This window comes from Streptomyces sp. NPDC001056 (assembly GCF_053598955.1).
Genome location: NZ_JBSFLI010000006.1, coordinates 110584 through 167502 on the forward strand (window position 1 = coordinate 110584; position 56919 = coordinate 167502).

Annotated in this window: 48 protein-coding genes and 1 riboswitch (2 of these 49 cut by a window edge); of the genes, 30 read left to right on the top strand and 18 right to left on the bottom strand. The window is 72.9% G+C overall.

Annotation, left to right across the window (positions count from 1 at the left end; translation table 11 throughout):
• Positions 1-463, top strand: the 3' portion of a protein-coding gene (locus ACWDD7_RS09760) for a LuxR C-terminal-related transcriptional regulator (protein ID WP_450456957.1). 284 nt of this gene lie to the left of the window's left edge; only the last 463 of its 747 coding nucleotides appear in the window; its start codon lies off the left edge, out of view; it ends in the stop codon at positions 461-463.
• Positions 464-598: 135 nt separating this feature from the next.
• Here ACWDD7_RS09760 and ACWDD7_RS09765 read toward each other — a convergent pair whose 3' ends face one another.
• Positions 599-1672 carry an NlpC/P60 family protein gene (locus ACWDD7_RS09765; RefSeq protein WP_450457057.1) on the bottom strand — a complete coding sequence of 358 codons (1074 nt, stop codon included), beginning with the start codon at positions 1670-1672 and terminating at the stop codon, positions 599-601.
• Positions 1673-2002: 330 nt separating this feature from the next.
• On the opposite strand from ACWDD7_RS09765, the gene ACWDD7_RS09770 reads away from it, so the two are divergent.
• Positions 2003-2356: a hypothetical protein gene (locus ACWDD7_RS09770; RefSeq protein ID WP_450456958.1), complete on the top strand. Its 354-nt coding sequence runs from the start codon at positions 2003-2005 to the stop codon at positions 2354-2356.
• Positions 2357-2411: 55 nt separating this feature from the next.
• Here ACWDD7_RS09770 and ACWDD7_RS09775 read toward each other — a convergent pair whose 3' ends face one another.
• The gene (locus tag ACWDD7_RS09775; protein WP_450456959.1) at positions 2412-3383 is read right to left on the bottom strand and encodes a tellurite resistance/C4-dicarboxylate transporter family protein; all 972 of its coding nucleotides are present in this window, start codon (positions 3381-3383) and stop codon (positions 2412-2414) included.
• 438 nt (positions 3384-3821) lie between these two features.
• Here ACWDD7_RS09775 and pcrA point away from each other — a divergent pair, with 438 nt between their 5' ends.
• Positions 3822-6329: a DNA helicase PcrA gene (gene pcrA / locus ACWDD7_RS09780; protein WP_351876428.1), complete on the top strand. Its 2508-nt coding sequence runs from the start codon at positions 3822-3824 to the stop codon at positions 6327-6329.
• 80 nt (positions 6330-6409) lie between these two features.
• Here the strand turns inward: pcrA and ACWDD7_RS09785 are convergent, their stop codons facing one another.
• Together ACWDD7_RS09785 and ACWDD7_RS09790 are read right to left on the bottom strand one after the other, a co-directional pair.
• Positions 6410-8023, bottom strand: a complete 1614-nt coding sequence (locus ACWDD7_RS09785; RefSeq protein WP_450456960.1) for a M23 family metallopeptidase — start codon at positions 8021-8023, stop codon at positions 6410-6412.
• Between the two features lie 112 nt (positions 8024-8135).
• Entirely contained in the window at positions 8136-8990 is an 855-nt protein-coding gene (locus ACWDD7_RS09790) for an esterase/lipase family protein (RefSeq protein WP_450456961.1), read from the bottom strand.
• 222 nt (positions 8991-9212) lie between these two features.
• Between ACWDD7_RS09790 and ACWDD7_RS09795 the strand changes: the two genes are divergently transcribed.
• The gene (locus tag ACWDD7_RS09795; protein WP_351876431.1) at positions 9213-9635 is read left to right on the top strand and encodes a cobalamin B12-binding domain-containing protein; all 423 of its coding nucleotides are present in this window, start codon (positions 9213-9215) and stop codon (positions 9633-9635) included.
• Between the two features lie 27 nt (positions 9636-9662).
• Here ACWDD7_RS09795 and ACWDD7_RS09800 read toward each other — a convergent pair whose 3' ends face one another.
• Positions 9663-11369, bottom strand: coding sequence for a DUF5691 domain-containing protein (locus ACWDD7_RS09800; RefSeq protein WP_450456962.1), 1707 nt, complete (start codon positions 11367-11369; stop codon positions 9663-9665).
• Positions 11370-11431: 62 nt separating this feature from the next.
• Positions 11432-12772 carry an SWIM zinc finger family protein gene (locus ACWDD7_RS09805; RefSeq protein ID WP_450456963.1) on the bottom strand — a complete coding sequence of 447 codons (1341 nt, stop codon included), beginning with the start codon at positions 12770-12772 and terminating at the stop codon, positions 11432-11434.
• A 132-nt stretch (positions 12773-12904) separates the two neighbouring features.
• Between ACWDD7_RS09805 and ACWDD7_RS09810 the strand changes: the two genes are divergently transcribed.
• From ACWDD7_RS09810 to sucD, 5 genes are all read left to right on the top strand, one after another.
• Positions 12905-14044 (top strand): ATP-binding protein, encoded by a 1140-nt coding sequence (locus ACWDD7_RS09810; protein WP_450456964.1) that lies wholly within the window; start codon positions 12905-12907, stop codon positions 14042-14044.
• Positions 14041-16821 (top strand): DUF5682 family protein, encoded by a 2781-nt coding sequence (locus ACWDD7_RS09815; RefSeq protein ID WP_450456965.1) that lies wholly within the window; start codon positions 14041-14043, stop codon positions 16819-16821. The genes ACWDD7_RS09810 and ACWDD7_RS09815 overlap by 4 nt, the downstream gene beginning before the upstream one ends.
• A complete protein-coding gene (locus tag ACWDD7_RS09820; protein WP_450456966.1) occupies positions 16818-17993 on the top strand; it encodes a VWA domain-containing protein in 1176 nt (391 codons plus the stop codon). The genes ACWDD7_RS09815 and ACWDD7_RS09820 overlap by 4 nt, the downstream gene beginning before the upstream one ends.
• A gap of 573 nt (positions 17994-18566) precedes the next feature.
• A complete protein-coding gene (gene sucC / locus ACWDD7_RS09825) occupies positions 18567-19745 on the top strand; it encodes an ADP-forming succinate--CoA ligase subunit beta (RefSeq protein WP_285561749.1) in 1179 nt (392 codons plus the stop codon).
• A gap of 27 nt (positions 19746-19772) precedes the next feature.
• The gene (gene sucD / locus ACWDD7_RS09830) at positions 19773-20657 is read left to right on the top strand and encodes a succinate--CoA ligase subunit alpha (protein WP_285561748.1); all 885 of its coding nucleotides are present in this window, start codon (positions 19773-19775) and stop codon (positions 20655-20657) included.
• A 90-nt stretch (positions 20658-20747) separates the two neighbouring features.
• Here sucD and ACWDD7_RS09835 read toward each other — a convergent pair whose 3' ends face one another.
• Positions 20748-21806 (bottom strand): helix-turn-helix domain-containing protein, encoded by a 1059-nt coding sequence (locus tag ACWDD7_RS09835; RefSeq protein WP_450456967.1) that lies wholly within the window; start codon positions 21804-21806, stop codon positions 20748-20750.
• 113 nt (positions 21807-21919) lie between these two features.
• Here ACWDD7_RS09835 and ACWDD7_RS09840 point away from each other — a divergent pair, with 113 nt between their 5' ends.
• The gene (locus tag ACWDD7_RS09840) at positions 21920-23536 is read left to right on the top strand and encodes a cell division protein PerM (protein WP_450457058.1); all 1617 of its coding nucleotides are present in this window, start codon (positions 21920-21922) and stop codon (positions 23534-23536) included.
• 14 nt (positions 23537-23550) lie between these two features.
• Here the strand turns inward: ACWDD7_RS09840 and ACWDD7_RS09845 are convergent, their stop codons facing one another.
• Complete coding sequence (locus ACWDD7_RS09845) at positions 23551-24381, bottom strand: hypothetical protein (RefSeq protein WP_450456968.1); 831 nt, start codon at positions 24379-24381, stop codon at positions 23551-23553.
• Positions 24382-24661: 280 nt separating this feature from the next.
• Here ACWDD7_RS09845 and purN point away from each other — a divergent pair, with 280 nt between their 5' ends.
• Together purN and purH are read left to right on the top strand one after the other, a co-directional pair.
• Complete coding sequence (purN, locus tag ACWDD7_RS09850; protein ID WP_285561745.1) at positions 24662-25291, top strand: phosphoribosylglycinamide formyltransferase; 630 nt, start codon at positions 24662-24664, stop codon at positions 25289-25291.
• Complete coding sequence (gene purH, locus ACWDD7_RS09855; protein WP_351877069.1) at positions 25288-26850, top strand: bifunctional phosphoribosylaminoimidazolecarboxamide formyltransferase/IMP cyclohydrolase; 1563 nt, start codon at positions 25288-25290, stop codon at positions 26848-26850. Before purN ends, purH begins: the two co-directional genes overlap by 4 nt.
• A gap of 183 nt (positions 26851-27033) precedes the next feature.
• Here purH and ACWDD7_RS09860 read toward each other — a convergent pair whose 3' ends face one another.
• From ACWDD7_RS09860 to ACWDD7_RS09870, 3 genes are all read right to left on the bottom strand, one after another.
• Complete coding sequence (locus ACWDD7_RS09860; protein WP_450456969.1) at positions 27034-28566, bottom strand: protein kinase domain-containing protein; 1533 nt, start codon at positions 28564-28566, stop codon at positions 27034-27036.
• A complete protein-coding gene (locus tag ACWDD7_RS09865; RefSeq protein ID WP_450456970.1) occupies positions 28563-29306 on the bottom strand; it encodes an FHA domain-containing protein in 744 nt (247 codons plus the stop codon). The genes ACWDD7_RS09860 and ACWDD7_RS09865 overlap by 4 nt, the downstream gene beginning before the upstream one ends.
• A gap of 130 nt (positions 29307-29436) precedes the next feature.
• Positions 29437-29961, bottom strand: a complete 525-nt coding sequence (locus ACWDD7_RS09870; RefSeq protein WP_351877066.1) for a hypothetical protein — start codon at positions 29959-29961, stop codon at positions 29437-29439.
• 276 nt (positions 29962-30237) lie between these two features.
• Here ACWDD7_RS09870 and ACWDD7_RS09875 point away from each other — a divergent pair, with 276 nt between their 5' ends.
• The 9 genes from ACWDD7_RS09875 to ACWDD7_RS09915 all read left to right on the top strand — a co-directional run bounded on the left by ACWDD7_RS09875 (position 30238) and on the right by ACWDD7_RS09915 (position 41574).
• Positions 30238-31092: a bifunctional methylenetetrahydrofolate dehydrogenase/methenyltetrahydrofolate cyclohydrolase gene (locus tag ACWDD7_RS09875; protein WP_450456971.1), complete on the top strand. Its 855-nt coding sequence runs from the start codon at positions 30238-30240 to the stop codon at positions 31090-31092.
• Positions 31082-31552 carry a DUF3017 domain-containing protein gene (locus ACWDD7_RS09880; protein WP_351877065.1) on the top strand — a complete coding sequence of 157 codons (471 nt, stop codon included), beginning with the start codon at positions 31082-31084 and terminating at the stop codon, positions 31550-31552. Before ACWDD7_RS09875 ends, ACWDD7_RS09880 begins: the two co-directional genes overlap by 11 nt.
• A 175-nt stretch (positions 31553-31727) precedes the next feature.
• Complete coding sequence (locus ACWDD7_RS09885) at positions 31728-32912, top strand: DUF2690 domain-containing protein (RefSeq protein ID WP_450456972.1); 1185 nt, start codon at positions 31728-31730, stop codon at positions 32910-32912.
• Positions 32913-33220: 308 nt separating this feature from the next.
• Positions 33221-34210 (top strand): malate dehydrogenase, encoded by a 990-nt coding sequence (locus ACWDD7_RS09890; RefSeq protein ID WP_450456973.1) that lies wholly within the window; start codon positions 33221-33223, stop codon positions 34208-34210.
• Positions 34211-34454: 244 nt separating this feature from the next.
• Positions 34455-35978 carry an aldehyde dehydrogenase family protein gene (locus ACWDD7_RS09895; RefSeq protein ID WP_450456974.1) on the top strand — a complete coding sequence of 508 codons (1524 nt, stop codon included), beginning with the start codon at positions 34455-34457 and terminating at the stop codon, positions 35976-35978.
• Positions 35979-36052: 74 nt separating this feature from the next.
• Positions 36053-37591, top strand: a complete 1539-nt coding sequence (locus tag ACWDD7_RS09900; protein WP_450456975.1) for a GMC family oxidoreductase — start codon at positions 36053-36055, stop codon at positions 37589-37591.
• Complete coding sequence (locus ACWDD7_RS09905) at positions 37588-38685, top strand: quaternary amine ABC transporter ATP-binding protein (RefSeq protein ID WP_351866210.1); 1098 nt, start codon at positions 37588-37590, stop codon at positions 38683-38685. Before ACWDD7_RS09900 ends, ACWDD7_RS09905 begins: the two co-directional genes overlap by 4 nt.
• Positions 38685-40613 (top strand): ABC transporter permease, encoded by a 1929-nt coding sequence (locus ACWDD7_RS09910; protein ID WP_450456976.1) that lies wholly within the window; start codon positions 38685-38687, stop codon positions 40611-40613. Before ACWDD7_RS09905 ends, ACWDD7_RS09910 begins: the two co-directional genes overlap by 1 nt.
• Before the next feature lies 1 nt (position 40614).
• On the top strand, positions 40615-41574 hold the full coding sequence (locus ACWDD7_RS09915; RefSeq protein ID WP_450456977.1) for an ABC transporter substrate-binding protein: 960 nt from the start codon (positions 40615-40617) through the stop codon (positions 41572-41574).
• A 6-nt stretch (positions 41575-41580) separates the two neighbouring features.
• On the opposite strand, the gene ACWDD7_RS09920 is transcribed toward ACWDD7_RS09915, so the two are convergent.
• The gene (locus ACWDD7_RS09920) at positions 41581-42315 is read right to left on the bottom strand and encodes an isocitrate lyase/PEP mutase family protein (RefSeq protein WP_450456978.1); all 735 of its coding nucleotides are present in this window, start codon (positions 42313-42315) and stop codon (positions 41581-41583) included.
• Positions 42312-42809 (bottom strand): carboxymuconolactone decarboxylase family protein, encoded by a 498-nt coding sequence (locus ACWDD7_RS09925; RefSeq protein WP_450456979.1) that lies wholly within the window; start codon positions 42807-42809, stop codon positions 42312-42314. The genes ACWDD7_RS09920 and ACWDD7_RS09925 overlap by 4 nt, the downstream gene beginning before the upstream one ends.
• Positions 42810-42855: 46 nt before the next feature.
• On the opposite strand from ACWDD7_RS09925, the gene pdxR reads away from it, so the two are divergent.
• Positions 42856-44244 (top strand): MocR-like pyridoxine biosynthesis transcription factor PdxR, encoded by a 1389-nt coding sequence (gene pdxR / locus ACWDD7_RS09930; protein ID WP_450456980.1) that lies wholly within the window; start codon positions 42856-42858, stop codon positions 44242-44244.
• A 91-nt stretch (positions 44245-44335) separates the two neighbouring features.
• Here the strand turns inward: pdxR and ACWDD7_RS09935 are convergent, their stop codons facing one another.
• Positions 44336-45181: a DMT family transporter gene (locus tag ACWDD7_RS09935; protein WP_450457059.1), complete on the bottom strand. Its 846-nt coding sequence runs from the start codon at positions 45179-45181 to the stop codon at positions 44336-44338.
• Positions 45182-45298: 117 nt separating this feature from the next.
• On the opposite strand from ACWDD7_RS09935, the gene ACWDD7_RS09940 reads away from it, so the two are divergent.
• The 5 genes from ACWDD7_RS09940 to ACWDD7_RS09960 all read left to right on the top strand — a co-directional run bounded on the left by ACWDD7_RS09940 (position 45299) and on the right by ACWDD7_RS09960 (position 50638).
• Positions 45299-45658 (top strand): hypothetical protein, encoded by a 360-nt coding sequence (locus ACWDD7_RS09940; protein ID WP_450456981.1) that lies wholly within the window; start codon positions 45299-45301, stop codon positions 45656-45658.
• Between the two features lie 12 nt (positions 45659-45670).
• The gene (locus tag ACWDD7_RS09945; protein ID WP_450456982.1) at positions 45671-46855 is read left to right on the top strand and encodes a glutathionylspermidine synthase family protein; all 1185 of its coding nucleotides are present in this window, start codon (positions 45671-45673) and stop codon (positions 46853-46855) included.
• Between the two features lie 241 nt (positions 46856-47096).
• Positions 47097-47185: riboswitch (ZMP/ZTP riboswitch) on the top strand.
• A gap of 33 nt (positions 47186-47218) precedes the next feature.
• On the top strand, positions 47219-48670 hold the full coding sequence (locus ACWDD7_RS09950) for a glycine hydroxymethyltransferase (RefSeq protein WP_450456983.1): 1452 nt from the start codon (positions 47219-47221) through the stop codon (positions 48668-48670).
• 164 nt (positions 48671-48834) lie between these two features.
• On the top strand, positions 48835-49851 hold the full coding sequence (gene trpS, locus ACWDD7_RS09955) for a tryptophan--tRNA ligase (protein WP_450456984.1): 1017 nt from the start codon (positions 48835-48837) through the stop codon (positions 49849-49851).
• A 202-nt stretch (positions 49852-50053) separates the two neighbouring features.
• On the top strand, positions 50054-50638 hold the full coding sequence (locus ACWDD7_RS09960; RefSeq protein WP_450456985.1) for a 2'-5' RNA ligase family protein: 585 nt from the start codon (positions 50054-50056) through the stop codon (positions 50636-50638).
• Between the two features lie 7 nt (positions 50639-50645).
• On the opposite strand, the gene ACWDD7_RS09965 is transcribed toward ACWDD7_RS09960, so the two are convergent.
• Complete coding sequence (locus tag ACWDD7_RS09965) at positions 50646-51401, bottom strand: decaprenylphospho-beta-D-erythro-pentofuranosid-2-ulose 2-reductase (protein WP_450457060.1); 756 nt, start codon at positions 51399-51401, stop codon at positions 50646-50648.
• Positions 51402-51561: 160 nt separating this feature from the next.
• Between ACWDD7_RS09965 and ACWDD7_RS09970 the strand changes: the two genes are divergently transcribed.
• Positions 51562-52473: a YihY/virulence factor BrkB family protein gene (locus tag ACWDD7_RS09970; protein ID WP_450456986.1), complete on the top strand. Its 912-nt coding sequence runs from the start codon at positions 51562-51564 to the stop codon at positions 52471-52473.
• Here ACWDD7_RS09970 and ACWDD7_RS09975 read toward each other — a convergent pair.
• Positions 52421-53641 carry a D-alanyl-D-alanine carboxypeptidase family protein gene (locus ACWDD7_RS09975; protein WP_351866177.1) on the bottom strand — a complete coding sequence of 407 codons (1221 nt, stop codon included), beginning with the start codon at positions 53639-53641 and terminating at the stop codon, positions 52421-52423. The genes ACWDD7_RS09970 and ACWDD7_RS09975 overlap by 53 nt on opposite strands.
• 79 nt (positions 53642-53720) lie before the next feature.
• Here ACWDD7_RS09975 and ACWDD7_RS09980 point away from each other — a divergent pair, with 79 nt between their 5' ends.
• Positions 53721-53969, top strand: coding sequence for an SCO4848 family membrane protein (locus tag ACWDD7_RS09980; protein WP_351866175.1), 249 nt, complete (start codon positions 53721-53723; stop codon positions 53967-53969).
• A gap of 213 nt (positions 53970-54182) precedes the next feature.
• Complete coding sequence (locus ACWDD7_RS09985) at positions 54183-55742, top strand: ABC transporter substrate-binding protein (RefSeq protein WP_450456987.1); 1560 nt, start codon at positions 54183-54185, stop codon at positions 55740-55742.
• Here the strand turns inward: ACWDD7_RS09985 and ACWDD7_RS09990 are convergent, their stop codons facing one another.
• Both ACWDD7_RS09990 and ACWDD7_RS09995 read right to left on the bottom strand, forming a co-directional pair.
• The gene (locus tag ACWDD7_RS09990) at positions 55743-56495 is read right to left on the bottom strand and encodes a TetR/AcrR family transcriptional regulator (RefSeq protein WP_351866170.1); all 753 of its coding nucleotides are present in this window, start codon (positions 56493-56495) and stop codon (positions 55743-55745) included.
• A 37-nt stretch (positions 56496-56532) separates the two neighbouring features.
• Positions 56533-56919 carry the 3' portion of a VOC family protein gene (locus ACWDD7_RS09995; protein ID WP_351866167.1) on the bottom strand. Its footprint extends 24 nt past the window's final position, so 387 of the gene's 411 nt are visible here — the last part of the coding sequence; its start codon lies off the right edge, out of view; its stop codon occupies positions 56533-56535.

The following is a 56919-nucleotide window of genomic DNA, read 5'->3' on the forward strand; positions in this document are numbered from 1 at the left end:
CGAGGTGCTGCGCCGGTGCGCGGCGCTGATGGCGGACGCCGAGCAGCCGGTTCGCTTCCTCGCACTGTCCGTGTCGGACGCGGCGGAGGATGTGATCGGGGTGATCCGCGGCGGCGCCCGCGGCTATGTCACCAAGACCATCACCGGCACGGATCTGGTGGACTCGATCTTCCGGGTCCAGGAGGGGGACGCGGTCTTCTCCCCGCGGCTGGCCGGGTTCGTCCTGGACGCCTTCGCCTCCACCGACGCCCCTCCCGTGGACGAGGACCTGGACCGTCTCACCCAGCGCGAACGGGAGGTGCTGCGCCTGATCGCCCGTGGGTACGCCTACAAGGAGATCGCCAAGCAGCTGTTCATCTCGGTGAAGACGGTCGAGTCCCATGTCTCGGCGGTCCTGCGCAAGCTCCAGCTGTCCAACCGCCACGAGCTGACCCGCTGGGCGACCGCGCGCCGCCTGGTGTGACTCCTGAGGAACGGACCCTGGGGGACGGCCGGCTCAGGGACGGCGGCCCTTACGGGGCGTTCGGCTCGGGACCGGCGGTCCTTGCGGGACGGTCGGCCCGGGGACGCCCATCGGGCCCGCCCTCCGCAACCGCGCTCACACCACCCGCGTCGCCCCCGCGAACGGCATCTGATCGATCGGGGCCACGCGGACCGGGGCCGAGGGGTTCGGGGCGTGGATCATGCGGCCGTCGCCGATGTAGAGGCCGACGTGGCTGACGCCGGAGTAGAAGAACACCAGGTCGCCGGGGCGTAGTTCGGAGCGGGACACGCGGTGGCCCGCGTCGATCTGGGCGTAGGTGGTGCGGGGGAGGGAGACCCCGGCGGAGCGGTAGGCGGCCTGGACCAGGCCCGAGCAGTCGAAGGCGTGGGGGCCGGTCGCGCCCCACACATAGGGGCTGCCGAGTTTGGCGAAGGCATAGGCGACGGCCGCCGCGGCGCGGGAGTCGGGGGCCGCGACGGCGCCGGCCTCCAGTGCCGGCCGGGTGTCGTCGGCCGCCCGGCTCGCGCGCCCCGCAGCGGTGTCGTCGGTGCCGGTCATGCCGGTCACCTGGCCGCGCTGCGACGGGGTCGGCTCGGCCAGGAGCCGCCGAGCCTCCGCCAGTTTGCCGCTGACGGTCTTCTTCTGCCGTCGCAGCTCGGCCTGGTGGGACCGCAGCGACTTCAGTTCCACGCGGGCGGCGCCGCGCAACCGCTCGATGTCCTGGAGCTGTCGGCGCACCTGGGACACGGCTGCGGACTGCCGGTCACCGACGCGTTCGGCGAGCGCGGCGGCGTCCAGGTAGCGGTCCGGGGCGCTGGACAGGGCGAGTTGCCAGGCGGGAGCGATGTCACCGGAGCGGTACTGGGCGGCGGCGATGGAACCGAGCGCGTTCCGGGCGGAGTTGAGCTTCTGCGTCTTGCGGGCGGCCTCGTCGCGCAGCGAGTTCAGCCGGCGTTCGCCCGCGTCCGCCTTCTCCTTCGCGCCGTCGTACTTCTGCGTGGCGGTCTCCGCCTCCCGGTACAAGGTGTCCACCCTGGTCCTCACTTGGATCGGTGTCGGCCGGGGCTCGGCCTGTCCCGTGCCGTCGAAGCCCGTCGCGGTGGCCGCCCCCGCCAGGGCGACGATGGCGGCCGTCCGGGCCGTATGACTCCTGAACGGGTGCTGCCGTGGCCTGCGGTGCGCTGCCACCTGTACCGTCACGTCCTTTCGTGCGACCGATGTAACCGATACGACCGATGCGGACCCGGCGGTGGGGGGCCGGGTGCCTGAGGGAGGACGCTAGGCCGGACGGTGACGAGTCGGTAACGCACTGTGCGGAACTGTCTTCGGTGGGCCGATATGTGACCGCGTGCGACCGCGGCGAGAGGGTCGAGGCAACGTCTTCACGCAGCGTGTTGATCGAAGTGCGGAAAGTGAGGCGGAAGGGAGTGGTGGGCTGCTATGGGGCGTGTCGCGGGATGCGTGCGGGGCCGGGGGCGGTGACGGGCGGCTGCGGGGCGCTGGTTAGGCTCCGGCCCCATGGACGTACTCATCCATCTCTTCGTCGGCCTGCACATCATCGGCATCGCCGCGCTGCTCGGCGGTTTCCTCACCCAGATGAAGGCGATGGGCCAGGGCGCGGCCCGGTTCGTCCCCGGGATGCTGCACGGCGCGCTGACCATGCTGGTCACCGGCGTGGCCCTGGTCGGTCTCAACCAGGCCCAGGGTGCCCAGATCGACACCGTCAAGATCGGCATCAAGCTGGCGCTGCTGATCGTCATCCTCGGCCTGGTCTACGTCAAGCGTGACGAGGAGCGGGTCGACAAGGCACAGTTCGGGCTGGTCGGCGCGCTGACCGCGACGAACATCTTCATCGCGGTGCTCTGGACCTGACGGCCGTCGCGGCGCCGCGGACCTGACCGGCGGTGCCGTGCTACGGACCCGACGGTCAGTGTGGTGCGGCCGTTCCCGCGCGGGTCGCGCGCACCGCGTCGGCGACCATGGCGGCTGCCACCCAGAGCCACGCCGCCACCGCCATCCACACCAGGACCCGCCCCGGCCCCCTGAGCCATGGGACGTCCATGGCGGACGCGACGGACAGCGTGGCCGCGGCCGTCATCCCCATGGGGAAGACCGTCGCCCACCGGCGTTGGTCGTAACCGGGACGCGGTCGGACGGCCTCGGCCACCAGCAGGGCCAGATACACCGCCAGGCTCACGGCGAGCAGCACGGCCGTCGTGATGCGCAGGGTGGCGCGGTCGTCGTCGTTCCACAGGTACAGGCCGCCGTTTCCGGCGGCGAGCAGGCCCGCCCCGGCCAGCGTCGAGAGCGCGAGCGCTCCGCCGGCGACCCAATGGTCGCCGGCCCCTTCCAGCACCTGCCGCACGTCGAAGCGGGGCAGGGCGAAGGCGTAGATCACCAGCCCCAGCCAGAACAGCACCAGCGCGGCGCGCGCGAGCCAGGCCGTGCGTTCCGCCGCCGCGAGCGCCGCCGCCGGTACGGACAGCCCCTCGGTGGCCACGCAGGACAGGAACACCGAGCCGGGCATGCGCCGGTGCCAGTGCCGTACGACGACGGGCAGCAGCACCGCCCAGAGCAGCGCCGCGAGCGCCAGCAGCGCCGCGGCCGTGGCCTGACGGCCCGACGCGGACAGCCGGGAGCCGAGTACGGCGGTCGCGGCGACGGCCGTGAGCGCCGCGGGGCTGCGGGCCTCGGCCGCCCAGCGGTCCCGGTCGACGACCAGCCGCCGCACGAAACCGGCGCCCAGCGCGACCCAGAAGACCCCGGCCAGCACCAGCGCCACCCGGGACACCGTCTCGGCCCCGATCAGCAGCAGGGCCGTCGACACGATTCCGGTCGCCATCACGGCGGCCCCGGCGGCCGGCGACCGGGCCGCCCACCACGCGCGCAGACCGGACATGTGCCCGATGCTAGGCAGGGCCTCCGGCCGGACGGCCGGGGCACGCGCACGGGGGCCCGAAAACACCCGGACGGTACGCACCGGGGGCTCCTGGAGCCCGTACACAGGAACCCCCGGACGTACAAACGTCCGGAAGCAGAGCCCTCTGGGGGCCCGCCCGGCCCTGGAAGCACGCCCGACCCCCGGAGGCCCGTCCTCTGGAGTGCGAGCCCAGCCGCCCCACAGCCCCGACGTACGGCTCCCCGAGCCGTCCCTGACGGCGCGCCCGCCCCTACGGCGCTCCGAGTCACCCCACGGCGCTCCGAGGCGCCCTTACGGCGCTCCGAGTCACCCCTACGTGCCGCCCCGTCCGGGAATCCGCCGGCCGCCCCCGGCTTTACCCCCGGGTTTCGGGGAGCGGGACCGGTTGTCGGTGGGGCGCCCTAGACTCGGAAGGCGATGAGCAGCCTCTTTGACGACAGCTTCCTGGCGGATCTCCAGGCCCCGCGTGGGCACGAGGAGGAGCACCCGCCACCGCCCGAGGACGATCACGCTCCGGAGCCGATTCCGGAGGATCTGTTCGGCGGGAAGTTCGACGTGCCGCCGGACCGGGACACCCACTACCGCGACGGCGCCCCGCGGCCCCCGCTCGACGCGGCGGCCCTGCTGGAGGGGCTGAACGACAACCAGCGCGCCGCGGTCGTGCACGCGGGCTCCCCGCTGCTCATCGTGGCCGGCGCCGGCTCCGGCAAGACCCGGGTGCTCACCCACCGCATCGCCCACCTGCTGGCCGAGCGCCAGGTGCACCCGGGCCAGATCCTCGCGATCACCTTCACCAACAAGGCCGCGGGCGAGATGAAGGAGCGCGTCGAGCAGCTCGTCGGCCCGCGCGCGAACGCGATGTGGGTGATGACCTTCCACAGCGCGTGCGTGCGCATCCTGCGCCGCGAGAGCAAGAAGCTCGGCTTCACCTCGTCGTTCTCGATCTACGACGCCGCCGACAGCAAGCGCCTGATGGCCCTGGTCTGCCGTGACCTGGACCTCGACCCCAAGCGCTTCCCGCCCAAGTCCTTCAGCGCCAAGATCAGCAATCTGAAGAACGAGCTGATCGACGAGGAGGACTTCGCCGCCCAGGCCGCCGACGGCTTCGAGAAGACCCTCGCCCAGGCCTACGCGCTCTACCAGTCGCGGCTGCGCGAGGCCAACGCGCTCGACTTCGACGACCTGATCATGACGACGGTCAACCTGCTGCGCGCCTTCCCGGACGTCGCCGAGCACTACCGACGCCGCTTCCGGCACGTCCTGGTGGACGAGTACCAGGACACCAACCACGCCCAGTACGCCCTGGTCCGCGAACTGGTCGGCACCGGCGAGCACGACGAGGACGTCCCGCCAGGGGAGTACGACATCCCGCCCGCCGAACTGTGCGTCGTCGGTGACGCGGACCAGTCGATCTACGCCTTCCGCGGCGCGACGATCCGCAACATCCTCCAGTTCGAGGAGGACTACCCGAACGCGACGACGATCCTGCTGGAGCAGAACTACCGCTCCACGCAGACCATCCTGTCCGCTGCCAACGCGGTCATCGAGCGCAATGAGTCCCGCCGCCCGAAGAACCTGTGGACCAACGCCGGCCAGGGCGCCCGGATCACCGGCTACGTCGCCGACACCGAGCACGACGAGGCCCAGTTCGTCGCCGACGAGATAGACCGCCTCACGGACGCGGGCGAGGCGCGCGCCGGTGACGTCGCCGTCTTCTACCGGACCAACGCGCAGTCCCGTGTCTTCGAAGAGGTCTTCATCCGCGTCGGCCTGCCCTACAAGGTCGTCGGCGGCGTCCGCTTCTACGAGCGCAAGGAGGTCCGGGACGTCCTCGCCTACCTGCGTGTGCTCGCCAACCCCGAGGACTCGGTGCCGCTGCGCCGCATCCTCAATGTACCCAAGCGGGGTATCGGCGAGCGTGCCGAGGCGATGATCGACGCCCTCGCGCAGCGCGAGAGGATCAGCTTCCCGCAGGCGCTCAAGCGGGTGGACGAGGCGTACGGCATGGCCGCGCGCTCCACCAACGCGGTCAAGCGGTTCAACACGCTGATGGAGGACCTGCGCACCATCGTGGAGTCCGGCGCCGGACCGGCCACCGTCCTGGAGGCCATACTCGAACGCACCGGATACCTCGCCGAGTTGCAGAACTCCACCGACCCGCAGGACGAGACCCGCATCGAGAACCTCCAGGAACTCGCCGCCGTCGCGCTGGAGTTCGAGCAGGAGCGTGGCGAGGGCGAAGCGGCACCGGGAGCCCCCGCGCCGGGCGGCACGCTGGCCGACTTCCTTGAGCAGGTCGCCCTGGTCGCCGACTCGGACCAGATCCCGGACGAGGAGGACGGCGACGGCGTCATCACCCTGATGACCCTGCACACCGCCAAGGGCCTGGAGTTCCCGGTCGTCTTCCTGACCGGCATGGAGGACGGCGTCTTCCCGCACATGCGCGCCCTCGGTCAGGTCAAGGAGCTGGAGGAGGAGCGACGCCTGGCGTACGTCGGCATCACCCGCGCGCGGGAGCGGCTGTACCTCACGCGCTCCGCGATGCGCAGCGCCTGGGGGCAGCCGTCGTACAACCCGCCCTCCCGTTTCCTGGAGGAGATCCCGGCCACGCATGTGGACTGGAAGCGCACGGGTGCCACGGCGCCGATGTCCTCCGGGCCCGCGTCCGGGATCGCGGCCTCGCTGTCCTCGTCCCGTTCGCGCTCCTCGGTCTCCGGCGCGTCCGGCTTCGCCACGCGGCGCACCGCGGGGGAGAAACCCGTGGTCGCGCTGTCCGTCGGGGACCGGGTCACGCATGACCAGTTCGGGCTCGGCACGGTCGTCGGGGTCAAGGGCACGGGCGCGAACGCGGAGGCGACGATCGACTTCGGCGACACCAAGCCGAAGCGGCTGCTGCTGCGGTACGCGCCGGTGGAGAAGCTGTAGACAGCTCCCGAGAAGGAACCGCAGGTCCGGAAAAGGGGCCCTCGCCGACCGGCGGGGCCCCTTTCGGGTGTTCGAGGACGTTACGTGGGGTCGAGCCCGTGACTCCGCAGCCACGGCAGCGGGTCGATCGCCGCCCCGCCCCCGGGCCGTACCTCGAAGTGCAGGTGGGGGCCGGTGGAGTTGCCGGAGTTGCCGGAGTAGGCGATCGGCTCGCCGGCCTTGACGGTCGTACCGGGGGCGACGCGGTAGCTGGAGAGGTGGCAGTACCAGGTCTCCGTGCCGTCCTTCGCGGTCAGGATCAGCATGTTGCCGTAGGCGCTGTTCCACTTGGTGGCGACGGTGCCGTCGGTCGCGGCCATCACCGTGGTGCCGTAGGCGACGGGGAAGTCGATGCCGGTGTGTACCGACATCCAGTTGACACCCGCCTGCCCGAAGTAGGCGCTGAGCCCCTTCTGGAGGACCGGCAGCACGAACTTGGGGCGCAGCCGCTCCTTCAGCGCGGCCTCCGCGGCCGCCTTCTTCTTCTCCTGCTCCTGCTGCTGCTTGAGGTCGATCCGTTCCTGGGTGCGGCTCGCCCGGTCGGCGAAGTCGTCGGCGCCCGCCGACAACCCCCTGAGCTGGGTGTCCAGCTTGCTGTTCGCGACCGAGGGCTGGACCGCGTGCGCATCCGAGGCGGCGGCGGTGGTCTCGGTGGGGCCGTCGTCGTGCAGGGCGCCGACGGAGGCCGCGGCGATCCCGGCGACCCCCACGACACAGACCGAGGGAACGGCGACCGTCAGCAGCGCGGAGCGCTTCGCGGGCGTACGACGTCGGGAACGCGCTCCGGCGCGCGAGCCCGCGCGACCCCCCTGGGGCGGCGCCGGGGCCGGCAGGGCCTCCTGCTGTTCCTCCAACAGGTGGGGCACGGCGGTGAGTTCGCCGGTCCCGTCCAGCTCGCCGAGTCCCTCGAAGGTCGCGGTCTCCTGCTGGTCGAAGGGCACGGCGTCCTGGCCGAACGCCATGGCGTCCTGGTCCAGCGGTACGGCGTCCTGCTCGTACGGCACCGCGTCGTGCTCGTACGGTCCGGCGTCCTGCTCGGTGCCTGCCGTCGCGGCCGGTGCGCCGGTGTTCCACTGCGTGGCGTCGTACGCGCCCGTGTCGAAGGCCTGGGTGCCCCACTCCCACTGCTGGGTGGCGTCGGCGCCGCCCGACCGGTCGGGGTGCAGCCAGGCACCCGCGTCCCACTGCCCGCTCACCTCGTTGCCGGTGGCCTGCGCGGGGACCGTCCAGGCGGTGGTGTCGTAGGCGCCGGTGTCGTACCCCGCCTGGTACTGGGGCGGGTAGACGTCGTAAGCGGGCGTCTGGGTGGTCTCGGAATGCCATGGGCCGGTGGCATATTCACCCGTGGCATGGGTGGTGCCGTAATGGGGGTCGAAGCCCGCGGCGGAACCGCTGGTGAAACCAGTGGCGTCATAGCCGCCGTACGTGGTGAAGTCGCCGTAGAGGGCTTCCTGGGTGCCGTACGACGCCGCGGGCGCCGCGGAGGCGTCGGAAGCCGGGGCCGGGGTGGTCAAGGTCCCCGACGGGTGACGGTCGTTCACCAACTTCTCTTTCGCCTCGACAACAGGGGCTGGCAGAGCAGTGCGGCGACTGTACCCGGCGGTATGCGGGCGCGACAATCTTCGGCCGGTTTCGCGTGGGCCGGAAACGGGCATTCGGCGCCGTTTCGGGGGACACCCGACCCGAGCTTGGCTTTCTGTTCGATGTGCGTTCGATGTCAGCCGGCTGTGCGACGGCTTCGTACGCCCCCGCACGGCGCGGCCGGCCTCACGCCACGGTCAGGCCCTTCGCGAGCTGCTCCCTGGCGTCGGCGGAGTCCAGCGCCTCGCGTATCCCGGCGGCGACGGCGGGGTGCACCGGCAGGGCGAGATGGCCGATGCCGGTCACCCGGATGTTGTGCGCGTCGAGGTCGGGGTGGTCCAGACAGGCCGTCTCCAGCGGGTCCATCAGCGGGTCGAGGTCGCTCCAGAAGCTGACGAACCGCGTACGGCAGCCCGGCGCGGAGCGGCCCAGTTCCTCGATCACCTGGGAGCCGGGGCGCATCTGGCGCACGATCGGATGGGCGTCGGCCAGGGGCGCGACGCGGGTGCCGGCGTGCGGGGTGCCGAGCGTGACCAGTGTGCGTACCCGCAGGTCACCGCCCAGACACTGTACGTAGTACCGTGCGATCAGGCCGCCGAGGCTGTGCCCCACGATGTCCACCCGGTCGCTGCCGGCACGTGCGCAGATCTCCTCCACATGCCGGCCGAACAGCTCGGCGGCGGTGCGGATGTCGCAGGTCAGGGGGGAGTAGTTGAGCGATTCCACGCGCTGCCCGCCGTGCTGGGCCAGACTGCGGCGCAGCAGCACGAACACCGAGCGGTTGTCGATGAAGCCGTGCAGCAGTACGACCGGGGGGCCGGGGCGCACCGGGAGCCGGGCGGTGCCGTCGTCCGCGGGCGCGGGCGCGGGGGCGCAGCGCTCCTGGAACAGGCCGGTCGGATACAGCAGGACGTGTCCCGCCAGGATCGCGGCGTCCAGGGCGGTCGCCTTCAGCAGCGTCGTCGACAGCCCGGCCAGCTTGCCGGGCCACAGGCGCCGGCAGTACGGGAAGAAGAGTGGCACTACTCCGGTGACCTTCATGGCCGACCTCCCGTCGGCACACCGGAGGACGGCTCCTCCCCCGTGTGCCTTCATGTCCCACTCAAGAGAATTCCCCGTCGCCGCGCTCCGTAAAACCGTCGGGCGCGGGATGCTGGAGACAACGCCCGTTCACCCCGTGACGGGTGGCGGAGCGTGCCGAGGATGCGGTACTTGTCGGAAGGCGGAGGCGAGCGTCTCCGCGGTCGTGCGATGGAGGCAGTGATGGGTGAGGCAGCCGGTCCGATCCGCGTGGTGGTCGCCAAGCCGGGCCTCGACGGCCACGACCGCGGAGCCAAGGTCATCGCACGCGCCCTGCGCGACGCCGGGATGGAGGTCATTTACACCGGCCTCCACCAGACGCCCGAGCAGATCGTGGACACCGCGCTCCAGGAGGACGCCGACGCGATCGGCCTGTCCATCCTCTCCGGCGCGCACAACACCCTGTTCGCCGCGGTCATCGACCTGCTCAGGGAGCGCGATGCGCAGGACATCCTCGTCTTCGGCGGCGGCATCATCCCGGAGGAGGACATCCCGCCGCTGAAGGAGAAGGGCGTCGCGGAGATCTTCACCCCGGGGGCGACGACCGCGTCGATCGTGGAGTGGGTCAGGGAGAACGTGCGCCAGCCGGCCGCGTCCGGGGGCTGAGCCGAGGGCGCGGCGCGCCGGGGGCCGTCATGGGGCCGGGTGAGCCGGCCGGTCCTGCCCGCCCCGCCGGGCCCCGGTGGGGTCCGGTGGCCGGTTCTCCCCCGGGTCGGCCGGTCTCAGTTCGTCGGCCATCGCCGCCCGCAGCCGCAGCGTGGTGACGAGCCGCTGGAAGGCCTCCGCCCAGTAGCCCCCCGCACCCGGTGCCGCGTCCTCCCGCTCGTCGGGTATCGCCAGCAGGCCCTCCAGCCGGGCGGCCTCGGCCGGGTCCAGGCAGCGTTCCGCGAGGCCCATCACCCCGCTGAAGCTCCAGGGGTAACTCCCGGCGTCCCGCGCGATGTTGAGAGCGTCCACGACGGCCCGGCCCAGCGGCGCGGCCCAGGGCACCGCGCACACGCCGAGCAACTGGAACGCCTCCGACAGCCCGTGCGTCGCGATGAACCCGGCGACCCACTCGGCCCGTTCCTCCGCCTCCAGCGCGGCCAGCAGCTTGGCGCGCTCCGCCAGGGACACCGCCCCCGGACCACCCGCCTCCGGCGCCGACGGGGAGCCCAGCAGCGCCCGCGACCACACCGCGTCCCGCTGCCGCACCGCCGCCCGGCACCAGGCCGCGTGCAGCTCGCCCTGCCAGCCGTCCGCCACCGCCAGCGCCACGATCTCCCGCGCGCCCCGCCCGCCGAGCCGGTCCGGCCACGTGCCGAGGGGCGCGGCCTCCACCAACTGCCCCAGCCACCAGGACCGTTCACCCCGGCCGGCGGGCGGGGTGGCCACCACGCCGTCGCGCTCCATGCCGGGATCGCACTCGTGCGGCGCCTCCACCGCGATCACCGGCGCGTCTCCCGTACGGTCCAGCGCCACACACGCCGTGGCCCGTACGGCCATCCGCGCGGCCAGCGCCGAACCCGGCAGCGCGGACAGCAGTTCGGCCGCCGTGGCCCGGACATTGCGGCTGCGGTCGCCCAGCGCCTTCTCCAGGAACGGCTCGTCCGCCGCGGACAGGCCCGAGCGCAGCGAGTCCAGGAACATCAGCCGGTCCTCCGCCCGCTCCGTCGGCCAGGTCCCGGCCAGCAACTCCCGGGCGAGCGCGGGGGTACGGGCCCGCAGCGCGCCCAGCAGGGCCACCCGCTCGGCGAACAGCCCCTCCTCCCACAGCCGTCGTATCGCCTTCTCGTCCCCGGGGTCCGGCAGCGCCGCGCCGCCGCCGGGGGCCGAGCGCAGGGCGAACCGCCAGTCCGGGTTGAACCGGGCCAGCCACAGCGCCCGGGGCCCCGCGAACGCCAGCGCCGCCGGCCGCAGGTCCGTACGTCCCCGGGCCGCGTCCAGCAGCGCGGGGAGCGCCTGCGCCGGGGCCGCGTACCCGTGCGCGTTGGCCGCCGCGAGCCACTGCGGGAGCAGCTCCACCAGGTCCGGGGAACTGCCCCGCCGCCCGCCGCTCGCCCCGCCGGAACGGTCCGCCAGCAGCGCGGCCAGCCGGCCGGCCGCCGCCGCGGGCAGCGCCGGACGGGCATCCTCGGGCGCCCGCTCCGGCCGCCGCGCGGCCCGTGCGGCCCGCAGCCCCGCCCGTCGCCGTACGGTCGCCTCGGCCGCCGCGTCCAGCAGGGCGACGGGGGCGGGGCGACCGGGGGCGAGGCGCGCCGGAGGGCGCCGGTCGGTGCCGAGGAGGGCGGTGGTGACCAGGTCCTCCCAGGTCAGGGTGTCCGGGCGGGGCGCGCTGCCGTTCATCGCGCTGCCGTTCATCGCGGTGCCTTCCGTTCGGGTAGGTCGCGCAGGGCGCGTGGGACGGGAGCGGGGCCGGTCGGTCAGCACAGCGGCACCGCCTCCCCGTCGCCCTCCGGCCAGGCCGTGAGCGGGGTGAAGCCCTGGTGGCCGCACTCGCCGAAGACCGTGACCGGGGCGCCGCCGGACAGGGCGAGCAGGCGCCACAGGCCCGGCCGGGAGCGGGCGGCGCGGGTCAGGGGCAGGGCCGCGTCCTCGTCGGCGTCGGCCAGTTGCCACTGCTCGCCGTCCGGGACCGGGACCACCTGCTCCAGGGTCACCGGGACCGACTCCAGCCAGGGGTCCTCGCGCAGCGCCGTGCCGTACCGGGCAACCGCCTCGGCCGTGGTCGTGCCCGGCGGACGGAGACCGGCCGGGACCGGCGCGCCGAACCGTTCGCCCAGCGCGGCCCGGAGCTGACCGGCACCCGGGTACGCGGACAACTCGGCGTCCAGGGCGAGGCCCACCGGCAGGGACAGCTCCGGGGCCCGGCCGGCCGGCCCGTAGGACAGCAGCAGCCGGGTGCGGTGCGACGCGGTGCCGTACAGCCATATCCGGCGGGTCGTCAGTTTCGTGTCCGCCGTGTCGTACTGGGCGAGGACCAGCCAGTGGTCGCGCTCGGGCGGGCCCTCCGCCGGGGCGGGCAGGCCGAGCCGGGAACGGACCGTGGCGGCGAGGGGGTCCGGCAGCGCCTCGCGGCGCAGCCAGCCCTGGTCGAGCAGGTGCAGCAGCGCGCACTCCTCCAGCAGCCGCGCCGGCCAGCCCGCGCCGGACGCCGGTATCGCCCCCAAGTCCCTTACCCGGGCGGCCAGTCCGGGTGCCTGGGCGTCGACCATGCGGGCGGCCGTCTCCTCCCACAGCCCGTACCCCGCCTGTTCGGCCGCGGCGAGGCCGCCGCGCAGCAGGTCGGCCAGGCGCTGCTCCAGCTCGGTCGCGCCCGCGGTGACCCGCTCGGCCCGGCGCTCGGCGCGGCGCCGGGCCGCCTCCGGGTCGGCGGCCGGAGCGCTCCCGCCGCCCTCCGTCCGCTTGTCCTCCGCGTGGTCGCGCCGTCCCGTCAGCCACTGCTCGGCCCACTTCGGCGGCTCGGCGCGGACCGGCACCGAGCCGCCGTCGGCCGCCCACAGCAGAAGCAGCCCGAGCGCGTGCTTGCACGGGAACTTACGGCTCGGACAACTGCACTTGTACGCGGGCCCGGTGAGGTCGACCACCGTCTGGTACGGCCTGCTGCCACTGCCCTTGCACAACCCCCACACCGACTCCTTCCCGCTCCCCGACTCGGACCACGGACCGGCCGTGCCGAGCCTGCCGCCCGCTTTGCGTGACGCGGCGTCAGGCGCCAGTGCCAGCACCTGGTCCGCGGTCCAGCGCACCCCCTGCTCAGTCATGTCCCCGACGGTAGATCCCGCCACTGACAGTGCGCTCTGCGCAGGTGTTTTCGCTGGTCAGAGCGATTGTCAGTGGTGTGGTGCACCGTTGGTGGCAGATCCGAACCGGCCGAGCTGGAGGGGGCCTCAGCCATGTCAGCCAACCTCGCGTCCACGCGACCGAAGACCGCCGCGCCGCACCCGGGCGAGAACGCGGCAGCCCTGCGACCGCACGCCGAGCAGGCGTTCGCGGACGAACTCGCCGCGCTGGCCGCGCAGGACGACCGGCCCCGTCCGGCCCGCTGGAGACTGTCGCCGTGGGCGGTGGCCACGTACCTGCTCGGCGGCACCCTGCCGGACGGCACGGTGATCTCGCCGAAGTACGTGGGCCCGCGCCGGATCGTCGAGGTCGCCGTGACCACGCTCGCCACCGACCGCGCCCTGCTTCTGCTCGGCGTGCCCGGCACCGCCAAGACCTGGGTGTCGGAGCATCTGGCCGCCGCCGTCAGCGGCGACTCGACGCTGCTGGTCCAGGGCACCGCGGGCACCCCCGAGGAGGCCATCCGCTACGGCTGGGACTACGCGCGGCTGCTCGCCCACGGTCCCAGCCGCGACGCCCTCGTGCCCAGCCCGGTCATGCGCGCCATGGCCGAGGGCATGACCGCCCGGGTCGAGGAGCTGACCCGTATCCCGGCCGATGTGCAGGACACGCTGATCACCATCCTGTCCGAGAAGACCCTGCCCGTCCCGGAGCTGGGCGAGGAGGTCCAGGCGGTCCGCGGCTTCAACCTCATCGCGACCGCCAACGACCGCGACCGGGGCGTCAACGATCTCTCCAGCGCGCTGCGCCGCCGCTTCAACACCGTCGTGCTGCCGCTGCCCGAGAGCGCCGAGGCCGAGGTCGACATCGTCACCCGCCGCGTCGAACAGCTCGGCCGCTCCCTCGATCTGCCGGCCTCCCCCGACGGGATGGCGGAGATCCGCCGCGTCGTGACCGTCTTCCGCGAGCTGCGCGGCGGACTGACCGACGACGGCCGTACGAAGGTGAAGTCGCCCAGCGGCACCCTGTCCACGGCCGAGGCGATCTCCGTCGTCACCGGCGGCCTCGCGCTCGCCGCCCACTTCGGTGACGGCGTGCTGCGCCCGGCGGACGTCGCCGCCGGCATCCTCGGCGCCGTCGTCCGCGACCCGGCGGCCGACCGGGTCGTCTGGCAGGAGTACCTGGAGACGGTCGTGCGCGAGCGCGAGGGCTGGACGGACTTCTACCGTGCCTGCCGGGAGGTGAGCGCATGACCGGCACGGCCGGGAGCGGGACCCGCCGCTCCGGCCCGCTGCTGCTCGGCGTACGGCACCACGGGCCCGGTTCCGCCCGCGCGGTGCGGGCCGCGCTGGACGCCGCGCGGCCCTCGACCGTCCTGATCGAGGGACCGCCCGAGGCCGACGCGCTGGTCCCGCTGGCCGCCGACCCGGGCCTGCGGCCGCCGGTCGCCCTGCTCGCCCATGCCGTGGACGAGCCCGGCCGCTCGGCGTTCTGGCCGTTCGCCGGGTTCAGCCCGGAGTGGGTGGCCCTGCGCTGGGCGCTGGAACACGGCGTCCCGGCCCGCTTCATCGACCTGCCGGCCGCGCACACCCTCGCGTGGCAGACGGAGACCGGACTCACGCCCGGAGAGCCCGGAGAAGCCGGAGAAGCCGGAGAAGCCGGAGAAGCCGGAGAAGCCGGAGAAGGGGAGGAGGCTCCGGCCGCCGAGGGGGAGCAGGCCCGCGTCGACCCGCTCGGCGCCCTGGCCGAGGCCGCCGGGTACGACGATCCCGAGCGCTGGTGGGAGGACGTCGTGGAGCACCGGGGGCCCGGGGAGCGGGACCCCTTCGCCCCGTTCGAGGCGCTGGCGGAGGCCATGGGCGCCCTGCGCGAGCGGTACGGCGCGGGCGGGCGCCCCCGGGACCTGGTGCGCGAGGCGCAGATGCGCCTCCGACTGCGCGCAGCCCGTAAGGAGTTCGGCGACGCGGTGGCCTTGGTGTGCGGGGCCTGGCACGTGCCCGCGCTGCGCGAGAAGACCACCGTCGCCGCCGACCGGGCGCTGCTCAAGGGGCTGACCAAGGTCAAGGCCGACCTGACCTGGGTGCCCTGGACGCACCGCAGGCTGGCCCGGTCGAGCGGCTACGGCGCGGGCATCGACTCGCCCGGCTGGTACGGCCATCTCTTCCACGCCCCCGACCGGCCGGTGGAGCGCTGGCTGACCAGGGTGGCGGGGCTGCTGCGGGAGGAGGACCGGATCGTGTCCTCCGCGCACGTCATCGAGGCCGTGCGGCTCGCGGAGACCCTCGCCGCGATGCGCGGCCGTCCGCTGCCGGGGCTGGGGGAGACCACCGACGCGGTGCGCGCGGTGATGTGCGACGGCTCGGACGTGCCGCTGGCGCTGGTGCACGACCGGCTGGTGGTCGGGGACGTCCTGGGCGAGGTGCCGGAGTCGGCGCCCGCGGTGCCGTTGCAGCGTGACCTGGCGCGACAGCAGCGCGCGCTGCGGCTCAAGCCGGAGGCACTGGAGCGCGAGCTGGAGCTGGACCTGCGGGGGAACACGGACGCGGGCCGCAGCAGACTGCTGCACCGGCTGCGGCTGCTGGGGATCGGCTGGGGGGAGCAGGGCGCCTCGCGGGGGAGCACGGGCACGTTCCGGGAGACCTGGCGGCTGCGCTGGGAGCCGGAGCTGTCGGTGCGGGTCGCGGAGGCGGGGGTCTGGGGGACGACCGTGGCCGCGGCGGCACGGGCCAGGGCGGAGTCGGACGCGGCGAGCGCGGCGGCCCTCGCCGAGGTCACCGCGCTCGCCGAACGGTGCCTGCTCGCCGGTCTCCCGGACGCCCTGCCGGTGGTCATGCGGGCGCTCGCCGACCGCGCGGCCCTGGACACGGACGTCGGCCACCTCGCCCAGGCCCTGCCCGCCCTGGTCCGCACCCTGCGCTACGGCGACGTCCGCGGCACCGACACCCGCGCACTGGCCGGCGTCGCCGCCGGTCTCGCCGAGCGTGTCTTCGTCGGCCTGCCTCCGGCCTGCGCCGCGCTCGACACCGACGCGGCGGAGCGGATGCGGGGCCATGTGGACGCGGTGCACGCTGCGGTGGGACTGCTGGGGGAGGCGGTGGCCGACGCGGCGGCGGGCGCTTCTGATACCGGTGCTGCCGGCGGCGCGGGCGGCACCGGCGGCGTCGGCGGTCCGGACGATGGCGCGGGGACCGGCCGGGGCACGACGGCCGCGGCGGGCGCCGGTCCCGGTGGGGCAGGTGGTCCCGGTACCCCCGCGGATGCCGCTGGGACAGAGGAAGGCGGCGCGACCTCGGGCGCCCCTGCCGGCCGAGGTACGGCGGCTCCCCCGATGGCCGGCGCGGATCAAGGCACGGCGGCTTCTCCGGCCGTCGGCGCCGGTCGAGGTACCGCGGCCCCCTCGGCCCTCGGCGCCGATGAGGGCGCGGCCGGGGCCTCGGCCCCCGGCGTCGGCGCGAGCGGGAGCGCCGGCGGCCTCGGTGGGATGCGCCGGCGCTGGCGGGGCGTGCTCCGCGTGCTCGCCCTGCGGGACACCGTCGCAGGGGTGATCCGGGGGCGGGCGGTGCGGTTGCTGCTGGACGAGGGGGAGCTGGGGGCCGGGGAGGCGGCGCGGCTGATGGGGCTCGTGCTGTCGCCGGGGACGCCGCCCGGTGACGCGGCCGCCTGGATCGAGGGCTTCGTCGGCGGCGGGGGCGGCATGCTGCTGGTGCACGACGAGCGGCTGCTCGGCCTGGTCGACACCTGGCTGACCGGGGTGCCGGCGGAGGCGTTCACGGACGTACTGCCGCTGCTGCGGCGCACCTTCGCGGCGTACGACCCGGGGGTGCGCAGAACCCTCGGCGAACTGGTGCGGCGCGGACCGGGGGAGCGGACGGGCTCGGCGGTCCGGGGACTCACCGCACCCGGCTTCGCCGCCGAGCCGGACACCGAGCGCGCCGACGCCGTGCTCCCGGTGCTGCGGCTCCTCCTCGGCCCGGACGGACGACGGGCGCCGACGACCCACGACAAGAGCCTCACGGGGGTGGGCACATGACGACCCAGACACCGGCGGACCTCCACGACCCCGCCCACGAACGCCTGCGGCGCTGGCGGCTGGTGCTCGGCGGGGAGCAGGCCGACGGCACCGGATGCGCGCTGTCCGGACGGGACGCGGGGATGGACGGGACGCTGGCCGCGCTCTACGGCAAGCGGGACAGACCGCAGCCGGGGCGGGACCGCGCGGCGGGACTCGGTGCCTCGGCGCCCTCCGTGGCGCGCTGGCTCGGGGACATCCGCACCTATTTCCCGTCCTCCGTCGTCCAGGTCATGCAGCGCGACGCCATCGACCGGCTCGGGCTCGCCGCCCTGCTCCTGGAGCCGGAGATGCTGGAGGCGGTGGAGGCCGACGTGCACCTGGTCGGCACCCTGCTGTCGCTCAACAAGGCGATGCCGGAGACGACGAGGGAGACGGCGCGGGCGGTCGTGCGCAAGGTGGTGGAGGACCTGGAGAAGCGGCTCGCCACCCGCACCCGGGCCACCCTGACCGGCGCCCTGGACCGCAGCGCCCGCGTCAGCCGGCCGCGCCACCACGACATCGACTGGAACCGCACCATCGCGGCCAATCTCAAGCACTACCTGCCCGAGTACCGCACCGTCGTACCGGAGCGGCTGATCGGCTACGGGCGGGCCGCGCGGTCGGTGAGGAAGGAGGTGATCCTCTGCATCGACCAGTCCGGGTCGATGGCGGCGTCCGTGGTCTACGCGTCCGTCTTCGGCGCGGTCCTCGCCTCCATGCGGTCGATCAGCACCCGCCTCGTCGTCTTCGACACGGCGGTGGCCGACCTCACCGAGCAGCTCGACGACCCGGTGGACGTCCTCTTCGGCACCCAGCTCGGCGGCGGCACGGACATCAACCGGGCGCTGGCCTACTGCCAGGCGCACATCACCCGGCCCGCCGAGACCGTGGTGGTGCTGATCAGCGACCTGTACGAGGGCGGCATACGCGACGAGATGCTCAAGCGGGTGGCGGCCATGAAGGCGTCCGGGGCGCAGTTCGTGACGCTGCTCGCGCTGTCGGACGAGGGCGCGCCCGCCTACGACCGGGAGCACGCGGCCGCGCTCGCCGCGCTCGGCGCCCCGGCCTTCGCCTGTACGCCCGACCTGTTCCCCGAGGTGATGGCCGCGGCCCTGGAGAAGCGGCCGCTGCCGATACCCGAGACGGCCTGAGGCCGGGGAGAGTGTGACACCGAGGCGAGCGTATCGAGGGAGGAAGGAACGAACTGAGGGAAGAAGGGGAGAAACCGGGAACCCGCGCGGCGTACGGGGCGTCGGAGGGGGCATCGGACAGCCGGTACATCCGCTCGTCGCCCGGCCACCTCGCTCCGTGGGGCGGTCGCACCCGGTCGGCCGAACGCCGTCGGTTCGTCCGGGCGGAGCCTCGCGGATGGGGCGGTGGTCCCCATTGGGGTGGGGATCAACCGTTCCGGCCCCGGTGCCACCGGGGCCGCGCGGAGGCCTCACCGGGTCGGCCCCAGCCCGGTGAGGCCTCGTACTCGCCGGTAGGGCCGGGGTGGGCGGCACGGCGTGCCAGAGAACCCGGCATCATGTGACAGGTATCACCGCTCGCGTGTGACGCTCGATTTAGGGAGCCCCAGCAAGCGGCGATAACCTGCGAGACGGACATGCCGCGCGCTCGGACACCGTGTGCGCCCCCCTAGTGACAAGCGGACGTCACGTTGCCCTTCGCGGCACGCCCACGCATCCAACGAACCGCGAGATCACTGATAGGGACGGAAGCGCGTGGACCTGTTCGAGTACCAGGCGAGGGACCTCTTCGCCAAGCACGATGTACCGGTGCTGGCCGGTGAAGTCATCGACACGCCTGAGGCGGCGCGCGAGATCACCGAGCGTCTGGGCGGCAAGTCCGTCGTCAAGGCGCAGGTGAAGGTCGGTGGTCGTGGCAAGGCCGGTGGCGTCAAGCTGGCCGCCACCCCGGACGAGGCCGTCGCGCGCGCGACGGACATCCTCGGCATGGACATCAAGGGCCACACGGTCCACAAGGTGATGATCGCCGAGACCGCTCCGGAGATCGTCGAGGAGTACTACGTCTCCTTCCTCCTCGACCGTGCGAACCGCACCTTCCTCTCCATCGCGTCCGTCGAGGGCGGCATGGAGATCGAGGAGGTGGCGGCCACCCGCCCCGAGGCCGTCGCCAAGACGCCGATCGACGCGATCGACGGTGTGACCCCCGAGAAGGCCCGCGAGATCGTCGCGGCCGCCAAGTTCCCGGCCGAGGTCGCCGACAAGGTCGCCGACGTGCTGGTCAAGCTGTGGGACACCTTCATCAAGGAGGACGCCCTCCTGGTCGAGGTGAACCCGCTGGCCAAGGTCGCCTCCGGTGACGTCATCGCCCTCGACGGCAAGGTGTCCCTGGACGACAACGCCGAGTTCCGTCACCCGGACTTCGAGGCGCTGCACGACAAGGCCGCGGCCAACCCGCTGGAGGCCGCCGCCAAGGAGAAGAACCTCAACTACGTCAAGCTCGACGGTGAGGTCGGCATCATCGGCAACGGCGCGGGTCTCGTCATGAGCACCCTGGACGTCGTGGCGTACGCCGGTGAGAACCACGGTGGCGTCAAGCCCGCCAACTTCCTGGACATCGGTGGCGGCGCCTCCGCCCAGGTGATGGCGAACGGCCTGGAGATCATCCTCGGTGACCCGGACGTCAAGTCCGTCTTCGTGAACGTCTTCGGCGGCATCACCGCCTGTGACGAGGTCGCCAACGGCATCGTGCAGGCCCTGAAGCTTCTGGAGGACCGCGGCGAGAAGGTCGAGAAGCCGCTCGTCGTCCGCCTCGACGGCAACAACGCCGAGCTGGGCCGGAAGATCCTCACGGACGCCAACCACCCGCTGGTGCAGCGCGTCGACACCATGGACGGCGCGGCCGCGAAGGCCGCCGAGCTGGCCGCCGCCAAGTAAGCACGAGGACGAGGACACCGACACACCATGGCTATCTGGCTCAACAAGGACAGCAAGGTCATCGTCCAGGGCATGACCGGCGCCACCGGCATGAAGCACACCAAGCTCATGCTCGGTGACGGCACGAACGTCGTGGGCGGCGTGAACCCGCGCAAGGCGGGTCAGACCGTGGACTTCGACGGCACCGAGGTACCGGTCTTCGGCACCGTCAAGGAGGCCATCGAGAAGACCGGCGCCAACGTCTCCGTCATCTTCGTGCCGGAGAAGTTCACCAAGGACGCGGTCGTCGAGGCCATCGACGCCGAGATCCCGCTGGCCGTCGTGATCACCGAGGGCATCGCCGTGCACGACTCGGCGGCGTTCTGGGCGTACGCCGGCAAGAAGGGCAACAAGACCCGGATCATCGGCCCGAACTGCCCCGGCATCATCACCCCGGGTCAGTCGAACGTCGGCATCATCCCGGGCGACATCACCAAGCCGGGCCGCATCGGTCTGGTGTCGAAGTCCGGCACGCTGACGTACCAGATGATGTACGAGCTGCGGGACATCGGCTTCTCCACCGCCGTCGGCATCGGTGGCGACCCGATCATCGGCACGACGCACATCGACGCGCTCGCGGCGTTCCAGGAGGACCCCGAGACCGAGCTCATCGTGATGATCGGTGAGATCGGTGGTGACGCCGAGGAGCGTGCCGCCGCGTTCATCAAGGAGAACGTGACGAAGCCGGTCGTCGGTTACGTCGCGGGCTTCACCGCGCCGGAGGGCAAGACCATGGGTCACGCCGGCGCGATCGTCTCCGGCTCCTCCGGCACCGCACAGGCCAAGAAGGAGGCTCTGGAGGCCGCCGGCGTCAAGGTCGGCAAGACCCCGACCGAGACGGCGAAGCTCGCCCGCGAGATCCTGGGCGCGTGACCCTCTCGGCAGAGCCGAGCCTCTGACCCGTACGCCGGTAGGCCCGTCCCGTTCCCCGGGGCGGGCCTACCGGCGTTTCGTCCGGGCACCTCACCGGGGCGTCGGCTCGATTCTCTCCGGGCCCGAGCCCGAGGCCGCGTCCTGGCGGAGCTTCGTGCGCAGGGCCAGTTCGTCGCGGGACAAGGGGCCCATCGGGACCGTGTGGGGGACGCCCTGGACGGCCTGGGCGGGGGCGATCGGGGGTTCGTAGTGGGTCGGGGCCGTCCGCAGCGTGAGAGTCGTCGCGCCGATGATGGTCACCGTGAAGGCGATGGCCGCGCGGGTCCAGAAGACGTTGCGGCGCTCGCCGAGGGTGCGGACCGTCGGGGGACGGGAGGCGCGCAGGCGTTCGCGGGAGGCGAGTTCGGTCAGCCGGCGGTGCAGGAGCGCGGTGTCGGCCAGGGCGGGCACGTGCGCGGCGACCGCCTCCCGCGCGTGCGTCAGCCGGTTCGCCGCCGCCGGGGTGCTCGCCTCCGTCTCCGCCGCGGTCTCCGGAAGATCGAGCCCGACACCGTCGTACAGCACGAGCGTGCGCCGGTACGACGGCGGCAGCTTGAGCAGGGCGCTGAGCAGGTCCCGGTCGGCCGGGTCGGCGGGCGGCGGCTCCGGGTGCCGGTGGCACGGGCGGAACCGGTGCCAGGGGGAGAGCGCGCAGTCGTACGCCACCCCCCGTACCCACCCCGCCGGGTCCCGGTCCCTGGCCACCTCGGGCCAGCGCTGCCAGGCCAGCTGGAACGCGCGTTCCACCGCCTCGCGGGCCAGTTCGCGGCGCCCGCACAGCAGATAGGCCTGGCGTACGAGGGCCGGGGCGCAGAAGGCGTAGAGCGCGTCGAAGGCCTCGGCGGGCGTCGACGGCTCCGGGTGGGCGGCCGGTCCGCCGGGACCCGGCTGTCCGGACGGCCGATCGTCCGTCGACCGGGTGAGGAACTCGGCGTACGCGCGGCCCTCGGCGCCGGCCGGCTCCTTGCGGCCGGACTCCCACGCGCGCACCGTGGCGCGGGCCACGCCGAGGCGTCTGGCGAGCTGAGCCTGGGTCAGGGACCTGGACCGGCGCAGGTGTCGGCGTTCCTTCGGTGGTGGCAACGGGCTGGCGGGGATCTGCGTGGTCACCGTGCGCCCTTTCGTACGATAAGTGACATAAACACATATTGAGCGACACTACGGTGCTTCCCCTGTTACGCCGGGAAAGCGCGTGTCGTTGGGACCATGGCCGCGTGACCCAGATGACCGCGCGCCGACCGTCGCTCGCCCCCCTGTCCGCCCGACTGCGCGACCGTCCGCCCGGCCTGTCCGCGAGCCTGCTGGACGGCGTGGTCGCGGCCGGACTCGGGCTCGGCACGCTCGCCGTGCTGGTCCTGGGCCTGTGGATCAGCTCGCCCTACCCCGACAGCGGGCCGGACGGCGCGCTGCACGTCGCCGCCGCGCTGTGGCTGCTGGCGCACGGCGTCGAACTGGTCCGCACCGACACCCTCTCGGGCGCGCACCTCCCGGTGGGCGTCACCCCGCTGCTGCTGCTCGCACTGCCGGGGTGGCTGCTGTACCGGGCCGGGCGGTACGCCACGGACGCCCCCGCCGACCCCGACGGACCGCCGCCGGTGCCGGTGCGCACGGCGTGGCTGGGCGTGGTCCTCGGCTACCTCGCCGTCGGCACCGCCGCCGCGCTGTACTGCTCCGGCGGCGAACTCCGGCCCTCCTGGTTCTGGTTGACGGTCTCTCTGCCGCTGGTCGCGGCGGCCGGGGCGGGGGCCGGGGTGTGGTCGGCGCACGGGTGCCCGCCCGAGCCGCTGCTGGTCGTGCTGAGGGCGGTGCCGGGTCCGGTACGGCGGGTGGCGTTCGGCGTGGACGCGCGGGCGCGGGTGGACGCGGCCGTACGGGCATCCGGCGCGGCGACGGCGGTGCTGGTCGGGGGCGGGGTACTGCTCGTCGCCGCGTCGACGGTGTGGCACGGGGGCGCGGCGCGGGCGTCGTTCCTCCAGCTGACGGAGGGGTGGACGGGGCGGTTCGCGGTGCTGCTGCTCGGCCTGACGCTGGTCCCCAACGCCTCGGTGTGGGCCGCGTCCTACGCCCTCGGGCCCGGGTTCGTCCTCGGCGCCGGGCATCCGGTGCACCCGTTCGCCTCCGACCCGGCCCCGCTGCTCCCGCCGTTCCCGCTGCTCGCGGCGGTCCCGGACGCGGGCCCCGGCACCCGGCTGAACTGGGCGGCCGCGCTGGTGCCGGTGGCGGCGGGCGCGGTGGCCGGATGGTTCGTGGCCCGGTCGGCGGTACGACGCCCGGGGCGGGGGGAGCCGCCCCGGGCGCGCTGGTCGATGACCCGTACCACCGGCGTGACCCTGCTGACGGCCACGGTCTGCGCCCTCCTGCTGGCCCTCCTCGCCGTCCTCTCCGGCGGCCCCCTGGGCAACGCCGCCCTGGCCGACTTCGGCCCCCTGTGGTGGCAGACGGGCCCGGCGGCCGGCGTCTGGACCGCGCTGCTGGGCATGCCGACGGCCCTGGTCGTACGGGCGTGGCGGCTTCGCGGGGCGGAACCCCCGGCGCAGCAGCACGACTCGGGGAGGGCGAGGGACGCGGGGAGGCCGGGTCCGGGGAAGGCGAAGGACGCGGGGAAGCCGGGGCCGGGGAAGGCGAAGGACGCGGGGAAGGGCGAGGAGAAGGCCACGGACCAGGACGGGTCGAGCGACGAGGCCGGGGACCTGTTCGCCCCGTCCGAACCCGTCCCCGGCCCGACCGACCCCACCGACGAGGAGCCCTACGACATCCTCCCCGCCGAGGCCCCGCCCTGGCTGACCCTGCCCGAGGCCCCGCCCAAGCCCCTCGATCCCCCGACCGGGGGAACGCCCTGAAGCCGAGCCCCGGACTACTGGTTCGCCGTCCCCAGCACGCCCCTCAGCTGCTCCGGCAGCAGCGTCTGGCACGACTGCTTCGCCTCATGGGTGAGCGCGTCGTCGACGCACGTGAAGTAGTCGCGGTAGACGAACTGGACCGTGAAGGTCGAGGCGACCAGGACCAGGGCCAGGGACGCCGTGACCAGGCCGCCGACGGCCGCCGTGATCTGGGGGCGGCCGGGGGCCGGGGCCGGCTTGTCGGGGTCCGCGGCGCGCGGCGTGGCGCGCAGGGAGCTGATGCCCCAGTACAGGGCCAGCGCGCCCAGCAGCAGCGACACGTACGGCCAGCTGAAGAGCACGAAGAAGATGGCCCACATCCCGGACAGCAGCGCGTACCGCGCCCGGCGCTGGACCGGGTCCGTCGGGTCCCAGCGCATGCCCGCGCCGGGGCCGCCCCGACCGCCCTGCCCGCCGGGACCCTGCGGACCCGCGCCGGGACGCTCACCGAAGCCGCCGGTGGAACGTCCGGGCTGCCGGTCGCTCCACTGGCTGCCCCAGGAGCCACCCGCGTGACCGCCCCCCTGACCACCACCGGGACCGGCGGCGCCGCCCGGGTGCCGGGGCTGCCACGGCCGGTCCGGCGTGCCCTCCGGCGGCGGCGCGAACGGATTGTCCTGCTTGCCGTCACCGCCGCGGCCACCACGCCCGGACTCGCCGCCCTGCCCCTCGCCGGAGCCCTCCGCCCCGCCCCGCGGAGCGTCCGGCGGCGTCGAAGGCCGCTCGCGCAGCAGCATTCCGCCGCGCTCCCCTCCCTGGGCCGGGTCTGGCGGGAACGTGAGGAGTCGCAGGCTGCGGACGGGCATCAAAAGAGCGTCTTCCCCTAGATCAACACGGCTGTCGTCGTGAGCTTCCACCCCGTCAACGCGCCGCACGACGCCCGCGTTCCCGGGGCTGCTCTTCCCGATTCCCTGCGAACGCTACCTCCCGGCCACGCACCCGTCCCGTGGGGGCCGCCCGCAATGCCGGTATCGTTGCTGGCGGTCGGCCGCTTCGTAGACTTCCCCGTATCCCGGGACGCGAAGCATCCGTACGAATGTACAAACCGCCGACCGCAGAGATCGCTTTTCGAGAAAGGGCCCCACCGTGGCCGCCAACCCCGTGGCCAAGCGCCTCGTCGTGCTGGTCTCCGGATCCGGCACCAATCTGCAGGCGCTCCTGGACGAGATCGAGCGCACCGGAGCCGAGGAGTACGGCGCGCGGATCGTCGCCGTCGGGGCGGACCGCGACGGCATCGAGGGGCTCGCCCGCGCCGAGCGGGCCGGGCTGCCGACCTTCGTGTGCCGGGTCAAGGACCACACGAGCCGCGAGGAGTGGGACGCCGCCCTCGCCGCCGCCGTCGCGGCCCACGAGCCCGACCTCGTGATCTCCGCCGGGTTCATGAAGATCGTGGGCAAGGAGTTCCTCGCGCGCTTCGGCGGGCGGTTCGTCAACACCCACCCGGCCCTGCTGCCGAGTTTTCCCGGCGCCCACGGCGTCCGCGACGCGCTCGCGTACGGCGCCAAGGTCACCGGCTGCACCGTCCACTTCGTCGACGACGGCGTCGACACCGGGCCGATCATCGCGCAGGGCGTGGTGGAGATCCGGGACGAGGACGACGAGAGCGCGCTGCACGAGCGCATCAAGGAAGTCGAGCGAAGCCTGCTCGTCGAGGTCGTGGGCCGGCTCGCCCGCCACGGCTATCGCATTGAGGGACGAAAGGTAGTTATCCAGTGACCGCCGAGAGCAACAAGCGGCCCCTTCGCAGGGCGCTCGTCAGCGTCTACGACAAGACCGGCCTGGAAGAGCTGGCGCGCGGGCTGCACGAGGCCGGCGTCGAGCTGGTGTCGACCGGTTCCACCGCCTCCCGCATCGCCGCCGCCGGTGTGCCCGTCACCAAGGTCGAGGAGCTGACCGGCTTCCCCGAGTGCCTGGACGGCCGGGTCAAGACCCTGCACCCGAAGGTGCACGCGGGCATCCTCGCCGACCTGCGCCTGGACAGCCACCGCGAGCAGCTCGCCGAGCTGGGCGTGGCGCCGTTCGACCTCGTCGTGGTGAACCTGTACCCGTTCCGCGAGACCGTCGCCTCCGGCGCCTCGGCCGACGAGTGCGTGGAGCAGATCGACATCGGCGGTCCCTCGATGGTGCGCGCCGCCGCCAAGAACCACCCCTCGGTCGCCGTGGTCACCAGCCCCGAGCGGTACGCCGACGTGCTCGCGGCCGTCAAGGACGGCGGCTTCGACCTGGCCGCCCGCAAGCGGCTGGCCGCCGAGGCGTTCAAGCACACCGCCGCCTACGACGTGGCCGTCGCCTCCTGGTTCGCCGACGACTACGCCCCCGTGGACGACTCGGCCTTCCCGGACTTCTTCGGCGCCACCTACGCGCGCAAGAACACCCTGCGCTACGGCGAGAACCCGCACCAGGGCGCCGCGCTGTACGTCGACGGCACGGGTGGTCTGGCCGAGGCGGAGCAGCTGCACGGCAAGGAGATGTCGTACAACAACTACACGGACACGGACGCCGCGCGCCGTGCCGCGTACGACCACGCCGAGCCCTGCGTCGCGATCATCAAGCACGCCAACCCCTGCGGCATCGCGGTCGGCGCGGACGTCGCCGAGGCGCACCGCAAGGCGCACGCCTGTGACCCGGTGTCCGCGTACGGCGGTGTGATCGCCGTGAACCGCCCGGTCAGCAAGGAGATGGCCGAGCAGGTCGCGGAGATCTTCACCGAGGTCATCGTGGCCCCGGACTACGAGGAGGGGGCCCTGGAGGCCCTCACCAAGAAGAAGAACCTCCGCGTGCTGAAGGCAGCGGGCGCGCCGGCCAACCCGGTCGAGGCCAAGCAGGTCGACGGCGGTCTGCTGCTCCAGGTCACCGACCGGCTCCAGGCCGAGGGCGACGACCCGGCCAACTGGACGCTGGCCAGCGGCGAGGCGCTGTCCGCCGAGGAGCTGAAGGACCTCGCCTTCGCCTGGAAGGCGTGCCGCGCGGTGAAGTCCAACGCGATCCTGCTCGCCAAGGACGGCGCCTCGGTCGGCGTCGGCATGGGCCAGGTCAACCGCGTCGACTCCTGCAAGCTCGCGGTCGAGCGGGCCGGCGAGGAGCGCGCCCGGGGTTCCTACGCGGCCTCCGACGCCTTCTTCCCCTTCCCCGACGGCCCGGAGATCCTGATCGGCGCCGGTGTCCGGGCGATCGTCCAGCCGGGCGGCTCGATCCGTGACGAGCAGGTCGTGGAGGCCGCCAAGAAGGCGGGCGTGACCATGTACTTCACGGGCACGCGCCACTTCTTCCACTGAGCCGTACGCACCGGGACCGGCGGCCTCCGGCCCTCCTCCGAGGGAGCCGGAGGCCGCCGCGCTCTCCGTCCGGGCCGGGCGGGATTCGCTGTTCCCCCGTGTGAACGAGCGGTGTGATCGCCCCGCCGTGGCGGAGTGGTTCCACCGTCCCGGCCGGGCCCGGCTTCCGGCACCTCGGAAGTCTCAGGGTGTGTACTCGGCGAGGTAGCGGGCGACCCGGTCGCAGTAGCCGCGGTACGCCGCGGGGACCCCGCCCGCGGCGTTCACCTTCTTGTACGACGTCCGGTACCCCGCCGCGTCCAGCACCCGCTTGTCGCCGGGCAGCCCCGCCTTCACGTGGGCGTCGATGAAGCACAGATAGCGGCCCATGGCCGGGATGGACACGGCCGGGGTCAGCGGCGGCGTCGGGGTCGCCGAGGCGGGAACGCCGTCGTCCCGCGTCCACCAGCGCAGCACGGCCGGGGTCCAGCGGGCGATGCCGAACTCCTGGGTGCCCGGGTCGGCGAGGTCCGGGTCGAAACCGCTCTCGGCCTTCAGCATGGCCGCGATCAGCGCCGGGCTGACGTCCGGGCGGGGGCAGTCGTGCGCGGCGTCCACGATCAGCCGCCGGTAGCGCGCCGGAACGCCCCGGTCGGTGCGGAGTTCGGCGCTGCCGTAGGCGGCCAGGGCCTTGTCGTCGGCACCGTGCCAGTGGTCGAGGCCGTACCCGAGGAGGGCGACGGCGGCGGCCGCGACGGCCAGGATCGTCGCACGGCGGCGGCGGCCGGAGCGTGAGAAGCGGGGGAGACGGGGTGCGCGGCCCGTGCCCGCGGCGGCGGTGAGGCGGCGCAGCAGCGTCCCGGTGCCGATCCGGTCGGCGTGCGTACGGGCCAGGCAGTCCCGCACGATCTCCCGCCAGGCATCCGGGAGTTCGGCCGCCAGGCGCAGTTCCTCGGTGCCGCGCGCGTAGGCGACGGCAGCGTCCCGGCGGGCCGAGGGGGTGCCGCCGGGCAGTGGGAAGGAGCCGGTGAGCAGGAGGTGGGCGAGCACGCCGAAGGCCCAGACGTCGGCGGACGGGCGGATCCGGCGGCCGCGGTCGCCGATCTCCGACCACAGCAGCTCGGGCGGCGTGTAGTCGGGGGTGGAGAAGGCGGGGGTGTAGCCGTGGGTGCCCTCCAGCTCCGCCGCCATGTTGAAGTCCGCGAGCCGCGCCGAACCGTCCGCCATCAGCAGCACGTTGGCCGGCTTCAGATCACCGTGCACCCAGCCCGCCCGGTGCAACTGCGCGAGCCCCTCGCAGACCTGGGCCAGCAGCGCGGGCCCGGCGGCGGGCCGCGGCTCGGCGGCGAGCAGCGCGGACAGGGAACCCTCCGCGCGTTCCAGTACGAGGACGGTGGCGCCGTCGAGGGCGGGGCGCCCGGGGTCGTCGACGACGAGGGTCTCGTACATCCGGATCAGGCGCGGTTGCCGCAGCCGCCATAACAACTCCACCTCCCGTTCGACGAGTTCGCGCAGGTGGGCGAGCTGGCGGGGGGTGCCGGTGCCGGTGGGCAGGAACTTCAGGGCCGCGGTGCGGGGGAGTCGGCCGTCGGCTCCGGGGTGCGACGCCGCCTCGCCGTCGCCGGTGCGCCGTGCCGCGTACACGCTGCCGAAGGCGCCCGTCGCGAGCGGTTCGCGGACCTCCCAGCCGCCGACCCGGTAACCCCTGGGCACCGGTACGGCGTACGGCTCGCTCACCGGGCGGCCGGGCGCACGGAGCCGGACAGCACGACCAGGTCCTCCTCGCGCACCAGGTCGAAGCGGAGCGCCAGCGAGACCAGGGACTCCTTCTTGCCGTTCAGGCGCGGGCCCGGCTCCGCCGTGTCCGGGCCCGGTTTGAGGCGCAGCTTCACCGCGAGGTAGTCGATGTTCCACTGCACCGAGGTGCGCGAGGCGGCCGGCCAGGAGGGGCGCAGCCGGCCGACGACCTGGTCGACGGTGGGCAGCGGGGCGTGCGGATCGCCGCGCAGCCGGGGTTCGCACAGGGCGGCCAGCACGGCGAAGTAGCGCGTGGTGCGGTCGACGGAGAAGGCCGGGGCGGTGGTCTCGCCGTCCGCTCCGCAGCCGTCGCGCAGATAGTCGTGGCGCGGCGCCCACACCTCGATGGTGAGCAGGTCGCCGGCGGCGGGCAGCACGATCCGCGAGAACTCGAAGGGGACCGGCGCCTCCAGACGGCCCGGCCCGACCTTGATGTGCTCGCCCGCGCCCTCCGGGTTCTCCACGACGTACGTCTGGTGCGCGGACAGGTTGCTCAGTATCCAGAACGCGCCCTGGGCGCCGATTTCGCCGGCCCGGCGCGAGACGCCCTCGTGCGGGATCGGCAGGTCGTTCCCGGGCGCCCGGCCGAAGCGGAGGCGCTCGCCGGGGGCGAGGCGGATCTGGCTGCGCTGCTGCCGGTCCTCCGCAGTCGGCGGAGGTACGACGATGATGCTGTACAAGGTGCGTCTCCCCGTGCCTGGCGGCTTCTCCCGGAGTAGGGCGACGCACCGGGGCCGTGTCCCCCCTGGAAGGGTGAGACACGGCCCCGGATGTTGAACGGCGCGACGTGTTCCTTACCGCGCGAGCGGCTCAGTAGCGGGCGCGGTTGAACCAGGCCTTGCCGTCGGCGCCGCCGACGAAGCTGGCGATCAGGATGCCGAGCACGATGTGGAAGATGCCCACGACGACGAGGAACGGGTAGACGCCGAGCACCGCGGTCAGGATGCCGAAGACCAGCGTCGTGACCCGCAGGTTGTTGCCGCCGCTGGAGAACTTCGTGGCCAGTACGATCGCCCAGACCAGCCAGGCGAGCGCGAGCACCATGAAGGCCCACAGCACGCCCACCGGGTAGTCGGCGAGCCCCGGCACGGAGTTGTCGTTCTTGGCCTTGTTGACGGCCACGGCGGAGAAGGCGAACAAGCCCACGCCGATGACCTGGAGAGCGACGATCACCCACAGCATCACGCGGGCCGCGTTGACCTTGCCCGGCATGCTGGTCATCGGGGCGGCGGCGTACGACTGCTGGACCGGCGGCGCGGCGGGGTAGCCGTACCCGGGCTGCTGCGGCTGCCCCTGCGGGTTGCCGTAAGGGTTGTTCGGGTCGCCGTAGCTCATGGTTGGTCTTTCCTCCGTTGTTTCCGAGTGCGGGGACGAGGCGCGGCACTGCACGGAGGAGAGTTTCTACAGATGCGGTCCGTCCCCCCGATGAGCTGCCCGCTGCACTGTGCTGTTCATCGTTCTTGACCGGATAGTGACTTGTCCAGCCGTAATCCCCGGGTGTTGTGCAAGTGCAACATCCGTGATCACTCGTTCCCGGGCGCGGTCCCTGGTGGGAGCCTTGATCGGAACCCGGATTGGAACCCCGGGGCGGTCATCCTGGAGGATGGGGGTATGACCGCCCAGATTCTCGATGGCAAGGCCACCGCAGCCGCGATCAAGTCCGATCTGACCGTCCGCGTGGCGGCGCTGAGGGAGAAGGGCGTCACGCCCGGCCTCGGCACGATCCTGGTCGGGGACGACCCCGGCAGCCGCAAGTACGTCGCCGGCAAGCACCGCGACTGCGCCGAGGTGGGCCTCGCCTCCATCCAGCGGGAGCTGCCCGCCACCGCCACCCAGGAGGAGATCGAGGCGGTCGTCCGCGAACTCAACGAGGACCCGGCCTGCACCGGCTACATCGTCCAGCTGCCACTGCCCAAGGGCATCGACGAGAACCGCATCCTGGAGCTGATGGACCCGGCGAAGGATGCGGACGGCCTGCACCCGATGAACCTCGGGCGTCTGGTCCTCAACGAGCCCGCCCCGCTGCCCTGCACCCCCAACGGCATCCTCACCCTGCTGCGCCGTTACGGCGTGGAGACCAAGGGCGCCGAGGTCGTGGTCGTCGGCCGGGGCGTCACCATCGGGCGCCCGATGCCGCTGCTGCTCACCCGCCGCAGCGAGAACGCCACCGTGACCCAGTGCCACACCGGCACCCGCGATCTGTCCGCCCACCTCAAGCGGGCCGACATCGTGATCGCCGCGGTCGGCTCCCCGCACCTGATCCGTGCCGAGGACATCAAGCCCGGCGCGGCCGTCCTCGACGTCGGCGTCTCCCGCAACGCCGAGGGCAGGATCGTCGGCGATGTCCACCCGGACGTCACCGAGGTGGCCGGCTTCATCTCCCCGAACCCCGGCGGCGTCGGCCCGATGACCCGGGCCCAGCTGCTGGTCAACGTGGTCGAGGCGGCGGAGCGCAGTGCCGGCTGAGGACACGCGGGACGGCGAGGAGACCGTCCGCGACGCGATCAGCGCCCCCGACGCCGAGGGGCGCCCGCGGCGGGTCACCCGCCGCTTCCCGTTGTTCACCAGGGACACCGCGCGGCCGGAGGGCGGCGGCCGGGCCGCGCCCGGCGGCGCGCCCGCGCCCGCCCGGCAGTGGCCCCTGCTGGTGGTGCTGGGCACGACCGCGCTCGGTCTGCTGCTGACCGCGTTCGACGCGTTCCGCGTCGGCACCCTCCTGATCGGCGCCGCGCTGCTGGCCGGCGCGGTGCTGCGCTGGATGCTGCCCGGCGTGGGCATGCTCGCGGTCCGCTCCCGCTTCACCGACATCAGCACCTACGGCGTCCTCGGCCTGGCGATCGTCCTGCTGGCCCTGATGGCGCAGCCGCATCCCTTGCTGGAGATCCCCTTCCTGAAGGACACGCTGCACTTCACGATGACCAAATAGGGCTGGTGGTGCGGTGGTTCGTCCCCACCCCCGACGGGGGACGAACCGCCGCCCGACACACCCTGGCTGGTGACGAACGGCCTGATCAACGGCTGTCTTCGCGCTGTGGCACGGAAGTGACCGTTCCGCTGAACGGTGACCGCTCGGTACGAAAGTGGGGATGAGGGGGGAGACGATGCCTCGTTGGAAGACCTTGCCGAACGAACTCGACCCGGAAATCAAGGAGTTCGTCAGCCAGCTGCGGTGGCTCGTGGACCTCGGCGGCCTGGACGCCGCGGCCCTGGCCGACCGTACGGGGTACGGCAGGGCGTCCTGGGACAGTTACCTCGACGGCCGGCTGCTCGCCCCCAAGGGCGCGGCCGTGGCGCTCGCCGAGGCGGCGGGGACCAGCCCGGTCCCGATCATCACGATGTGGGAACTGGCGGAACGGGCGTGGAGCCGGGCGGAGTTGGGGTACGAGCACACGGGGCCCGCGCGTCGGGCCTCCGGTGGTCCTGCGGTGCGGGCCGTGAACAGGACCGAGGGCGGCACGCTCGCCGTCCCGAGGGTTCCGGCTCAGCCGACGGCCGCGGAGGCGGGGGAGCGCGGGGGGACGGCGGCAGGCGCGTCCGGCGGCAACTCGTGGGGGCTGGCCGGGTATCGGGGGCCGTCGCGGGCGAGCGCCAAGCCCGGAGCGCGGCCGGAGCCGGTGGCCGCCGACGCTCCGGAACCCCGGAGCCCCCAGAGCCCTCAGAACCGCCAGGACTCCCAGGACTCCCAGGACTCCCAGGACCCACAGGGCTCCCAGGGCCTCCGGAGTCCTCAGGAACCCCGGAGTCCTCAGGAACGCGACGCCGTACGGCCCTCCGGGGCCCGGCCCGGGTACCGGCAGCCGATGCTGATGTTCCTCGCCGGGTTCGTGGCCGTGCTGCTGATCATCCTCGGCGTCGTCCACTTCACCGGATCCCGTGCCGGCGGCAGGCACGAGGCCGCGGCGAAGCGGCCCGCCCCGAGCGCCAGCCCGAAGGCGAGCCTCCCGCCGGGCGTCGAGTGCGCGGGCTCGGGCTGCGTGGGCAAGGACGCCGAGTCCATGGGGTGCAGCGGCGACCAGGTGACCACCGCCCAGGCCGTCGCCCTCGGCGCCACCACCCTCGAAGTCCGCTACAGCAAGGTCTGCGGCACGGCGTGGGGCCGGATCACCGGCGCCGTGCCCGGCGACAAGGTCGAGGTCACCGGGGCGCGGGCCAGGGTCCGGGAGGCGGGCCAGGTCACCCAGGTGGGCGACACGATCGCGTACACGCCGATGATCGCCGTACGGGACCCGGGCGAGGCGAGGGCGTGCGCCACGCTCGCGTCGGGCCGTACGGGCTGCACGCGGTGAAACCGAACGGATGAATTCGGGATCGGTACGCATGCCCGGCCGAGAACTGGGCACGCGACCGGTCCCCCCCCACGGGAGACCGGCGAGCCGGTACCCCCACCGGCGGCCGTTCCCGTCCACCCTCTCCGGACGGACGGCCGCCCTTTTCGTTCCCCTCGCGATCTTCTGTGGGGTGAGCCACAGGGCCCCGCACGTCTCGCATGCCGGATGCGCGATAGCCTGATCGCTGGATCTCTCTTGATACCAAGAGATCGATCATTCGCCCGGGGCAGGGACGCCCCACCGCCAGCTGTCATACGGAGAACGCCATGACCCGCACTCCCGTGAACGTCACCGTCACCGGCGCGGCCGGCCAGATCGGTTACGCCCTGCTCTTCCGCATCGCCTCCGGCCAGCTGCTCGGGGCGGACGTTCCGGTCCGCCTGCGCCTCCTGGAGATCACCCCGGCGCTCAAGGCCGCCGAGGGTACGGCCATGGAGCTGGACGACTGCGCCTTCCCGCTGCTCCAGGGCATCGACATCAGCGACGACCCGAACGTCGCCTTCGACGGCGCCAACGTCGCGCTGCTGGTCGGCGCCCGCCCCCGCACCAAGGGCATGGAGCGCGGTGACCTGCTGGAGGCCAACGGCGGCATCTTCAAGCCGCAGGGCAAGGCCATCAACGACCACGCCGCGGACGACATCAAGGTCCTCGTCGTCGGCAACCCGGCCAACACGAACGCGCTGATCGCGCAGGCGGCGGCGCCGGACGTACCGGCCGAGCGGTTCACCGCGATGACCCGTCTGGACCACAACCGGGCGCTGACGCAGCTGGCGAAGAAGACGGGCTCCACCGTCGCCGACATCAAGCGGCTGACGATCTGGGGCAACCACTCCGCCACGCAGTACCCGGACATCTTCCACGCCACGGTCGGCGGCAAGAACGCGGCCGAGGTCGTGGGCGACGAGAAGTGGCTGGCCGAGGACTTCATCCCGACCGTCGCGAAGCGCGGCGCGGCGATCATCGAGGCCCGTGGCGCGTCGTCGGCCGCGTCCGCCGCGAACGCCGCGATCGACCACGTGTACACCTGGGTCAACGGCACGGCCGAGGGCGACTGGACGTCCATGGGCATCCCGTCCGACGGTTCGTACGGCGTCCCCGAGGGCCTCATCTCCTCCTTCCCGGTCACCACGAAGGACGGCAAGTACGAGATCGTCCAGGGCCTGGAGATCAACGAGTTCTCCCGTTCGCGCATCGACGCGTCGGTGAAGGAGCTGTCGGAGGAGCGCGAGGCGGTTCGCGAGCTCGGCCTGATCTGACCTTCGCCGCCGGCGGTTCGGCAGTAAGAACTCACGTGGGCCCCGCTCCGGTTTCTCCGGAGCGGGGCCCACGTGTGCGTGCCGTCCGGTCTGTCCGTTTTCCACCGCCTTTTTAGTGACGCCGCGCACTATCGGTCGCCGATTCCGCATGCAAACGGAGCTCTTGGGCAGGGGGCCACGGTCCCTGAGTCCGCCCTCCGCGTGACACAGGGGCGCCGAACAGTAACGGAAGGCAACACCGATCATGGCGGAAAGCAGCACGGCCCGACAGACCCGGGCGACCATCCACGCGGCAGGCGAGTGGCTGGCGGCGATCTCCGGGGCGACCCGGGAGATCCTCGACCCCGCGGACGCCCGGCCGTTCGCCGTGGTCGCGGAGGGTGACGAGAGGGACGCCGAACGCGCCGTGGCCGCGGCCCGGCAGGCGTTCGACCACGGCCCCTGGCCCCGCACCCCCGTCGCCGAGCGCGCCGCCCTGCTGCGCCGCGTCGCCGACCTCCTCGTACGCGATCGCGAAGCGCTCGGCCGGCTGGAGGCCCAGGACGCGGGCAAGACCGTGGAAGAGGGCCGGATCGACATCGACTGCGTCGCCGACGCCTTCCGCTACTTCGCCGACCTGGTGGCCGCCGAGGCCCCCGGCCGGGTCGTGGACGCCGGCTCGCCCGACGTCCACAGCGTCGTCGTGCACGAGCCGGTCGGCGTCTGCGCGCTGATCACCCCCTGGAACTACCCGCTGCTCCAGGCCAGCTGGAAGATCGCCCCGGCGCTCGCGGCCGGCAACACCTTCGTGATCAAGCCCAGCGAGATCACCCCGATGACCACCGTCGCGCTGATCGGCCTGCTCGCCGAGGCCGGGCTGCCCGCGGGCGTCGCCAACATCGTCACCGGCCCCGGCCACACCGTCGGCGGCCGGCTCGCCGAGCACCCCGACGTGGACCTCGTCTCCTTCACCGGCGGACTGGTCAGCGGCACCAAGGTCGCCCAGGCCGCCGCGCCGGGCGTGAAGAAGGTCGCCCTCGAACTCGGCGGCAAGAACCCCAACGTGGTCTTCGCCGACGCCTGCGCCACCGAGGAGGGCTTCGACACCGCCGTCGACCAGGCCCTCAACGCGGCCTTCATCCACAGCGGCCAGGTCTGCTCGGCCGGCGGCCGGCTCATCGTGGAGGAGTCGGTGCGCGAACGCTTCGTCGCCGAACTCGCCCGCCGCGCCCAGCGGATCAGGATCGGCCGCGGCACCGAGGACGGCGTCGAGGTCGGCCCGCTCGTCTCCGAGCAGCAGCGCGCGAAGACCGAGGCGTACGTCGCCTCCGCGCTCGCCGAGGGCGCGGTGCTGCGCTGCGGCGGCAAGCGCCCCGGACCCGCCCCCGGGCGGCCCGAGTCCGGCTACTTCTACGAGCCGACCGTCCTCGACGGCTGCCACCGCGAGATGAGGGTCGTCCGCGAGGAGGTCTTCGGACCCGTCCTCACCGTCGAGACCTTCACCACCGAGGACGAGGCCGTCCGCCTCGCCAACGACACCGAGTACGGCCTCGCCGGCGCCGTGTGGACCGCCGACCCCGGCAGGGCCCGGCGCGTCGCGGCCCGGCTGCGCCACGGCACCGTCTGGATCAACGACTTCCACCCCTACCTGCCGCAGGCGGAGTGGGGCGGCTTCGGCAAGAGCGGCACCGGCCGCGAGCTGGGCCCCGCCGGGCTCGCCGAGTACCGGGAGACCAAGCACGTCTACCAGAACCTCGCGCCGAAGCCGGTGCGCTGGTTCGCCGGCTGAGCCCGACGCCGTCCGCCCGCGCCGGGACCGGCCGGGCCCGAGACCTCTCGACAATCCCCTGGAGCAGTACCCCCATGTCCCACACCCCCCACCTCTACGACTACGTCGTCGTCGGCGGCGGCACCGCGGGCTCGGTCATCGCCTCCCGCCTCACCGAGGACCCCGACGTCACCGTCGCGGTCATCGAGGGCGGTCCGAGCGACATCGGCCGCGAGGACGTCCTCACCCTGCGCCGCTGGCTGGGCCTGCTGGGCGGCGACCTCGACTACGCGTACACGACGGTCGAGCAGCCGAACGGCAACTCGCACATCCTGCACAGCCGCGCCAAGGTCCTCGGCGGCTGCTCCTCGCACAACACCCTGATCTCCTTCAAGCCGCTGCCGTCCGACTGGGACGAGTGGGAGCAGGCCGGCGCCGAGGGCTGGGGCGCGGTGCCGATGGAGGCGTACTACGCCCGGCTGCGCAACAACATCGTGCGCGTCGCCGACAAGGACCAGAACGCCATCGCCAAGGACTGGATCGACGCGACGAAGACCGCGGTCGGCGTCCCCGAGGTGACCGGCTTCAACGACAGGCCGTTCCACGAGGGGGTCGGCTTCCTCGACCTCGCCTACCACCCGGAGGACAACAAGCGCTCCTCCGCCTCCGTGGCCTACCTCCACCCGCACATGGAGGCCGGCGACCGCCCCAACCTCACTCTGCTGCTGGAGACCTGGGCGTACCGGCTGGAGTTGGACGGCAAGCGCGCCACCGGCGTCCACGTGCGCACCAAGGACGGCGAGGAGCGGCTGATCGGCGCCCGCCGGGAGGTCGTCGTCTGCGCCGGCGCCGTCGACTCGCCGCGCCTCCTGCTGCTGTCCGGCATCGGCCCGAAGCGGGACCTGGAGGAGCTGGGCATCCCGGTCGCGCACGACCTGCCGGGCGTCGGCGAGAACCTCCAGGACCACCCCGAGTCGGTGATCGTGTGGGAGACCAACCGGCCGCTGCCGGAGAACTCGGCGATGGACTCCGACGCCGCGCTGTTCGTGCGCCGGGACCCGTCGCTCGACGCCCCCGACCTGATGTTCCACTTCTACCAGATCCCCTTCACCGACAACCCCGAGCGGCTGGGCTACGAACGCCCCGAGCACGGCGTGTCGATGACCCCGAACATCCCCAAGTCCCGTGCCCGCGGCCGTCTTTACCTCACGAGCGCAGACCCGCGGGACAAGCCCGCCCTCGACTTCCGCTACTTCACCGACGAGGACGGCTACGACGCGCGGACCCTGGTCGACGGCGTGAAGATCGCCCGCGAGATCGCGAGGACCGAGCCGTTCGCCGGCTGGCTTGAGCGCGAGGTCTTCCCCGGCCCCGAGGTCACCGACGACGAACAGCTCGGCGAGCTGCTGCGCAAGGCCCACCACACCGTCTACCACCCCGCCGGAACCTGCCGGATGGGCGCCGTTGACGACGAACTCGCCGTTGTCGACCCCGAGTTGAAGATCCGGGGCCTCGACGGCGTTCGCATCGCCGACGCGTCCGTCTTCCCGACCCTTCCCGCCGTCAACCCGATGATCGGGGTGCTGATGGTCGGGGAGAGGGCCGTCGATCTGATCGGAGGCGATCGCCGATGACCACCACCGTCCCCACCCGCAAGCCGCCCACCACCGCCGACGCCCCGGTCTTCGCCGTCTCCGGCCTGTGGAAGGTCTTCGGCCCCAAGCCCGAGCGCGTCCCGGCCGACCCTGACCTCGGCGCCCTCGACGCGGCCGAGCTGCGCGCCCGCACCGGCTGCACCGCCGCCGTCCGGGACGTCTCCTTCGACGTCCGCAAGGGCGAGGTCTTCGTGGTCATGGGCCTGTCCGGCTCCGGCAAGTCCACCCTCGTGCGTTGCCTGACCCGGCTCATCGAGCCGACCGCGGGCACCATCGCCATCGACGGCGAGGACGTACGGGCCATGGACAAGTCCCGGCTGCGCGAACTGCGCCGCCACCGCGCCGCGATGGTCTTCCAGCACTTCGGCCTGCTCCCGCACCGCAGCGTGCTCGACAACGTCGCCTACGGCCTGGAGATCCAGGGCGTCGGCAAGGCCGAGCGCCGCGAGCGCGCCGCCGGGATCGTCGCCAAGGTCGGCCTCGCCGGCCTGGAGCACCGCCGCCCCGGCCAGCTGTCCGGCGGTCAGCGCCAGCGCGTCGGCCTCGCCCGCGCACTCGCCGTCGACCCCGAAGTGCTGCTCTTCGACGAGCCGTTCAGCGCCCTCGACCCCCTCATCCGCCGCGACATGCAGGACGAGGTCGCCCGGCTGCACCGCGAGGAGGGCCGCACGATGGTCTTCATCACCCACGACCTCGGCGAGGCCCTCAAGCTCGGCGACCGCATCGCCCTGATGCGCGACGGCCAGGTCGTCCAGCTCGGCACCCCCGAGGAGATCGTCGGCTCCCCGGCCGACGACTACGTCCGCGAGTTCGTCAGGGACGTGCCGCGCGAGCAGGTGCTGACGGCGCGCACGGCCATGCGCCCCGCCTCCTCCGCGGAGACCGGCAACGGTCCCGCCGTACGCCCGGACGCCACCGTCGCCGAGGCGATCGAAGCGGTGGCCCGCGCCGGCGAGCCGGCCCGGGTGATGGACGAGGGCAAGTGCCTGGGTGTCGTCGGCCACGAGCAACTGCTGGGCGTGGTGGCCGGTGTGGCGGCCCCGCGGGCCCGTACGACCCCGGAGGCCGTCTGATGGCAACGCTCTCCGTCCCCGCCCTCCGCACCAGGACCCCCGCCGTCCTCAGGAACCGGGCCGCGGCCAAGCTGCTCCTGCTCGCCCTGATCACGGCCGTCCTGCTCCCGCTGCTGCACGGCCACAGCTGGCCCCACCACCTCACGGTCAGCCTCACCGAGCCCCTGACCGACGCCGGCAACTGGATCATCGACAACCGCGACACCCACCCCCTCTTCCTCTACTTCTTCGGCTACGTCAGCAACGCCGTCGTCCTCTCCGTCCGCGCCGTCTACGTCGCCCTCCTCGCCATCGGCTGGCCGGGCGTCACCGCGCTGGGCGCCCTCGTCGCCTGGCGCGTCGCCGGCCCCCGCCTGGCCGCGGGCACCGCCGTGGCCTTCCTGGCCTGCGGCGCCCTCGGCATGTGGGAACCGACGATGCAGACCTTCGCGCTCATGGTCGTCGCCGTCCTCGTCTCCGTCCTCGTCGGTGCCGCCCTCGGCCTGGCCGGCGGCCTCTCCGCGCGCCTCGACCGCGCCCTGCGCCCGGTCCTGGACACGATGCAGGTCCTCCCGGCCTTCGCCTACCTCCTCCCCGTCGTCCTGGTCTTCGGCATCGGCGTCCCCGCGGCCGTCCTCGCCACCGTCGTCTACGCCGCCCCGCCGATGGCCCGCCTCACCGCCCTCGGCCTGCGCGGCGCCGACCCCGAGGTCCTGGAGGCCGTGGAGTCGCTCGGTGCGACCCGCCGCCAGCGGCTGCTGACCGCCCGTGTCCCGCTGGCCCGGAGAGAACTCCTGCTGGGCCTCAACCAGACGATCATGATGGCCCTCTCCATGGCCGTCATCGCCTCCGTCATCGGCGCCGGCGGCCTCGGCGACCGCGTCTACCAGGCCCTGTCCACGGTCGACGTCGGCCAGGCCCTCGCCGCCGGCATCCCGATCGTGCTGCTCGCCGTGGTCCTCGACCGGGTCACCGGCGCGGCCGGTGCCGCCGAGGCCGAGGGGCCCCGGACGATCGGCCGGCCGTACGTGCTCGCCGTCACCGCGGCCGCCGCCCTCGCCGCCCGCCTCCTCGGCGCCCTCGACTGGCCGAACGGCTGGACGGCGCAGATCGCCGCCCCGGTCGACCACGCCGTCGACTGGATGACCTCCCACCTCTACTCCGGCGTCCCGGTCGTCGGCGGCACCGCCGACTGGGCGGCCCACTTCACCACCTGGGTCCTCGACCCGGTCCGCGACGGACTCCAGTGGCTGCCCTGGTGGTCGGTACTGCTGATCGTCGCCGCCCTCGCCTGGCTGATCGGCACCTGGCGCACCGCGCTGACCGCCGTGCTCGCCATGGCCGCGATCGGCGTGCTCGGCGTGTGGGAGCCGTCCCTCGACACCCTCTCCCAGGTGCTCGCCGCCGTCGCCGTCACCCTCGTGCTCGGCTTCGCCACCGGCGTCGCCGCCGCCCGCAGCGACCGGGTGGAGCGCGCCCTGCGGCCGGTCCTGGACGTCTGCCAGACGATGCCGCAGTTCGTGTACCTGATCCCGGTCGTCGCCCTGTTCGGCGTCGGCCGCGCCCCCGCCGTCGCCGCGGCCGTCGTCTACGCGTTGCCCGCCGTCGTCCGCATCACCGCCCAGGGCCTGCGCCAGGTCGACCCGGCGGCCCTGGAGTCGGCGCGCTCGCTCGGTGCCACCGGCCGCCAGCAGCTGTGGCAGGTCCAGCTGCCGCTCGCCCGCCGTGCGTTGCTGCTCGCCGTCAACCAGGGCGTGGTCCTGGTCCTCGCGGTCGTCATCATCGGCGGTCTGGTCGGCGGCGGCGCCCTCGGCTACGACGTCGCCTTCGGCCTCGCCCAGGGCGACCTGGCGACCGGCCTGGTGGCCGGGGCCGCCATCGTCTGCCTGGGCCTGGTGCTGGACCGGGTGACCCAGCCGGCCGAGCGCCGCTCGAAGAAGGGAGCCTGACATGCGGACCCGACTGCGTACGACGATCCCGGTCGCCCTCGCCGTGCTGGGCCTGACCACCGGCTGCGGCGCCGCCGACATGACCGAGCAGGCCAGCCCGTTCGCCCACACCGGCGGCGGCAAGAGCGTCACGCTGTCCGTGCAGTCCTGGGTGGGCGCCGAGTCCAACGTGGCCGTCGCCCGGTACCTGCTGGAGCACGAGCTCGGCTACCGCGTCGACACCGTCCAGGTGGACGAGGTGCCCGCGTGGGACGCGCTGAGCCAGGGCCGGGTCGACGCCATCCTGGAGGACTGGGGCCACCCGGACCAGGAGAAGCGGTACGTCGAGGACAAGAAGACGATCGCGCGCGCCGGTGATCTCGGGGTGACCGGTCACATCGGCTGGTTCGTGCCGACGTACCTCGTCAGGCAGCACCCCGACATCACCGACTGGCACAACCTCGACAAGTACGCCCCCCTCTTCCGCACCGCGGAGAGCGGCGGCAAGGGCCAGCTGATGGACGGCTCCCCGTCCTACGTCACCAACGACAAGGCCCTGGTGAAGAACCTGAAGCTCGACTACCAGGTCGTCTTCGCCGGTTCCGAGGCGGCGCAGATCACCCAGATGAAGCAGTTCGCCAAGGAGAGGAAGCCCTTTCTGACGTACTGGTACTCGCCGCAGTGGCTGTTCGAGAAGGTCCCGATGACGGAGGTGAGGCTGCCGCCGTACAAGGACGGCTGCGACGCGGACGCGGCGAAGATCACCTGCGGCTACCCGCGCACCCCGCTCCAGAAGTACCTCAACGCGAACTTCGCCAGGTCGGGCGGCACGGCGGCGGAGTTCCTGAAGAAGTTCCGCTGGACCACCGACGACCAGAACGAGGTCTCCCTCCTGATCGCCCAGGACGGACTGTCCCCCGATCGGGCGGCCGAGAAGTGGGTGGACAGCCACCCCTCCGTCTGGAAGCGGTGGCTGTCCTGAACGCCCTTACAGGACAAGGTCCTTCGCGGTCTCCCGCAGCGCCGCCATGGCCCTGCGCTGGAGTCCCGGCCCGAACGTGATCCGGGTGGCCCCGAGTTCGCCGAGCGCGGCGGGCGAGGGGCCGCCCGTGTCCAGGCGGGCCAGCGCGTTCAGCGGTCCCTCGATCCCGGCGCGCAGCAGGGGCAGCACGTCCGCCGGGGCCATGATCGGATACACGCACTCGGCGCCCGCCGCGACGTACAACGCGGCCCGCTCGATGGCCCGTTCGGGATCGCCGTCGCCGTGCACGAAGGTGTCGACGCGGGCGTTGAGGAAGATCCGCCCGGCGGCGGCCTCCCGGAACCCGGCCAGGTAGTCGGCGTGCTCCCGCGGGTCCTTGAGCACGCCCCCGGTGGAGTCCTCGATGTTGCAGCCGACGACCCCCGCCGCCAGCAGCCGCTCCACCAGCTCCGCCGGCGCGATCCCGTAGCCGTCCTCGACGTCCGCCGTGACCGGCACGTCCACCGCCCGCGCGATCCGGGTGACCGCCGCGAACATCTCGTCCGCCGGGAGGTGCCCGTCCTCGTACCCGAGCGCGGCGGCGACCCCCGCGCTCGGGGTGGCCAGCGCCGGGAACCCCGCCTCCGCGAGGGCCCGCGCGCTGGCCGCGTCCCAGGGGCCGGGCAGGACCAGCGGATCACCGTGCGGGCGCCCCCGGTGCAGCGCGCGGAACGCCTCCGCCTTGCCCGGAGCCGCGGTCACCGGTGCTGCCCCGGCTGGTAGTGGCCCGGGGTCATCCGGCAGGTGACGCCGAACCGGTTCCAGGCGTTGATCACCGTGATCGCGGCGATCAGACGGGCCAGCTCGGGCTCGTCGAACTGCTTGGCGGCCCGCTCGTACACGTCGTCCGGCACGAAGCTGTCGGTGAGCACCGTGACCGCCTCGGTCAGCTCGATCGCCGCCAGCTCCTTCTCCGTGTAGAAGTGCCGCGACTCCTCCCACGCGCTGAGCTGGATGATCCGCTCCACGCTTTCGCCGGCCGCCAGCGCGTCCTTGGTGTGCATGTCCAGGCAGAAGGCGCAGTGGTTGAGCTGCGAGGCGCGGATCTTCACCAGTTCGAGGAGCTTCGGGTCGATCCCCTGCCGGGCGGCGATGTCCAGCCGGACCATCGCCTTGTACACGTCCGGGACGTGCTCGCTCCAGTTCAGGCGGGGGGCGTGCTCGGTGGCGTACTCGGTGTTCTCGTCCGTGTTCATGCCTCCAATCTAGAAGCGAGGCAGCCCAGGAGTATGGTCCATTTCCATGGTGGAATCCTGGGCCACTCTGGGCGTCGACCTGCATCTGGAACCGGTCGGCGCGGGCGGGCTGCGCCGGGGCCTGACCGATGCCCTGCGCGACGCGGTGCGCACCGGCCGCCTCGCCCCCGGCACCCGGCTGCCCTCCTCCCGGACCCTCGCCGGCGACCTCGGCATCGCCCGCAACACGGTCGCCGAGGCCTACGCCGACCTGGTCGCCGAGGGCTGGCTCACCGCCCGGCAGGGCTCCGGCACCCGGGTCGCCGAACGCGCCGTGGTCCCGCCGAGGGGCCCCGCCCGCCAGCCCCGGGTCCCCGCCCGGCCCACCCACAACCTGGTCCCCGGCACCCCCGACCTCGCCGCGTTCCCCCGCGCGGAGTGGGCCAGGGCCGCCCGCCGCGCCCTGACCGCCGCCCCCAACGAGGCGCTCGGCTACGGCGACCCGCGCGGCCGCGTCGAACTGCGCACCGCCCTCGCCGGCTACCTCGCCCGCGTCCGGGGGGTGCGCGCCGACCCCGACAACCTGGTCGTCACCGCGGGGTTCTCACACGCCCTGCGCGTCCTCGGCCCGGTGCTGCACGCCCGCGGGGTGCGCTCGGTGGCCGTCGAGTCGTACGGCCTCGACGTCTACTGGGGCCTCCTCCAGGCCGCGGGCCTCGCCACCCCCGCGCTGCCATGGGACGAACTCGGCACGGACACCCGTCCGTTGGGCACCGAGGGCGCCGTACTCCTCACCCCGGCCCACCAGTTCCCCATGGGCATGCCCCTGCACCACGACCGGCGCACGGCCGTCGTGGACTGGGCACGGCGGAACGACTCCCTCGTCCTGGAGGACGACTACGACGGGGAGTTCCGCTACGACCGCCAGCCCGTCGGCGCGCTCCAGGGCCTCGACCCCGACCGCGTCGTCTACCTCGGCACCGCCAGCAAGTCCCTCGCCCCCGGCATCCGGCTCGGCTGGATGGTGCTGCCGCCGGCCCTCGCGGAGGAGGTGATCGAGGCCAAGGGGCACGCCGACACCGTGGGCGTCCTCGAACAGCTCACCCTCGCCGAGTTCCTCACCTCCGGCGCCTACGACCGCCAGGTCCGCTCCGCCCGGCTGCGCTACCGGCGCCGCCGCGACGCCCTCACCGCGGCCGTCGCCGAACGCGCCCCCGGCGTCCACGTCACCGGCATCGCCGCCGGCCTGCACGCGGTCCTGCGCCTGCCGCCCGGCACCGAACCCTCCGTCATCCAGGCAGCCGCGTGGCAGGGCCTCGCCCTGCACGGCCTCTCCTTCCACCGCCACCCCGAGGCCCGCGCCGAGCACGTGGACGCGCTGGTGGTGGGGTACGGGACGCCCCCGGACAGCGCGTGGTCGGCGGCGCTGGAGGCCCTGTGCAGGGCGTTGCCGTAGGGAACGTGAGGCCGGCCGGAGGCGAACACCGTACGAGGAAGCCGCGGTTGAACGACCCTCATGGACGACCGCCTCTGCACGGCCGGCCCCCTCAGCCGACCCCCGCCCCCTCGGCCGCAGCCTCCTCCACCGGCGTCTCCCCGAACCGCGCCAGCGCCAGCGCTCCCGCCACCGCCACCAGGAACCCCAGGACGGCCAGCCAGGCCATGCCCTCGCGGGTGCGGTCGCCCAGCCAGACGACGCCGATCGCGGCGGGACCGATCGTCTCGCCGATCACCATCCCGGCCGTCGCCGTCGTGACCGAGCCGCGCTGGACGGCCGAGGTGAGCAGCATGAAGGCGGCACCCCCGCCGATCACCAGGGCGTAGGCGGCCGGGTTGGTGAGCAGCGTGCCCGGTGCGAGGCTGTCGATCAGCCGGACCGACACCTCGACCACCCCGAACCCGAACCCGGCCCCGAGCCCCAGCACGAGCCCCCGCGACCTCCCGGACAACCGCCCGCCCGCGAACGCGAGCAGCAGCAACCCGACCGCCACCGCGAGCATCACCCACCGCAGCACGTCCGACCCGGCCCGCGCGCCCTCCGGCCCGGAGGCGAGCCCCAGCATCGCGAGCCCGGCGCACACCACGCCCACCGCACCCCATTCGGTGCCGCTGAGCCGCACCCGCAGCAGCCGCGCCGCGACCACCGCCGTCACCGCGAGGCTGGCCGCGAGGGCCGCGCCGACCGCGTAGATCGGCAGCGAGCGCAGCGCCGCGATCTGGAACAGGAACCCCAGCCCGTCCAGCGCGAGCCCCGCGAGGTACCGCCACTGCCGCAACGCCCGCAGCAACAGCGCCGCCTCACCGCCCCCACCCGGCCCCGCCTGCCGCGCCGCGACCGCCTGCAACACCGTCGCGGTACCGAAACAGACCGCCGCGCCAAGGGCGCACACCATTCCAAAGAGCACAAAGGGACTCTAAGCGAGTCCTGTCATGCTCACCCCCCTTGGCCGGTTCTCTCACCCATCTCTAGGCTTGGCGCACCGCACATCGCACACGGGGGAGACGAGAACATGGCCGAAACCAGGCGACGGCTGCGCTCGGGCACGGTGGTGCTGGGGAGTGCCGGGCTGCTGGCCGCCGCGCTCACCGCCTGTTCGTCGGAGCCGGACAAGCGCTGCGTGGACCAGGACAGCTACAACTACGCCAAGGGCTACAAGGTCGTCTCGAACAAGAACTGCGGCTCCGTCAAGACGGGGGACGGCGCCTGGTACTACGGCGGCAAGAAGAAGGGCTCCTGGGTGGACGGCGGTTCCTTCACCGAGCCGCGCCACGGTTCCGGGCACTCCACGAGCCACTCCTCGACGCACCACGGCACCGGTGGGGTGCACCGCGGCGGCTTCGGCGGCGGTTCGCACAGCTCCGGCGGCTGACCGGGGCATCGGATGGAACGCCGTACCACCACCCCGCGTCCCGGCTGGCAGCGCACCGTCGAGGAGCAGGGGCTGATCTACCCGCTCACCCGGCACCCCGACGGAAGCCTGCGTCCGTACTGGGACGAGAGCGCGTACTACGTCTTCTCGCTCCCCGAGGTCGAGGCGCTGGAGGAGACCGTCGCCGAGCTGCACGCCATGTGCCTCGCGGCCGCCGAGCACATCGTGGCGGAGGACCGCCTCGCCGACCTCGGCATCACCGACCCGCGGGTCGCCGCCGCGGTCACCGAGTCCTGGCACCGCCGTGCCGAACTGCCCTCCTTCTACGGCCGTTTCGACCTGCGCTACGACGGAACGGGCCCGGCCAAGCTGCTGGAGTACAACGCGGACACCCCCACGTCCCTGGTGGAGGCCGCCTCCCCGCAGTGGTTCTGGATGGAGGACCGCTTCCCGGGCGCGGACCAGTGGAACTCCCTGCACGAACGCCTGGTGGACTCCTGGCGCAGGCAGGCCGCGCTGCTGCCGCCCGGCAGCCCGCTGCACTTCGCGCACTCCGCCGCCGACGAGCTGGGCGAGGACCTGATGACGGTCGCCTACCTGAAGGAGACCGCGGAGCAGGCGGGTCTGGACACCGACTGGCTCGCCATGGAGGAGATCGGCTGGGACACCCTCTCCGGCCGCTTCGTGGACAACCGGCTCCGGTTCATCCGCGCCCTGTTCAAGCTCTACCCCTGGGAATGGCTCACCACCGACGCCTTCGGCGGCCACGTCCTGGACACCCTGGACAACGGCGGCGGCACCGGCAGCACCCTGTGGATCGAGCCCGCCTGGAAGATGCTCCTCAGCAACAAGGCCCTCCTGGCCGTCCTGTGGGACCTCCACCCCGGGCACCCCAACCTCCTCCCGGCCCACCTCGACGGCCCCCGCGACCTCGCCACCACCACCGGCTACGTCGCCAAGCCCCTCCTGGGCCGCGAGGGCGAGGGCATCACCCTGCACCCGCCGGGCACCCCACCCGCCGACCACCCCGAAGCCCGCTGCTACCAGCAACTCGCCCCCCTGCCCACCTTCGACGGCAACCACGTCGTCCTCGGCGCCTGGGTCATCGACGACGAGCCCGCGGGCCTCGGCATCCGCGAGTCCGCGGGCCCCGTCACGGACGAGTACGCCCGCTTCGTGCCGCACGTGATCCTCTGACGCCGGCGCACGTCCGGGAACGCCCGTTCGTGGGCGTCCTCCCCGGGGCCGGTCCGTCGAACAGCACGGTGGAGGTCACGCAGACCGGGCGCCGCAGGCCGTGGCGGGCCATGGCCCGGGTGACGTGGGCGACGCCCGCCGAGTACACCGCGGCCTGCGCCCGGCCCTCGACGAGCCGTCCACGCCCTCGCCCGCATGGTGGACGCCGGATCTCCGCCCTCCGGCGCGGCCGGTACGCTGAGCCACGGGCCGTGACTGGCGCGCTGGGATGGGACGGACCATCGGGGAGCGGCCTTGCGGGAAACAGTGCCGTGCGCCTGGGCCGAACGTGAACGCTGAAACGCACGCCGTCCGGAGGTCCCCATGCCAGAGCAGCAGCCCCTGTCCACCGAGTCCACCGCCTTCCGCGCCGCCCTCGACGTGATCCGCGCCGTGGAGCCGCGCGTCGCCGACGCCATCGGCCAGGAGGTCACCGACCAGCGCGCGATGCTCAAGCTGATCGCCTCCGAGAACTACGCCTCCCCGGCGACCCTCCTCGCGATGGGCAACTGGTTCAGCGACAAGTACGCCGAGGGCACCGTCGGCCGCCGCTTCTACGCCGGCTGCCGCAACGTCGACACCGTCGAGTCCCTGGCCGCCGAGCACGCCCGCGCACTCTTCGGCGCCCGGCACGCCTACGTCCAGCCGCACTCCGGCATCGACGCCAACCTCGTCGCCTTCTGGGCCGTGCTCGCCGACCGGGTCGAGGCCCCCTTCCTGGAGAAGACCGGCGCCCGCCAGGTCAACGACCTCACCGAAGCCGACTGGGCCGAGCTGCGCCAGGCCTTCGGCAACCAGCGGATGCTCGGCATGTCCCTGGACGCCGGCGGCCACCTCACCCACGGCTTCCGCCCGAACATCTCCGGCAAGATGTTCGACCAGCGCTCCTACGGCACCGACCCGGCGACCGGCCTCATCGACTACGACGCGCTGCGTGCCCAGGCCCGCGAGTTCAAGCCGCTGATCATCGTGGCGGGCTACTCGGCGTACCCCCGGCTGGTGAACTTCCGGACCATGCGCGAGATCGCCGACGAGGTCGGCGCGACCCTCATGGTCGACATGGCGCACTTCGCCGGTCTCGTCGCGGGCAAGGTCCTCACCGGCGACTTCGACCCGGTTCCGCACGCCCAGATCGTCACCACCACCACCCACAAGTCGCTGCGCGGCCCGCGCGGCGGCATGGTGCTGTGCGACGACTCCCTCAAGGACCAGGTCGACCGCGGCTGCCCGATGGTCCTCGGCGGCCCGCTGCCGCACGTCATGGCCGCCAAGGCGGTCGCCCTGGCCGAGGCCCGGCAGCCCTCCTTCCAGGACTACGCCCAGCGCGTCGTGGACAACTCCCGCGCGCTGGCCGAGGGCCTGATGCGCCGGGGCGCCACCCTCGTCACCGGCGGCACCGACAACCACCTCAACCTGATCGACGTCGCCGGCTCCTACGGCCTCACCGGCCGCCAGGCCGAGGCCGCGCTCCTCGACTCCAACATCGTCACCAACCGCAACGCCATCCCGGCCGACCCCAACGGCGCCTGGTACACCTCCGGCATCCGCGTCGGCACCCCCGCCCTGACCACCCGCGGCCTCGGCACGACCGAGATGGACGAGGTCGCCGGCCTGATCGACCGCGTGCTCACGACCACGGAACCGGGCACCACCAAGTCGGGCGCCCCCTCCAAGGCCGCCCACGTCCTGGACGAGAAGGTGTCGCAGGAGATCGCCCAGCGGGCGACGGACCTGGTGGCGGGCTTCCCGCTGTACCCGGAAGTCGACCTGGGCTGACGAACGCCCCGAGGTGCTTTCGACCCGGGGGCGCGGGGCCGTGTGCGACACGCGGCTCCGCCGCGGGGCGCGACGAGCCACGGCCGACCCGCGGCCTCCCGCGCCCCCGCACCACCCCCGCCGCACGGGCCGATCCCACCCTCAGCCGATGAGAGAATGGGGACATGGCCTCTGCTGAAAAGCCCCGCGTGCTGTCCGGCATCCAGCCCACCGCCGGCTCGTTCCATCTCGGCAACTACCTCGGCGCCGTTCGCCAGTGGGTGTCCCTCCAGGAGACCCACGACGCCTTCTACATGGTCGTCGACCTGCACGCGATCACGGTCCCCCAGGACCCCGAGGAGCTGCGGGCCAACACCCGCCTCGCCGCCGCCCAGCTCCTCGCCGCCGGTCTGGACCCGGACCGCTGCACCCTGTTCGTGCAGAGCCATGTCCCCGAGCACGCCCAGCTGGCCTGGGTGATGAACTGCCTCACCGGCTTCGGCGAGGCCAGCCGGATGACCCAGTTCAAGGACAAGTCGGCCAAGCAGGGCGCCGAGCGCGCCTCGGTCGGCCTGTTCACGTACCCGATCCTCCAGGTCGCGGACATCCTGCTGTACCAGGCCCACCAGGTGCCGGTCGGCGAGGACCAGCGCCAGCACATCGAGCTGACCCGGGACCTGGCCGAGCGCTTCAACGGCCGTTTCGGGCAGACGTTCACGATCCCGGCGCCGTACATCCTCAAGGAGACGGCGAAGATCTACGACCTCCAGGACCCGTCGATCAAGATGAGCAAGTCGGCGTCCACGCCGAAGGGCCTGATCAACCTCCTGGACGAGCCGAAGACCACCGCCAAGAAGGTCAAGAGCGCGGTCACCGACACCGACACCGTGATCCGCTACGACGTGGAGGCCAAGCCCGGTGTCTCCAACCTGCTCACCATCTACTCGGTGCTCACCGGCAGGTCGATCGCGCAGCTGGAGCAGGAGTACGAGGGCAAGATGTACGGCGCCCTCAAGACCGACCTCGCCGACGTCATGGTGGAGTTCGTGACGCCGTTCCGCGAGCGCACCCAGCAGTACCTGGACGACGCGGAGACGCTCGACTCGATCCTCGCCAAGGGCGCGGAGAAGGCGCGCGCCGTCGCCGCCGAGACCCTCGCCCAGGCGTACGACCGCGTCGGCTTCCTGCCGGCGAAGCACTGAACGAGGCACGGAACGGCACGGCCCGCGCCGAGGAGCACGGGACCGGCGCGCAGGCGCGCGACCGTTCGCACACCCAGGTGGGCAGAGCGCTGCACATCACTTCCGTTGCGCCTGCCCACAGGACATCCATGGCCGTACAGTCGAAGCCGAAGGCCCGTACGAGTCGGCCGAGTAGACGACGGACGCGACGACAGGAGACGACGTGGGGACCGTAACGATCGGCGTGTCGATCGCGGTTCCGGAGCCTCACGGCAGCCTGCTCCAGGAGCGGCGCGCGGGCTTCGGCGACGCCGCGGCCTACGGCATCCCCACGCACGTCACCCTGCTGCCGCCGACCGAGGTGGACCGCGCCGCGCTGCCCGTCGTCCAGGCGCACCTCGGCAAGGTGGCCGCCTGCGGTCGCCCGTTCCCGATGCGGCTGCACGGCACGGGCACCTTCCGGCCCGTCTCCCCGGTGGTCTACGTCCGCGTCGTGCAGGGCGCCGAGGACTGTGCCCTGCTCCAGCAGCGGGTCCGCGAGGGCTCCGGTCCCTGCGCCCGTGAGCTCCAGTTCCCGTACCACCCGCACGTCACGGTGGCGCACGGCATCGAGGACGCGGCGATGGACCGCGCCTTCGCGGAGCTGGCCGACTTCGAGGCCGAGTGGCCGTGCACCGGGTTCGCGCTCTATGAGCAGGGCGCGGACGCCGTCTGGCGCAAGCTGCACGAGTACACCTTCGGCGGCTCCGTCGTGCCGCCCCAGGCGGGCCCCGCCGGCATCGGCCGCGGGACCATCGCCAGCCGGTAGGCGCGCCTCACAGCGGTAGCCGGCGGAACAGCGCCCGCGGCAGGTGCCTCAGCACGGCCGTCACCAGCCGCAGCGACCCCGGCACCCACACCGTCTCCGAGCCCCGGCGCAGGCCCAGTTCGATCGCGGTGGCGACCGCCTGAGGGGTCGTGGCGAACGGTTCGCGGGCCCGTCCCGCCGTCATCCGCGTGCGCACGAACCCGGGTCGCACGACCATCACCCGTACGCCCGTGCCGTACAGCGCGTCGCCGAGGCCCTGGGCGAAGGTGTCCAGTCCCGCCTTGCTGGAGCCGTAGATGAAGTCGGCGCGGCGGGCGCGTTCGCCGGCGGTGGCGGAGAGGACGACGAGCGCGCCGTGGCCCTGGCTCTGGAGGGCGCTCGCGGCGACGAGGCCCGCGGAGACCGCCCCGGTGTAGTTGGTCTGGGCGACCCGCACGGCGCGCAGCGGCTCGCGCTCGTCATGGGCCTGGTCGCCGAGGACGCCGAAGGCGAGCAGCACCAGGTCGACGGCGTCCTCGGCGAAGACCTTGCCGAGCACGGTCTCGTGGGAGGCGGGGTCGAGGGCGTCGAAGGCGACCGTGCGGGTGTCCGCGCCGAGCGCGCGCAGACTCTCGGCGGCCTGTTCCAGGGCGGGGGAGGGGCGGCCGGCCAGCCGGACGGTGCGGGCGCCGCGGGCGATCAGCCGGCGGGCGGTGGCGAGCCCGATCTCGGAGGTGCCGCCGAGGACGAGCAGGGACTGGGGCGGGGCGGGGGCGTCCTTCACAGGCATGCCCGTGACCGTATCGTCAGCCTGTGCGCCCTTCGTCCCTGAACGTCACCTGGCCGGGTCGAAAATCACCCGAAGGTGGGATGGCCGGCTCCGCCCCGCGCGTGGTCGCGGGTACCCGGACATGGGATGTCGCGCGGAGGGCAGGAAACGGATCATGGACTGGCTCAAGAGACTGCCCGTCATCGGGCCGCTGGTGATCTGGCTGACGGCCACGCACGCGTGGCGGGCGTACGAGCGGCTCGACCGCGTGAAGTGGTCCCGGCTGGCGGCGGCGATGACGTTCGTCAGCTTCGTGGCGCTGTTCCCGCTGCTCACCGTGGCCGCGGCGGTCACCGCCGCCACCATGAGCCCGGCGCAGCAGAGGACCGTCGAGCACAAGATCGCCGAGCAGTTCCCGGGCGTCATCTCCAGCCGGCTCGACCTCACCTCGCTGGTCGACAACGCCGGCACCGTCGGCGTGATCGCGGGCGCCGTGCTGCTGTTCACCGGCGTCGGCTGGGTCGGCCAGGTGCGGTCCTGTCTGCGCGCGGTCTGGGAGCTGCCGGACCCCGAGCAGAACCCGCTGGTCGCCAAGGCCAAGGACGCCGCCATCCTGATCGGCTTCGGTGGCGCCCTGCTGGTCACCCTCGCCGCGTCCACGCTCGCCTCGGCCCTCGTCGGCAAGGTCTCCGGACCGCTGGGGCTCGCCCAGCACGGCTGGGGCGGCGCGCTGTTGCAGGCCGCCGCCTTCGCCGTCGCCGTGCTCGCCGACTTCCTCGTGCTGCTCTACGTCCTGACCCTGCTGCCCGGGGTGGAGCCGCCGCGCCGCCGCCTGGTGCTCGCGGCCCTGCTCGGCGCGGTCGGCTTCGAACTGCTGAAACTGCTGCTCAGCGGCTATATCCAGGGGGTCGCCGCGAAGAGCGTGTACGGCGCGTTCGGCGTCCCCGTGGCGCTGCTGCTGTGGATCGACTTCACCGCGAAACTCGTCCTGTTCTGCGCCGCCTGGACGGCCACGCCGAGCGGGACGGCGAAGGTCACGGCCGCGGCCGTCGGCGCATCAGATCCGGCAGCGGCCACCGACGGTTGACCAGGAAGGCCCCGCCCACCAGCAGCACGAGCAGCCCGCCCGCGACGGCGAGCGCGGTGCCGATCCCGCGGGAGCCGGTCGTGGCGGCCGCCACCGGCTTGGAACCGGCCCGACCGGCGGGGGCGGACGCCTCCGGGGAGCCGCTCGGCGCACTCGTCGGTCCGGCGTTCCTCGGCGGCACCAGCTCGCCCACCGGCGTGACCTTGCCGGCCGCCTGGAAACCCCAGTCGAACAGCTTCGCCGTCTCCTTGTAGACCTCGTTGTGCTCGTGCTTCTGCGGGTTCATCACGGTGACGAGCAGCACCCGGCCGCCGCGCTCGGCGACCCCGGTGAAGGTGGCGCCCGCGTGGGTGGTGTTGCCGTTCTTCACGCCCGCGATGCCCTGGTAGACGGGCACATCGGTGTCGCCGCTGAGCAGCCGGTTGGTGTTGCGGATCGTCTCGCCCCCGAACTCGGCGCTCACGGTGGAGCAGTAGTCCCGGAAGTCCTTCTTCTGCAGCCCGGAGCGGGCGATGAGCGAGAGGTCGTACGCCGACGACACCTGCCCCGGTTCGTCGTAGCCGTCGGGGGAGACCACATGGGTGTCCAGGGCCTGCAACTCGTCGGCGTGGGCCTGCATGTCCCTGACGGTCTGCGGGACGCCCTCGTTCATCGCGGACAGCACGTGCACGGCGTCGTTGCCCGAGCGCAGGAACACCCCGAGCCACAGGTCGCGGACGCTGTAGGTGCGGCCCGCCTTTATGCCGACCACGCTGGAGCCGTCGCCCATGCCCGCGAGGTCCCGCGCGGCCACCTTGTGCTCCGCCGTCCGCGGGAAGCGGGGCAGCAGGGTGTCCGCGAACAGCATCTTCATCGTGGAGGCCGGGGGCAGCCGCCAGTGCGCGTTGTGCGCGGCCAGCACCTCGCCCGACTCGGCGTCGGAGACGATCCAGGAGCGCGCGGTCAGGTCCTTCGGCAGCACGGGGACGCCGGGCGCGAGGTTCACCTGGGTGCCGGGCTGTCCGAGCCGGGCGCCGCCGAGGGCCGACATGCGGGCCGGGGGCGTGGCTGCCGGGGTCCTGCCGGCTGTGGGGACGGCGAGGGCGGCGGGCGCGGTGGCGGCAAGGGACAGCAGGGTCGCGGCGCCGACCAGCAGTGATCGCCGGGCGGTCTTCGTGGATGCGGGCACGACCGAGAACGTACCGGTACCGGCCCGGCAAGCCCCGCCCCAGCCCCGGTGACGAAAGCGGGCACCGGATACTGGAGGTATGAAACTCAGCCGCCCGGTCTCCTGGTTCCTGCTCGCCTTCGGGGTGTGGAGCTGGTTCATCTGGGTCACTTTCGTAAAGAACCTGGTCAAGGACGGCAGCGGGCTCGCCTTCCACGACGGCCATCCGACCGCCTACTTCTGGGTGCACCTGCTGCTGGCGATCGTCTCCTTCGTATTGGGGACGGTCATCGGGGTCATCGGGTTGCGCGGTCTGCGGGCCCTGCGCCGGGAGCCGTCGCCCATGTGACCGGAATCTCTCCTCTCAGCTATGGATGAGTTGTGAAGGCTCGGCGGATGCCGAGCGGAGACAATGTCTTGGGCAAGTTCTTCCACAACTGGTCAGAAAGCCCTTCCCATGCCGAAACACCTGTGATTAGGTGAGCCGCGTCACTTTAGGGGAGTGGCTCGATTTGTGCTGACCAGGGGTAGGGCCCGGCAAGGGTCTGGGGAGGGCACCACCATGCGATCGGTTCGCATGCGGATACTCGTGACGTTGCTCGTGCTGGGGATCGTGGGTATCGGCGGCTGGCAACTGCTGCCTTCGCAGGAGAACAAGAACAGGACCATCACCGTCGGGACGACGGACGCGGTCACGTCGCTCGACCCGGCCGGGGCGTACGACGCGGGGTCATGGGCCCTGTTCAGCAACGTTTTCCAGACACTGATGACGTTCGAGCCGGACGGCGTGGAGCCGGTGCCGGACGCGGCCAGGAGCTGCGCCTTCGCCGGCAGCGACCTGAAGACGTACCGGTGCACCCTGCGGGACGGGATCACCTTCCCCAGCGGGCGGGCGATGACGGCCGAGGACGTGAAGTTCTCCTTCGACCGGGTCAAGCGGATCAACTCCGACGTGGGTCCGTCGTCGCTGCTCGCCCTGCTCCGTTCGGTGACCGCGGACGACGCGCGGACCGTCACCTTCCATCTGTCGGCGCCGGACGCCACCTTCCCGCTGAAGGTCGCCACCGGCGCGGGCGCGATCGTGGACCGGGACACCTACCCGGCGAACACCCTGCGCAAGGACTCCTCGGTCGACGGCACCGGCCCGTACCGGCTCACCTCGTACACCAAGGACAAGCAGGCCCGCCTCGCGCCGAACCCGAGCTACAAGGGCTACCTCGGCTCCACCGGCCGCCCGATCGCCCTGCGGTACTACACCGACTCGGCCCAGCTCGACGCGGCGTGGAAGGCCAAGGACGTCGACGTGGCCTCGCGGACGCTGACGCCGAACGTGCTCGCCCGGATGAACCCGAGCGACCCGAACGAACGGGTCACCGAGTCCGACACGTCCGAGACCCGCAACCTGTACCTGAACACCCGCACGAACTCCCCGCTCCACGACGTGCGGGTGCGGCAGGCGGTCGCCTGGCTGGTCAACCGGGAGGAGCTGGCGGCCACGGTCTACCAGGGCACGGTGGACCCGCTGTACTCCCTGATCCCGACCGGCATCACCGGCCACACCACGTCCTTCTTCGACACCTACCCGACGCGGAGCGCGCAGAAGGCGCGCGCCCTGCTCACCCAGGCCGGGGTGAGCCTGCCGGTCCGCTTCACCTTCGCCTACGGCAAGGGCCAGGGGCCCGGCGAGCAGGAGGCCGCGGCGCTGAAGAAGCAGCTGGAGGCGGGCGGCCTGTTCAAGGTCGACGTCAAGGGCTACGAGTGGACGGACTTCCAGGAGCGGATGGCCGCGGGCAAGCTCGACGCCTGGGCCGTCGGCTGGGTCGCGGACTACCCCGACGCCGACACCTTCGGCCAGCCCCTCGTCGGCACCGGCTCCACCATGGCCACCGGCTACAGCAACAAGACCGTCGACCAGCTCATCCGCGACAGCCAGCAGTACGCGGACCGCAGCCGCGCCGCCTCCGACTTCGAGCAGATCCAGTCCACCATCGCGACGGACGTCCCCCTGATCCCGCTCTGGCAGCGCAAGGACTACACGGTCACCTCGGAGGACGTCGGCGGCGGCCAGTACCTGATGGACGGCACGGGCGTGTACCGCCTGTGGCGGCTGAACTGGATCTGATCAGCCGTCCTGGTCCCGTTCCCGCCCCGCGCCCGGTGCCGGCAGCAGTCTCGTCATCCCCGGCAGGAAGTCCGTGAACAGTTCGTGGACCTCCAGGACCAGGGGGCGCAGGACGCGGAAGCGGGAGAGGGTGACGCCGCGGGTGGTGAGGCGGGCGCCGCGGCGGGCCAGGCGGTAGCTGCGTTCGCGGTTCTCGGTGCGGTCGAAGATCCAGTACATGATGAGGCCCATCTGGGACAGCCACATCAACTCCGGCAGCACGTCGCGGAGTTCCTCCGGGACCTTGGCCCTGGAGCCGGCCAGGACCTCCCGGTGCACCTGGATCGCCAGCTCGCGCGCGTGCTCGCTCTCCTGGGAGAAGGGGCTCAGCGGACTGTCCGGATCGGCCGCGTTCTTGAAGAACTGCACGGCGAACTCGTGGTACGGCCGGGCGATGTCCAGCCACGCGGTGAGCACCCCCGCGAGCCGCGCCTCCAGATCCGTCTCCCGCTCCAGGATGCCTCGGATCGCCTGCCGGTGCTCGGCCGCGATCCGGTCGTAGAACCCCTGGATCAGGTGTTCCTTGCCCTCGAAGTAGTAGTACGCGTTGCCGACGGAGACCCCCGCCTCCTGGGCGATCGCCCGCATGGTGGTCTTGTCGTACCCCCGCTCCCGGAACAGCCGCATGGCCGTCTCCAGGATCAGCGCACGGGTCTGCTCGGACTTGCTGCTGGGGGTACCGGCCGCCTCGGGACCGTCGTTCTTCACGGGCACGTCACAGAGCCTAACCAGTGCCGCGCGAACGCCCGCCTCAGCCTCGGCGCCCCAGCTCGGGCCGCCGGGTGTAGTCGGTGAGACCGACCACGTTGCCCCAGGGATCGGCGATCTCCACCGTCCACCCGGTCGCCGTCTGGAACACCTCGTCCACCGGACGGATGCCCGCGGCGACCAGCCGCCGCGCAGCCACCCGCGCGTCCGGCACCTCCAGCCAGACGCGCGGCGAGGGCCACGGCGGACTGCGGTGGCCCAGCGCCTCCTCCACCCGCAGCAGGATGCCGGGTGTCTCCGCCCCCGCCCTGAGCAGCGCGATACCGGCCTCGTCGAACCGGAACCCCACCCCGAACCCGGCCCGCTCGTAGAACCCGACGGCCTCCGCGAGGTCCCCGACGGGGAGCAGTACGTTGTCGAACCCGAGCAG

Excerpts from the sequence above, each read along its gene's own strand:
- ACWDD7_RS09900 (WP_450456975.1), top strand. The coding sequence starts at position 36,053 with ATGTCCCACACCCCCCACCTCTACGACTACGTCGTCGTCGGCGGCGGC.
- ACWDD7_RS09875 (WP_450456971.1), top strand. The coding sequence starts at position 30,238 with ATGACCGCCCAGATTCTCGATGGCAAGGCCACCGCAGCCGCGATCAAG.
- ACWDD7_RS09950 (WP_450456983.1), top strand. The coding sequence starts at position 47,219 with ATGCCAGAGCAGCAGCCCCTGTCCACCGAGTCCACCGCCTTCCGCGCC.
- ACWDD7_RS09980 (WP_351866175.1), top strand. The coding sequence starts at position 53,721 with ATGAAACTCAGCCGCCCGGTCTCCTGGTTCCTGCTCGCCTTCGGGGTG.
- pdxR (WP_450456980.1), top strand. The coding sequence starts at position 42,856 with ATGGTGGAATCCTGGGCCACTCTGGGCGTCGACCTGCATCTGGAACCG.
- ACWDD7_RS09820 (WP_450456966.1), top strand. The coding sequence starts at position 16,818 with ATGACGACCCAGACACCGGCGGACCTCCACGACCCCGCCCACGAACGC.
- ACWDD7_RS09870 (WP_351877066.1), bottom strand. The coding sequence starts at position 29,961 with ATGAGCTACGGCGACCCGAACAACCCTTACGGCAACCCGCAGGGGCAG.
- ACWDD7_RS09770 (WP_450456958.1), top strand. The coding sequence starts at position 2,003 with ATGGACGTACTCATCCATCTCTTCGTCGGCCTGCACATCATCGGCATC.
- ACWDD7_RS09800 (WP_450456962.1), bottom strand. The coding sequence starts at position 11,369 with ATGAACGGCAGCGCGATGAACGGCAGCGCGCCCCGCCCGGACACCCTG.
- ACWDD7_RS09785 (WP_450456960.1), bottom strand. The coding sequence starts at position 8,023 with ATGCCCGTTTCCGGCCCACGCGAAACCGGCCGAAGATTGTCGCGCCCG.
- ACWDD7_RS09810 (WP_450456964.1), top strand. The coding sequence starts at position 12,905 with ATGTCAGCCAACCTCGCGTCCACGCGACCGAAGACCGCCGCGCCGCAC.
- sucD (WP_285561748.1), top strand. The coding sequence starts at position 19,773 with ATGGCTATCTGGCTCAACAAGGACAGCAAGGTCATCGTCCAGGGCATG.
- ACWDD7_RS09805 (WP_450456963.1), bottom strand. The coding sequence starts at position 12,772 with ATGACTGAGCAGGGGGTGCGCTGGACCGCGGACCAGGTGCTGGCACTG.
- ACWDD7_RS09795 (WP_351876431.1), top strand. The coding sequence starts at position 9,213 with ATGGGTGAGGCAGCCGGTCCGATCCGCGTGGTGGTCGCCAAGCCGGGC.
- ACWDD7_RS09815 (WP_450456965.1), top strand. The coding sequence starts at position 14,041 with ATGACCGGCACGGCCGGGAGCGGGACCCGCCGCTCCGGCCCGCTGCTG.
- ACWDD7_RS09925 (WP_450456979.1), bottom strand. The coding sequence starts at position 42,809 with ATGAACACGGACGAGAACACCGAGTACGCCACCGAGCACGCCCCCCGC.
- ACWDD7_RS09945 (WP_450456982.1), top strand. The coding sequence starts at position 45,671 with ATGGAACGCCGTACCACCACCCCGCGTCCCGGCTGGCAGCGCACCGTC.
- ACWDD7_RS09915 (WP_450456977.1), top strand. The coding sequence starts at position 40,615 with ATGCGGACCCGACTGCGTACGACGATCCCGGTCGCCCTCGCCGTGCTG.
- ACWDD7_RS09935 (WP_450457059.1), bottom strand. The coding sequence starts at position 45,181 with ATGGTGTGCGCCCTTGGCGCGGCGGTCTGTTTCGGTACCGCGACGGTG.
- ACWDD7_RS09840 (WP_450457058.1), top strand. The coding sequence starts at position 21,920 with ATGACCGCGCGCCGACCGTCGCTCGCCCCCCTGTCCGCCCGACTGCGC.
- ACWDD7_RS09985 (WP_450456987.1), top strand. The coding sequence starts at position 54,183 with ATGCGATCGGTTCGCATGCGGATACTCGTGACGTTGCTCGTGCTGGGG.
- ACWDD7_RS09890 (WP_450456973.1), top strand. The coding sequence starts at position 33,221 with ATGACCCGCACTCCCGTGAACGTCACCGTCACCGGCGCGGCCGGCCAG.
- ACWDD7_RS09905 (WP_351866210.1), top strand. The coding sequence starts at position 37,588 with ATGACCACCACCGTCCCCACCCGCAAGCCGCCCACCACCGCCGACGCC.
- trpS (WP_450456984.1), top strand. The coding sequence starts at position 48,835 with ATGGCCTCTGCTGAAAAGCCCCGCGTGCTGTCCGGCATCCAGCCCACC.
- ACWDD7_RS09940 (WP_450456981.1), top strand. The coding sequence starts at position 45,299 with ATGGCCGAAACCAGGCGACGGCTGCGCTCGGGCACGGTGGTGCTGGGG.
- pcrA (WP_351876428.1), top strand. The coding sequence starts at position 3,822 with ATGAGCAGCCTCTTTGACGACAGCTTCCTGGCGGATCTCCAGGCCCCG.
- ACWDD7_RS09970 (WP_450456986.1), top strand. The coding sequence starts at position 51,562 with ATGGACTGGCTCAAGAGACTGCCCGTCATCGGGCCGCTGGTGATCTGG.
- ACWDD7_RS09775 (WP_450456959.1), bottom strand. The coding sequence starts at position 3,383 with ATGTCCGGTCTGCGCGCGTGGTGGGCGGCCCGGTCGCCGGCCGCCGGG.
- ACWDD7_RS09910 (WP_450456976.1), top strand. The coding sequence starts at position 38,685 with ATGGCAACGCTCTCCGTCCCCGCCCTCCGCACCAGGACCCCCGCCGTC.
- ACWDD7_RS09790 (WP_450456961.1), bottom strand. The coding sequence starts at position 8,990 with ATGAAGGTCACCGGAGTAGTGCCACTCTTCTTCCCGTACTGCCGGCGC.
- ACWDD7_RS09895 (WP_450456974.1), top strand. The coding sequence starts at position 34,455 with ATGGCGGAAAGCAGCACGGCCCGACAGACCCGGGCGACCATCCACGCG.
- ACWDD7_RS09845 (WP_450456968.1), bottom strand. The coding sequence starts at position 24,381 with ATGCCCGTCCGCAGCCTGCGACTCCTCACGTTCCCGCCAGACCCGGCC.
- ACWDD7_RS09885 (WP_450456972.1), top strand. The coding sequence starts at position 31,728 with ATGCCTCGTTGGAAGACCTTGCCGAACGAACTCGACCCGGAAATCAAG.